Here is a 57,671-nt window from a genome sequence, read left to right on the forward strand (position 1 = left end):
CGGTTTCTTCCGGTTTTGGTCAGATTTTCATGCCCTCTCGCAAGGCGCTCAGATAGAATATCACTCTCGCCCCCATTTGTCAACACCTTTTTTCACTTTCCGCCCTTTTCTTTTTCCGTTCTTCTTTTGTCATTCTCTGGTTGCGACAGGGTTTGAATTATGCTACTCTATTCTTATTACAAAATCCAACGGAAAGGGGCCATACCCATGCCCATTAAAATTCCTGATTCACTTCCCGCTACCGCGGTGTTGGAGAGCGAAAATATCTTCGTCATGACCGAGCACAGAGCCCTGCATCAGGATATCCGTCCTTTGAATGTAGTAATCCTGAATCTGATGCCCACCAAGATCGTAACGGAGACCCAGATCCTTCGCAAGCTGTCCAACACCCCGGTACAGATCGAAGTAGAGCTTCTTCGGACTGCCAGTTACCATTCCCAGCACACGGATGAAGATCATCTTGCTTCCTTCTACACTACCTTTGATGAGATCAGAGACCGCAAGTTTGACGGCATGATTATCACCGGCGCGCCCGTGGAAAACCTGGAGTTCGATCAGGTGGACTACTGGCCCGAGCTGTGCGAGATCATGGAGTGGAGCAAGACGCACGTTCACTCTACCCTGCATATTTGTTGGGGCGCCCAGGCGGGGCTCTATTTCCATCACGGAATTGAGAAGCGTTCCCTCCCACAAAAGCTGTTTGGCGTCTTTGAGCACCGGGTCCTCAAGCCCAGCTCTCCCCTGTTCCGCGGATTCGACGATGTATTTTATGCCCCCCATTCCCGCTATACCGAGGTGTGGGAGGAGGATATCCGCAGCACCTCCGGCCTGGAACTGATCGCAGTTTCCGCCGAGGCCGGTGTATACGCCGTCAAAACCGAAGACAGCCGGCAGTTCTTTGTAATGGGACACCCGGAATACGATCCCGATACTCTAGCCAAGGAATACTGGCGGGATGTAAACAAGGGGCTGGATATTGCCGTACCCGCCAACTACTTCCCCGGGGATGATCCCACCAAGGTTCCCGTGGTGCGCTGGCGAAGCGCGGGCCAGCTTCTCTATACCAACTGGCTGAATTACTATGTGTACCAGACCACGCCGTACGATTTGAACGAAGTATAACAACAGCGCCCGTCCCGGAATACCGGGGCGGGCGCTGTTTCTATAGGGTAAGCTTAACTTTCGGTCTTGTAGCCAATCTTCACCTGGGCAGTGCCGGAGTTGGCGGAGCTTCCCATGCGTGTCAGGGTATAGTCCTCGCCACAAACAAGGCCGTCCACGGAATAGCCTTTGCCGCCCACGGTGTCGATCGCCTGGGTCAACCCAGCCCAGTAACTGCGGCCATCCCAGGAATATTGGATCGTCAGCTCGGTCTCGCCGTCCCGGACTGCCTGCTCCAGGATGCCAGTATAATAGGCGAGAGCCTCCTCATCGGTCATTTCCGGCAGAGGGTACTGTAGGGAGGCTTTGAACACCCCGCTGTCCTTGTTGGTCCCGCCGCTGAACAGCCGGTAGTCCACCCCGGAAACTTTGCCGTTTGCGGTGACATAGCCCTCGGCGCTCATCACGCGGTAAGCTTTGGAGGCATAATAGTCGCCGTCCCGGTCCGGGTAATCCGCGGGCTGGAACTCCACCTGGAAGGCCCCGCTGTCAATGGCCTCCTCGATCTGGTCCACATACTTCTGTAGCTCCTCCCGGTCCCACTTGCTGTTAGTAAGGGTCACCACTCCACCGCTTTTGGCACTGAGGTCATAGTCTTTGGTCTGCCAGTTGGTATGGTAGGTGTAGCCGTCAAAGGTGTACCCCTCCACCTTCATAGTGTTACAGGCGATCTTAATGGCTTCGTCGGTGTATCCGGTAAGGGTCACCGTTGTGGTGTAGCAGTCCATTTCGGCGATGGCCTTTTCCAGAATAGGCACAATCTCCAGGGCAGTGGCCTGGTCTTGATTCTGCTGCTGCTCCTTATCTGCCTGGGCTGCCTCCTGACGGCGCTTCTGCTCCGCCGCCACATCATCCCGTCGGAACTTAAGCGACATCTCCCGTGAGTCAAAGGTGCCGTAAGCGAACTCCGGGTGTTGGTCAATGATGGCGTCCGCCACTTCGCGACTGTACTTGGACAGGGTGTTGGAGTCAAAGCCGGCATCGGACAGGTCAATGGTAAAGTACAGCGCGTCCCTCAGCTGCTGATCGGTGAAGGCCTGCAGCTCCGCCTGGGTCCAGGTGGGGACGTCCGTCAGGGCGGGGGCGCAGAGGGCCAGGATGGCGTCCACCTGCTCCTGCCGCGCGTCGGCTATGGCCTGGTCCGCGGAGTCCAGCAGATCCGCGTCGTACTTGGTGCTGGTGCAGGCGTGGACCGTCTCCCAGTCCCGGTGGCTCCGGCTGACCATCACCTTGTCGCTCTTTAGAAAATAGGTGTAGCGGATATAGTCGCCCCCCCGGACGGTGGGGTCGTCCCAGGTGGCGTCCACGTGGTACCACTGGCCGTCCACCTCCACCAGGTTCCAGGCGTGGTAGCCGCCGGCGTAGCCGGTGATGGTCACGTTGGGGATACCGGCGGAATCCAGCAGGATTTCGAAGGCCTTGGCGTAGCCGCCGCACACGGCGGTCCCCTTCAGCAGGGCCCCCTCGGCCTGGTAGGAGACAAAGGGCATATTGCCGATGTCCACCCGGTAGTCGTAGTCGCAGTGGGTGACCAGGTAGTCGTGGAGGGTCTTGACCACCTCGTAGTCGCTCATATTGCTGGTGATCAGCTCGTCCACCACCCGCTCGGCCTCCGCCTGGGCCGCATCGGAGATATAGCGCCAGTCATGGTCGGCCACCGTACCGACAGAGATGGTGCTGTTGGTGTAGTACACCGCCAGAGTCTCGGCAATCTGCCCGTCCTGTTCGTAGGCGTTCAGATGGGTGATCCCGTAGGGATTTTCACCGTCCATATCGGCGATCTTCAGGGCCAGCTTCTCCGCCTGAGATGCCTCCAGGCCGAATTCACTGATGTCGATGGCGGACTTCCGGTCCAGAAATCCGGTGGTGATGGCCAGGGTGGCTCCAGCCTCGTTGCTCAGCACCGGCTGCTCCTGGGTCGCCTCGCCTCCCAGCTGCTTCCACAAGCAGTAGACCACATCGGAGCGGGGGCAGTTTGATTTGGCGGTAAATGTAAGTCCATCGGTGAGGCCGCTGTTTCTGGCCCAAGCCACGGCAGCGGCGGACCAGTCATCACCCTGAGCCTCCTCCCCGGCAAAACGGCACAGGAAGGTGAGGATCTGGTCATAGGTCAGAGTCGCGGTTAGGTTGAACCGGCCGCCCCCCACGCCGTTGGTGATCCCTTTCTCCACCGCCCAGAGCACGGCTTTGTAGTAGAAGGCATTCTTGTCGGTTACATCACTAAAGCCCGAGGAGGCGGTGGTGGTGGGGGCCGGGGAACCGGCGGCCCGCCACAGGAACGTCACCGCCTCCGCCCGGGTGACAGTCCGCCCGGGGGAAAAGATTCCGGTTCCTGTCCCCTGGGTGATCTCCTCCGCCACCGCCCAGTCCACTGCGTCAGCGTAGTAGGCGCCCTCCGGCACGTCGGTAAAGCCTGCGCCCGCCGCCGCGGCGGTGACCGGCAGGGCGCCTGTCAGCAGCACCAGCGCCAGCAGCAGGGCAAAACATCTTTTGAGTCCTCTCATCTTTATCAGCCTCCTTCTGTCTGCCCCGTGCCGGTCAGCCGAAGAGCGCATCCTGGGCGGAATTCAAAATATAATGGTACTCACAGTATCCGTCTTTGTACACCGGCTGGTCGCAGGATTTGCAGTGACCTCCACAGGCGGTCAGGCTGACCGCAAGGGCCAGGGCAGCAATCAGAGCCATCATCTTTTTCATCGTTTTTGTCTCTCCTTATTATATCAAATTATATTGCGGAGCCGGAAAGGCCAACGGGCCTCCCCGTACTCTCTGTGATATAGTGCTGTGGAGAGGTCCATCGGTTTTATGGTTTTGCAATTTTTTTAATTTTTTTTGGAATCGGTCACAACCCACCGTTCCTCAGGAGTGCCTCCGCCTCATCCACCGTCATGGCCGCTTCCGCCTCCTTCTGATTGCTGAGGATCACCTGAGCCGGATCGGGCAGCGACTCTGCCGCTCCCATGGTCAGGCCGCCGGCACTCTCCGCAAAGGCCCAGGGTTCCTCCACCAAGCGGGAGGTATAGTAGTTGGTGTCGGCCCACAAAGTCCCGTCCTCTGCCAGGAACACCGTATAGCGCAGGCCGCTGCCCGCGAAGAAGTCCCAGTCTTCCTGGAGGATGGTCACCGCCTGCCCGTTCTGACAGGTGACAATGGTCAGGACGCTCTGCGACCAGGGGAGATCCGGATCCGACGCCACAAAGAGCAGCTCCGGGGTACTATCGCCCCACACGTCAGCCAGGGCCACCGGAGATAGGTCGAAGATGCCGTCGTACCACCTGGCGTAGGCCTCAATGCCATCCCGCTGCGCCTCCAGCACACCGGCGTAGGCGGCGGCAGCCTCTGGCGTAAGGCCTCCTTCCTCCGCCGGGGCGGCATGGTCGCTGAGGCGGACGAACTCATAGTGGGCGGGATCGTCCAGCTCCAGATCCCATTCAAGCTGGATGGTCCGCTGAGGGTCGGGGGAATCCACGATATTGACCCCCAAAAGCACCCCGTCATAGCCCTCCGGCACCCGAACGGTATAAGTCACATCCTGGTAGGTATCTATTGTAATCTCCCGCTCCAGACCGGGGCGCTCGCTCTCCTCCCAGTCGCCGTAGTTCATGCCGCTGGTCCACTGCTTCTCATAAGTAATGGGAACGGTTTGCCCGTTGTACTCCACCTGGCTCTCCCCGGCAGCCAAGTACTGGTCGCCTGTGTCCATCCGCTGATCAGGGAAGTAGAGCCGGCCGGTATACCAGTCGTAGAGGCTGTACTCCTGCGTAATGATGGTAAAGGCCAGAGAGGCACTGCCGGGGTTGCCCATACGAACCTGGGCAGTGTTGCTGTAGCGGATGGTATAGGTCACATACCCCTCCCCGTCGGGTTCGCTCACCGTGATGTCCGGCTTGGTAAGTCCGCCAGCGGAGGAGAGCATTTCCAGCGTCGGGTCTCCGGCCACAGTGGTCAGAGGCACGTCCTCGTAGGCCCTGGGCTCCACCAGGGTAAAGCCGTGGAGCGCCCCGAAAGAGGTATCGCCCGGCGTCTCCGACTGGAGGATCTCCGGAGGCACCGACGCCGCGGGCTCAGCCGGGCCAGACCGGAAGGCAAGCCCCACTGCCGCACCGCCGATGACCACTGCCCCAGCCAGGATGGCTGCCACCACTTTCACAGAGATACCTGCGGCAGCTACCCCCGTAGCTGTACCGGCGGCCGCTCCGGTTCCCGCGGAAGCACCGGCTGCGGCAGCCGCACCCGAGGCGGCGCTCCCCGCCTGAGCCAGGACCTGCCCGGCCATGGCAGCGGCGGCAGCACTGTCCAGAGCAGTACTCTCCGCCTCACGCCGCAGGAAGCAGAGCAGCAGCAGCATGGGGCTGACGCCATAGAGCTTGACGCCCCTGCGCTCGTGTTCCTCCACACCGGCCTTGATGCTCTTCCGGGCGTAGTTGAGGCGGCTCTTCACCGTACCCTCGCTGGTATCCATAGCCTGAGCAATGTCCTTGACGCTCATCTCATCGTAGTAGTAGAACAGCACACACATCCGCTGTTCCGGCGGCAAGTCGTCCACCAGCCCCAGGATCATCCGCCGGGTCTCCTCGTTGTCCAGTGCTTTCTCCGGTACCAGCGTCTCGTCCAGGTTCTCCATGCTGTCCAGCAGGGAGCCGCCCTCCTCATCCTCCGGAATTTGCCACTCCTTATGGGGCGCGGAGAGCAGGTGACGGCAGCGATTAGCCGTAATGCCGTTGACCCAGCCCCAGAAGGCGGCGGGCTCCCGCAGCTTGTCCAACCCCGTCAGCATGGCGATCAGCACATCCTGGGTGGCATCCTGGGCATCCTCCTCCTTCTTCAGCATCTTCTTGCAGTGGTAGTAGACCTTATTCTGTACCGCCAGTACCAGGGCCTCCTGGGCCGCTCCGTCCCCCTGAATACTTTTCTGGATCAACTCTTTCAGCTTTTCCTGTTCCATCTCCCGGTAGCCCCCTCCTCACCTGATAAAAAATAGTCTGCTTCGCAGCACACTCCTCCGCCTCCCGAAGAAGGCAGCAGCGGAGGAACTGAAAAAATGTGATGGATTTCGTTGTACATTCTCCTCCTTACAGTGTACAGGATATAGGGCAAAAAAGGAATCATCTGGTCCTATTTTTTAAAGATTCCATGCCCCATATCATAGTCGTTCCAGCTGTCTGACATATAGCAGAAGCCGGCCCACCTGCGAAGAGGTGGGCCGGCCTTTCACAGGACGGGGTACGGTCAGGCGGAGGCGCCCAGCTGCTTCCACAGGCAGTAGACCACGTCGGCGCGCGGACAGTTTGCCTTGGCGGAGAAGTTCAGGCCCTCGGTCAGGCCGCTGGACTGGGCCCAATTTACCGCAGCGGCAGACCATTCGTCCCCCGTAGCACTCTCACCGGCAGCCCGGCACAAAAAGGTGAAGATCTGGTCATAGGACAGGCTGCTGGACAGGTCGAACATTCCGCCTCCCACGCCGCCGGTAATACCCTGCTCGGCCGCCCAAAGGACAGCATTATAGTAGTAGGCGCTGGGGTCGGTGACGTCGGTAAAGGGAGAGGCAGAGGATGCAGGGGCGGGCGATCCGGCCGCCCGCCACAGGAAGGTAACCGCCTCAGCCCGGGTAACAGAGTTGGCGGGAGAGAAGGTATTGGCGCCGGTGCCGGTGGTGACCTTCTGGTTTACCGCCCACTGCACCGCGTCGGCGTAGTAGTCTCCGGTAGTCACGTCGGTGAAGCCAGCCACCAGCTCGGCAAAGTGGAGCGTGGCGTGATCCAGGCCTTCATTCAGGCCGCCCATCTCGATCTGGCTCCACTGGAGGGCGGTGCCGCCGTAGTAGACATCGGTCAGGCTGTCACAGCCATAAAAGGTGCTGCTGGCAATTTGGGTGACACTGACGGGGATGGTGACCGTTTTCAGGCTCCGGCAAAACCGGAAGGCGTCCTGCATTTGGGTCACGCCGCTGGGAATGATGCAGGTTTCCAGGCTGATGCAGTTTTCAAACAGCCGCATGGGCAGGGTTGTGATGCCAGCGGGCAGACGCACACTGGTCAGACTGGTGCAGTTGCTGAGGGCCCACTCACCCAGATAGGTCACGCTGTCGGGGATGTACAGACTGGTCAGGCTTTTGCAGTTAGCTAGAGAAGAGTTGGCCAGGGTAGTCACGCTGTTGGGCAGAGTCAGACTGGTCAGACCGGAGCCAGAGAAGGCGTCATATCCGATGCTGGTGATGCCATCCGGAAGGGTGACGCCAGTCAGAGAGGAACAGGCTGCGAATGTATCTCGGGGAATGGAGGTCAAATTCTTGCTGAGCGTCACATCAGTCAGGCCGCTGCACCCATAAAATACCCCCTGCCCCAGAGTGGTGACACTGTCCGGCAGGACCACCTGCTCCAGGGAACTGCAGGCGCCAAAGGCCTGCCGCCCGATGGTGGTGACAGTGCTGGGGATTGTAACACTCACCAGCTTTTTGTGCTGATTGAATGCGTAATCCCCAATGGCAGTGACAGTTACACCGTAGATCTCAGCGGGGATGTTCGCCTCGGTGACGGTCTCATCCGCACGGGTGATGGTACCGGTGGTAGCATCAAAGTAGAGTTTGCCGCCGGAAACCTCATAGGTGAGGTCCGCCGCCTGGGCAGGCAGGGACAGGGCCAGGACCAGCCCAAGGGTCAGAACCAGGGTCAGGAGTCTGCGTACTTTCATGGGACATCTTCCTTTCTTCTTTTTGAGTCTGATGTATAGTGCGCAAATATCGCTGGTTGGTTTTACAAAAAAGAAAAAATTTTTGGCGGTAACGTAAATCAGGTATCATAACCATCCTGTTGGCTGCCAGAGCGTCCGGGGACAGCATATCACAGCCGGGCTTGTAGCTTTCGTTCCTCTTGTGCGCCGTCCCCGGCGTCCTACAATCCAGTTCCTGACCAAATTCGGATACTCGCCCTGACTGATGCAGATATTCATATTCAGGCACCACAGGGCAATCTGCAGTCAACAAGCAAAAAAGAAAACGGGCAAAACATTCGCAAATACGTTAATGTTTTACCTGTTATTCGGGGCAACTCGTTTTCTTAGTATTAAAATAGTATCACAGAAACGGAAGAAAAGCAACCTTTTCGCCCTACACAGCCCCGAGAAACTCCCCCCATTTTGAGGGGAGTTTCTGTCGAAATGGGTCTCAAATTGAGACCCATTTCGACCACCGCCTGGGAGCGTAAACGCTCCCAGGCAATAGGGGATTGATTTCCGCCCTCGTCGGAAATCAATCCCACCATGGGACGCAATTCGACAACCGACCCCACCCCAAATCAAAGGGGGCGGGCAAGCACCTTTGGGGCTTGCCCGCCTTGATGACCGAAAAGCAAGACCGGGTGGGGCGGTCAATGGCGGCGCACTTGTGCGCCGTTCATCTCGACCATTGTCGGCCCCGACTGGACTTGCTAAATGGAAAATGCCAGTCAATTTCATCCGTAAGATAATTGCCCATCTCCACCCATGAGGGCGGTCATTTCCTCGATCTTTTCTAATGGAAATGGCGGTTGAGAAAGAGGTTTCATCGCAATAGACATTAACTTCATCGGATTATCGTCTGCTGCTACACGATTTGAACTTAGGTGTCCACATCTTCTGCAACGGTGGATAATTGCCCACTCTCCATTTTTCCTGACCCAAACGCCCACGGGGTCCATAATTCCGCCGCAGTCTGCCTCCCGATCTCCGGGTTCAATGTCCAAATGTAAACTGCAAAGACAGTTTGGGCAATGATTACGATGGTCGCTCCCTGCACCGACAGGTACAACTAGTCTACCACATACTTTGCAAGTAAAACTATCGTTACACCCATGTGTTTTATAGTATCCTTTTTCATACTGTTTTCGTTTGTTCTCTCTGTTCATAACTGCTCCTTGTCGTGTGGGGCAGGGCAGACTACAAATCTTCACGCAGGTACTTTTTCAACGAGTCCCGGTATGTTTGTGAGAACAATATATATTTTTCTTGTTCCTCGACTGTCCATGCACCCCATATTTTATCTTCAATTTGAAATAGTGGGAGGATTTTCTCAGAAGTAAAATCTTTCCCTTTTTCGGTCAAACAAACCATTGTATTCCGGCCTTCTCCCTGTTCCAGATAGGCAAGCCCATCTTTCTCTAATTTCCGAATTGCCGAATTGATTGTTTGCCGACTGATACCTGTCAATCTGAATATGTCGCTCTGGAGACACTGTCCATCCCGTTCGCAAAGCACATACAGAATATTCAAAACAGTATCAGAAATGCCCATCTTTACAGCCGCTTCATGGTATAATGAAGTGATTTCCGCAGATAAATAGGCATACATTCTTGCTTTCTCGTAGCCCATCACGGCCTCCTTAATATCCGATTTCATATATATTATATCCATTTTCGGATATATGTCAATAAGTAATTCAAAATATATGCAACTCGTTTGATACAGGCGTAGCAAAAGCATCAGGACATTTTCTACCGCCCGCCCCAGTCAAGGGAGCGCCTGGGCCGTTTGTGGCCTTTCTCCGCCTGTTCCCTCTGCTTGTCAGCCTCCACCGCCGCCGCTACCTGCTCCGGGCCAAAGACCCGCTTGACCCGTGTATAGTCGGCGGAGATCTGCCGCAGTTTTTTGTTCTCCAACTTCACCTCCATCAAGCGGTCAGACAAGCGGGCGTTGCCCTCCCGCACCCGGTCATAGTCCCCTTGCAAACGGCCAAATTTCCCTTTTAAGTCAAGGTACTTGCGGAACAGGGAACGCAGCACCTTGACGATCTTCGCCAGCAGGGGCTTTGCCTTTTTCTCCCGGTAGGATTTGGCGCTCTCTAGCGTCCCGGCCTCCGGCAGGATTTCCTCCGGGTCAGCGGAGAAGTCCGCCGCCAGCCGCTCCATGTCCTTCACCGCCGGGGCCAGTTCTTTCAGCCGCCGCTCCTGGCTCTCCACCTGGCTCTCTTTCTCCGCCTTGACCGTCTCCAGGGCGGCGATCTCTTTCGCCCTCTGCTCCTTTTTGTAGTCCAGCACAGACAGGTGCTTGTCGTGGGTGCCCTTGTCCTCCCACTCTATCCCGTGGCGCTCCATCACGGCGGAGAGTTGTTCCTTTTCAGAGCGCACCCACTGGCTCCACTCCGTGTCCCCTCTGGTGCCGCCCTTGAAACCCTGAGCCGCTAACGCCTGTTTCAGAGATACCCGTGTGTCCAGCCCCCGCTTGCTCCCAACAGTGAACAGCACAAAGTCGATGTGCAGATGGGGCGTGGCCTCGTCCATGTGGAGGTGGGCCGAGAATACCCGGAGATTGGGATTTCGCTCTTGAAAGGCTTTCATATACTCGTCCAGCACCGCCGCCGCAAGCCTCCCTTCATCGCTGTCGGCGCTCATGTCATCCTTGTTGCCCACTTGCAGGATGATTTCATGGAACGGCTTTTCCTGCTTGCCGGATCGGATTTTCTCATAGTAGTTTTCAATCTTGCGGTCTGCTCTGGTCTGCTTGGCGTTGTAGCGTTCCAGGGCCTCGTCAAAGAGTTCATGGTACACCGCCTTGATATTCTCCTGGCAGTATGTTACATTCAGGTGAGAACGCTTCGGATCGGTATTCTTGGCGTGAAACTTCCTGCTGTTGTGATTGACCGAGCCTCGCCCCACCATGGCGCTGATCGTCCTTTTCAATCAATCCCTCCTTTTCCGCCGCGTCAGTGGCGGGCCTTTGTTACTTTCTGCGAAAGTAAATCAAAAGCGCATTTGCGCCCTACGGGGTGGTGTGGGGGCTTTGCCCCCGCCGTCTGCGGGCGGCTCCCCCAGCAGGGCCGCCCTTTGAAAAGGGCACCCTGCACCCCTCCTAAACTTTTTCACTCGCCGTGGGGCAGGGAGGAAAGGCCAGCGGCCTTTCCTCCCACCCGGCAAGTGTTTTCCGTGGGGTGAAAGTCAAGGGGTTCGGGTTGTATTGCCTTGCGGCAATCTCCACCCGCAGGTATGCCCCCTTGACTTTCACCCCCGCTCCCCGTGACAGCCGTGACGACCGTGACGGCTTTTTTGATACCGGGGGCGGTGCCGCAGAGGTCGTCACGGCCGTCACGGTCGTCACGCCTGGGGAGGTTCCATCGTCAGCCGAATACTTCTCCCGGCGTGGGTACGGGTGCTTTCGTAGCGGATATGGTACTCATAGGACAGCCGCCACGCCCGGACATTCAACCGCATCGCCAGGGCATTGGCTTTCATATCCACCCCCAGGGCGGCGGTAAGGTCGGTGGCCGTTCCGCTCCACTCTGGCCGCTCCGCCGTCACCAGGGCGGCCACGGCCTCTAAAACCGGGTCGGGCGGTTCCCTACACGGTTCTGTTTCCAGCCGCTCCAACTCCCACGCCAGCCGTTCTTCGTCCCGTTTCAGATAGAGGCGCTGGTCTTGCAGGTCACGCCCGGATATGTCCAGCGTGGCGGCGCTGTCCGTCCTCCGCTCCTTTTGGAGCAGAAAGGCTCCGTCTGCTGCACCCATCAGGCCATTGGTGCCGGAGATCATATCAAAACTTGTCGTCGGCCTGCTGCTTGCGGGTGTGGTGTACCAGCAGGAGGCAGACCCCCTTTTCATCGGCAAGGTGTTTCAGACTTGTTATCACCTTATAGTCGTCTGCATAACTGTACTTCTCGGCCCCGGCCTCCCGGATTTTTTGCAGGGTGTCGATGATGATAAGCCGGGTGTCCTGGTGTTCCCGGACAAACCTCTTTAGTTGTTCCTCCAGGCCGCTGTTCAACTGTTTGGCGTAAATAGAGAGGTGGAGGTCTGCGGCGCTGTCCTCCCCAAACATCCGGTACAACCGTCCCTGCAAGCGGGGATAGTCATCCTCCAGGGCCATATAGAGGACAGCCCCTTGGCGGACTTCATACCCCCACAGGGGGAGGCCCTTGCTCACATGGTAGGCCAGTTGTGCCATGAGAAAGGATTTGCCGACCTTGGGAGCGCCCACAAAGAGGTACACCCCCGGATAGAGCAGGCCCTCCACTACGGGAGGCTTGCCGGGGTACACCTTTTCGTAGAGTTCGTTCATGGAGAGGGAGGGCAGATAGGCCGGGTCGTTGACCCGGTCTATCTGCCGCAGGATTTCCCTAAAATCCCGCTCTTGGGACTTGTGTTCGGTCTGTTCCTCTGCTATACTTTGTTCAGGTGTTTTTGAGAGCGACTGTCCCCCGTCTGCGCCAACAGGCGGATATGGGACGGTCGTTTTCTCTTTTGATCTATCCATCTATCAATCCTCCCTCATGCCGTCCATGATGGCGGCGATCAGTTCAATGTTGTCCATCAGTTCCTCGTCCACACCGGCCCCGGCCTCTATCCGTTGCAGTTCGGCCAGCACAGCGGCCAGTTCGTTCCGCAGGGCCTTGTAGACCCTTGGATTGCCCTGCACCACCACTTCCCGGCACAGGAGCCGCCGGGTGATGTAGTCCTGTTTCGTCAGCCCGGAGAGCCGCACAGCGGTTTCAATTTGTGCGTCTTCCTCCGGGGACACCCGAAACGCCACTGTCTTGTTTCTCCATCGGTTCTTGTTGTCCCTGTTCTTTAGCGACATGATTTAGGCCCCCTTTCTCTCCATGTCCAGCCTGTCCGCCATCTCCGTCTGCCGGGTGGGGAACAGGTGGGCGTAACGGTAAGTAATGTCGATACTCTCATGCCCCACCCGGTCAGCGATTGCCAGGGCCGTAAAGCCCATGTCAATCAGCAGGGAGATGTGGCTATGCCCTTACGGTATAATTACGACAAACCGGAAAAGCCCCGTAGGATCAAGGGTTTTGAGGTTTTCAGTCTGGTTTTTCATCCTTTTCCAAACCGAAAAATCATACTGAAATAAGTCGAATTATAGGAGGTGTTTCATTAACGACAAATGAATAGCAGAAAGGAACTCAAAGCCTTTTGATTTCAAACACAGTAGAATATTGGATTTATGCGAAGCCGTCACTTGTTTCAAGTGGCGGCTTTTGTCATTTCCAGGACTGCTGTGCAGGCACATGACAACACCAATCAGAAACGAGGTGATTGTTATGAACACGCAAATCATCGCCATCGCCAACCAGAAAGGCGGCGTCGGCAAGACAACGACCTGTGAAAATCTGGGTGTTGGATTGGCGCAGGCCGGGAAGAAAGTGCTGCTGATTGACGGGGACCCACAAGGCAGCCTGACTATCAGCCTGGGCCACCCCCAGCCGGACAAGCTGCCCTTTACCCTGTCCGACGCGATGGGCCGTATCCTGATGGACGAGCCGTTGCGCCCCGGTGAGGGTATCCTGCACCACCCGGAAGGCGTTGACCTGATGCCCGCCGACATCCAGCTCTCCGGTATGGAGGTCTCTCTGGTGAATGCCATGAGCCGTGAGACCATCCTTCGGCAGTATCTGGACACGCTGAAGGGACAGTATTCCCATATCCTGATTGACTGCCAGCCATCCCTGGGTATGCTTACGGTCAACGCTCTGGCAGCCGCCAACAGGATCATCATCCCCGTCCAGGCGGAGTATTTGCCCGCCAAGGGCCTGGAACAGCTGCTCTCCACGGTAAGTAAGGTAAAGCGGCAAATCAACCCCAAGCTCCAAATCGACGGCATCCTGCTGACAATGGTGGACAACCGCACCAACTTTGCTAAGGAAATCGCCGCCCTGCTGCGAGAGACCTACGGCAGCAAAATCAAGGTGTTCGGCACCGAGATTCCCCATTCCGTCCGGGCAAAGGAAATCAGTGCCGAGGGCAAGAGTATCTTTGCCCATGACCCCAATGGCAAGGTGGCCGAGGGGTACAAAAGTCTGACGAAGGAGGTATTGAGGCTTGAAAAGCAGCGCGAAAAAAGTAGAGCTGGCTCCATACGATGACTTGTTTTCCACCGAAGAAAGCCGCCAGGATGCCAAGCTGGAAAAAGTACGGGAAATCCCGCTATCTGAGCTGCATCCTTTCAAGAACCATCCCTTCAAAGTCAAGGATGACGAGGCTAGGCTTTCACGGAAGCGTAGTAGATGCGCAGAAATTTGTTGGCAGAAGCCATCATGTAAACGCGATAAGGCTTTCCTTCTGTACGCTTTTTGTCCATAAACTGGTACACGGGCTCATTTGTCGGAGCATTCTTCAAATAAACCCCCATCACCAAGAAAAGCGTTCTGCGCAGCGAGGCAGACCCTCGTTTGGAGATGCTGCGACCGCAGACATTCATTTGGCCGGATTGGTAAGGTGGGGAGTCAATACCCGCAAAGGCGACCAGCGCTTTCTTGGAATGAAAGCGGCGCACATCGCCAATTTCAGCCATAAGTTGGGGGCCGAGGGTTGGGCCAACACCAAACATTTCCATTACAACAGGAGACTCCGGCAGATAAGACGCCAGGGATTGCATCTCCTGCTTAAGAGCGACTAATGCGGCGGAAGTTGCCTGAAGCTGGGAAATAGCCTGTTCCACCAAGAGTTTTGTCGTATTCGTTTTCGGCATGATACCGACGTGTCCGCAAGCGGAGGCATAGATGCCCAGCGCTTTCTCCTCACTGAAATTGTAGCCGTGCTTTTTGCACCACTTCCGATACTTGGTGGTAAATGCCTTTTCGGACAGCCCACAGACGCACTCGCAATGCCAAAAAGTTGCTACAAAGTCCACCCATTTCTCGCTGCCATCAGCACGGGGCGGACTGGTAAACAGACGGTTCGCATCAGGAAAAGCAGTGTCCAGCAGGGAGATCAGGTTGTTTTTCAGCATAGTCCGTACTTTGGAATACTGCTGGTACTGCCGGTAGCAGGCCTTCAGCATGAGCCGGGTATCCTCCTCCGGGACATACCTCGGCAGCGTGAGCCAGTGGTCAAGACCGTAGTTGGCCAGCTTCACAGCGTCCTTTCTGTCGGTCTTGGCCCGTCTTATCACCGTTTTGCAGACCCTCGTTATTGCTCTGGGCGCTGGTCTCGGCATCTGGGGTGTCATCAACCTGCTGGAAGGTTACGGCAATGATAATCCGGGCGCAAATGCTCATGTACGGTAAGGAAGCAAGCAACCGAAAACAAGAGATAGACCGCCAGCACTACACTATTCCGAACCAAAGACCAAAAGATAAGCATTGTGGGAAAATCTAAACTTTTGGATTTTCCTACAATGCCAACTACGGCGGAATCCCTCCCACTCCTTATATCTTTCTGTATACATTGAATTTGTATTTAGTAAAATGCAGACAACACCACGGATCGGCTTTTGGTTGGACAATTCCAACCAAACACCACAGCAGACAGCAGAAAACATTCTGAACGCTAGGAAGCCGGTATGATTGTTACATATAAGGGGAAGAAAAATTTCTTTTAGGTACTTGCTTTCCTAAAACTGATGTGATACAATGATTTAATCCAGAAAAGGAGTAAAAAATATGCGGCAAGGTATTCTTAAATAAAACTATAATCAAATAGTGGGAACAAAGGATTATGATAGCTCCTTTTGTAGGGGCTTAGTTTTTTGTACCCAATTTAAGAATACTTTTGCCTTATCAATTTTGACATATCCCCAAAAACAGCAATCACAAACAGGTGTATGCTGTATATGTGTATGTCCGCAACTTATAATCCCCAGTGGTAAAAGTATTTTACTGCTGGGGATTTTTATGCCCTTTGGGGCTGTAAAGGGAGGACAATCACATGAAAATAATCAATATTGGAATTCTTGCCCATGTAGACGCTGGAAAGACGACCTTGACGGAGAGCCTGCTATATGCCAGCGGAGCCATTTCAGAACCGGGGAGCGTCGAAAAAGGGACAACGAGGACGGACACCATGTTTTTGGAGCGGCAGCGTGGGATTACCATTCAAGCGGCAGTCACTTCCTTCCAGTGGCACAGATGTAAAGTTAACATTGTGGATACGCCCGGCCACATGGATTTTTTGGCGGAGGTGTACCGCTCTTTGGCTGTTTTAGATGGGGCCATCTTGGTGATCTCCGCTAAAGATGGCGTGCAGGCCCAGACCCGTATTCTGTTCCATGCCCTGCGGAAAATGAACATTCCCACCGTTATCTTTATCAACAAGATCGACCAGGCTGGCGTTGATTTGCAGAGCGTGGTTCAGTCTGTTCGGGATAAGCTCTCCGCCGATATTATCATCAAGCAGACGGTGTCGCTGTCCCCGGAAATAGTCCTGGAGGAAAATACCGACATAGAAGCATGGGATGCGGTCATCGAAAATAACGATGAATTATTGGAAAAGTATATCGCAGGAGAACCAATCAGCCGGGAAAAACTTGCGCGGGAGGAACAGCAGCGGGTTCAAGACGCCTCCCTGTTCCCAGTCTATCATGGCAGCGCCAAAAATGGCCTTGGCATTCAACCGTTGATGGATGCGGTGACAGGGCTGTTCCAACCGATTGGGGAACAGGGGGGCGCCGCCCTATGCGGCAGCGTTTTCAAGGTTGAGTACACCGATTGCGGCCAGCGGCGTGTCTATCTACGGTTATACAGCGGAACGCTGCGCCTGCGGGATACGGTGGCCCTGGCCGGGAGAGAAAAGCTGAAAATCACAGAGATGCGTATTCCATCCAAAGGGGAAATTGTTCGGACAGACACCGCTTATCAGGGTGAAATTGTTATCCTTCCCAGCGACAGCGTGAGGTTAAACGATGTATTAGGGGACCAAACCCGGCTCCCTCGTAAAAGGTGGCGCGAGGACCCCCTCCCCATGCTGCGGACGACGATTGCGCCGAAAACGGCAGCGCAAAGAGAACGGCTGCTGGACGCTCTTACGCAACTTGCGGATACTGACCCGCTTTTGCGTTGCGAAGTGGATTCCATCACCCATGAGATCATTCTTTCTTTTTTGGGCCGGGTGCAGTTGGAGGTTGTTTCCGCTTTGCTGTCGGAAAAATACAAGCTTGAAACAGTGGTAAAGGAACCCTCCGTCATTTATATGGAGCGGCCGCTCAAAGCAGCCAGCCACACCATCCATATCGAGGTGCCGCCCAACCCGTTTTGGGCATCCATAGGACTGTCTGTTACACCACTCTCGCTTGGCTCCGGTGTACAATACGAGAGCCGGGTTTCGCTGGGATACTTGAACCAGAGTTTTCAAAACGCTGTCAGGGATGGTATCCGTTACGGGCTGGAGCAGGGCTTGTTCGGCTGGAACGTAACGGACTGTAAGATTTGCTTTGAATACGGGCTTTATTACAGTCCGGTCAGCACGCCGGCGGACTTCCGCTCATTGGCCCCGATTGTATTGGAACAGGCATTGAAGGAATCGGGGACGCAGCTGCTGGAACCTTATCTCTCCTTCATCCTCTATGCGCCCCAGGAATACCTTTCCAGGGCTTATCATGATGCACCGAAATACTGTGCCACCATCGAAACGGCCCAGGTAAAAAAGGATGAAGTTGTCTTTACTGGCGAGATTCCCGCCCGCTGTATACAGGCATACCGTACTGATCTGGCCTTTTACACCAACGGGCGGAGCGTATGCCTTACAGAGCTGAAAGGATATCAGGCCGCTGTCGGTCAGCCGGTCATCCAGCCCCGCCGTCCAAACAGCCGCCTGGACAAGGTGCGCCATATGTTTCAGAAGGTAATGTAAAGATACATAATCGTCAAGACGGCAACAATCAGAAGTTATGGAGGGTAACAATGGAATATAGTAAGGAAGATTTAATGGAAGCAAAAAAGCAAATTTGGGGAGTGGGAGAGAACATGGGAACAGAGGAAAGTAAAAAAATCTGGGAGGAGAACGCACAATTTTGGGATAATGCAATGGGTGACGAATCTAATGAATTTCACAGAGAGGTAGTGCGTCCCAAAGTAACGGAACTTCTATCTCCTAATCCTGCGGATTACATTTTGGATATTGCGTGTGGCAATGGAAATTATTCTTCGTATCTTGCACAAAGAGGCGCTTCGGTTGTCGCTTTTGATTACAGCAAAAAAATGATAGAATTGGCTAAAAGACGGCAATCACAATATGCAAAACAAATTGAATTTTGTGTGGCGGATGCGACCGATAGAAAAAGTATATTAGAATTAAAAAGAAATCGAGCCTTTACGAAAGCAGTTTCTAATATGGCAATTATGGATATTACGGATATTGAACCACTTCTTATGGCTGTTTATGAACTGTTGCAGGAAAGCGGAATTTTTGTCTTTGCAACGCAACACCCTTGTTTTGTCACGTTGACTGAAAAATATATGACACCGCACAGTTACTATGATATAGCGATTGAAGGGCAACCGAAAGAGCAGATTTATTATCATCGTTCCATACAAGATATTTTTAACCTTTGTTTTAGAGCTGGATTTGTCATTGATGGATTTTATGAAGAATGTTTTAAAACCAACAAAGAAATTCCTATGGTAATGATAGTAAGGCTTAAGAAGGTAAAACGTGATAGCTTAAAATAAATTCAAGTTTGTCGGGTAAATAGCAAACCCAGCCGAGCCAGTCAACGGTCAAGATGAACGGCGCATATGCGCAGCCGTTGACAGCCCCGCCCGCCTTTGCTGGTAGGCAATCAAGGGGCGACAGCAAGAAGTGCCACCGCCCCGCACTATTATTCAGAAAGGGGAATTTCCATGACCGACCAGATAGCCTATCAAGAATATATCCAGCGCAGGTACAACGCCTTTTGCAAGACTGTTATCCGCTGTGCCGCCTTGGACAAGATTTTGAAGCTTAAACGGCAATGGGAACGGCAAGTTTCCCTTGACTATCTGATGAACGAGAAGTTTGTCCAGTTTGCCGCGTCGGAGCCGGACGAGGAATACCCATTTACCGTCTGCGGTCAGACCGTCCTGCTCTGCAACGCCGCCCTTGCCGACGCGATCTCTGTTTTGCCGGAGCAGACGCGGGAAGAAATCCTGCGCTATTACTTTCTGCGCCAGCCGCAGCGCGTGATCGGCGCGTGTATTGGCCGGTCACGCAGCACAGCGGGGCGGCATATCCAGCTTGCCTTGCAGCGGCTACGCGAAGAAATGGGGGTGAGCCGGTATGAGTAGACTTCTCCCCTATGAAACAATCCTCAAAGCCCGTGAGGGCGACCCAGAAGCCGTGAACGCTGTCCTGCTCCACTACGCCGGATATATCCGCTATTTCTCAAAAGTGAACGGGCAGGTCAACGCCGAGGTGGAGGACTATGTAAAGCAGCGGTTAATTGACTGTCAATTCAAGTTCCGGCTTGACGAACCACCGGACAAGTCATAAAAACTGAATACCAGCCGCCACCGACGCGGCCAGCGAAAGCAGTAAGTCTTGAAAAAGATTTACTGCTTTTTTTGTTGTCCGGCTCCGCTCCCGGCCATTTTGCCCCCTGCCGGTTGTAGTAGTAAGCGAGGAGGGAATTTTTCTGCCCTGGTGTTTGGCATTTGGAGCATTTACCCGTAGTAGAGGGCAAAGAGAAAGGATTTCTCCAACACCGGGTAGAAACCACTGCGTCCGGTGTCATTTTAGCGAAAGCGGGCAGGAATGCCCTTTACAGGATTAGTAGTAGCAGAAAAAGAGAAACAAACTTTTGTGGTTGCAGTTTTCCAAAAAAGTGGCGGACGGAAGTGAGAGAAAGTTTGCAGTCACGGAGAGCAAGTTTCTACCACGGTGCCAAAATCCGCAATTCTGCAGTTTTGCCCCTCGCGGGAAACTTGTTGGGGAGTGCCTTCCCCAAACCCTGCTCATGCGCCCTTACGGGCGAGAAAGGAGGTCACACCATGCGAAAGAAATACAACACGCCCCACCGCAGCCGCGTTGTGAAAACCCGGCTGTCCGAAGATGAGTATGCCGACTTCACAGCGCGGCTTGCGCCCTATGGTATCAGCCAGTCCGAATTTCTCCGGCAGGCGATACGGCGGGCGACCATACGCCCGGTTGTCCATGTGTCGTCGGTCAATGACGAGTTGCTTTCCGCTGTCGGGAAGCTGACAGCCGAGTACGGCAGGATCGGCGGCAACCTCAATCAGATTGCCCGGTATCTGAACGAATACGGCGTACCCTACAACACCCTTTCCGGCGAGGTACGCGCCGCCATATCCGACCTTGCCGTCCTCAAGTATGAAGTCCTCAAGAAAGTAGGTGACGCGGTTGGCAACACTCAAGCATATCAACTCTAAAAACGCCGACTACGGAGCCGCCGAGCAATATCTTCTCTTTGAGCATGACGAGTTTACCATGAAGCCCGTCCTTGATGAAACCGGCAGGCTTATCCCCCGCGAGGACTACCGGCTGTCCACGCTGAACTGCGACGGGGAGGATTTTGCCGTTGCGTGTATGCGGGCCAATCTCCGCTATCAGAAAAACCAGCGGCGGGAAGATGTGAAAAGCCACCACTACATCATCAGCTTTGACCCGCGGGACGGGCCGGACAACGGCCTGACCGTAGACCGGGCGCAGGCGTTGGGGGAACAATTCTGTAAAGAGCATTTTCCCGGCCACCAGGCCCTTGTCTGCACCCACCCGGACGGGCATAACCACAGCGGCAACATTCATGTGCATATCGTCATAAACAGCCTGCGGATTGAGGAAGTGCCGTTCCTGCCCTACATGGACAGGCCGGCCGATACGAAAGTCGGCTGCAAGCACCGATGTACCGACGCTGCCCTGCGCTACTTCAAATCCGAAGTCATGGAGATGTGCCACCGGGAGGGGCTTTATCAAATCGACCTCTTGAACGGCAGCAAGAACCGCGTCACCGACCGGGAGTATTGGGCGCAGAAAAAGGGACAGGCCGCGCTGGACAAGCAGAACGCCCCCATGATTGCCGATAGTATCACGCCCCGGCAGACCAAGTTTGAAACGAACAAGGAGAAGCTGCGGCAGACCCTACGGAAAGCCCTTGCCACCGCCGCCAGCTTTGACGAGTTTTCCTCTCTGTTGCTGCAGGAGGGTGTGACCGTCAAGGAGAGCCGGGGGCGGCTTTCCTACCTCACGCCGGACAGGACAAAGCCAATTACCGCCCGGAAGCTGGGCGACGATTTTGACCGCGCCGCTGTCTTTGCCGTTTTAGAGCAAAACGCCGCCAGAGCAGCCGAAGCGCCAGCCAGATCCCCCGATCCCCCACGCACCATAAAAGACCGCTTGCAGGTTGCCAGAGCCGAGATAGCCGCCCCGAAACAGGACGGAGTGCAGCGGCTTGTGGACATTGAGCAGAAAATGGCCGAGGGCAAAGGCCGGGGCTATGAACGCTGGGCGAAGATACACAATCTGAAGCAGGCCGCCAAAACGCTGTCCGTCTACCAGCAATACGGCTTTACTTCCCCGGAGCAGTTAGAAGCCGCCGTTGACACCGCCTATCAGAAAATGCGCCAGACCAGCGGCGAACTGAAAGCACTGGAAACGAAGCTGCAAGGGAAAAAGAAGTTGCAGCGGCAGGTGTTGGCCTACGCCCAGACCAAGGCCGCCCGCGACGGGCTGCGGGCACAGAAATCCGAGAAAGCCCGCGCCGCATACCGGCAGGCCCATGAGAGCGATTTTATCATAGCCGACGCAGCAGCCCGGTATTTCAAGGCGCATGGCATTACCAAGCTGCCCGCCCGGAAAGCGTTGCAGGCCGAGATCGAGCAGCTTATCTCCGAGAAAGACGGCCTGTATAACACCTATCACGAACAGAAACAGCGGTTCAAGGAGTTGCAGACCGTCAAGCGGAACATCGACCAGATTTTGCGCCGGGACGAGCCGCACCGCAGAAAGGAGCAGAGCCATGAGCGATAACCTGCCCCACATGGACTACCGCCAGCACCGGCGGGCGCGGCGGCTGGTACATGAGTGCTGTAACTACGATGAGGGGAACTGCCTGCTATTGGACGACGGGGAGCCTTGCGTGTGCGTCCAGAGCATTTCCTTTTCCCTCATGTGCCACTGGTTCCGTGTGGCTGTCCTGCCCCTTGACGGGGAGCTGGCCGCAGCCCTCTTGTGCCGGGGAAGCCGGAAACGGTGTGCCGTCTGCGGGGCGGCCTTTGTCCCCAAATCCAACCGGGGAAAATACTGCCCCGACTGCGCCGGGCGCATGAAGAAAATCAAAGCCGCCGAGAGAAAGCGGAAACAAAGGCAGAGATGTCACGCTTTAGAGCCTTTCAAACCCGCATAAATCAAGGCTTTTTTCGTGGGTGTCAAAGGGTACGCGATACATTTATCCTTTTCCCCCGGAAACGGCGTTTTAATGCGTGACAATACGCCAAAATCAACCCGAACACAGGGAGGTGATCCTATCGCTGATTATATCAGGGCAGACACGCGGCTGCCCGCCTATCTGCCGTATCCCCGTTTCCTGCTGAAAATGGAGATTTCACAGACCGCCAAGCTGCTGTATTCGCTGCTGTTAGACCGTTCCACCCTCTCCCAGAAAAACAAGTGGCTGGACGACGAGGGCAGGATTTATATTATCTATCCCATCGCGGAGATAGCAGAAATACTGGATAAAGGCAGCACCACCATCAAGGGGGCGCTTAATGAACTGGACACGGCGGGGCTGTTGGAACGGGAACGGGGCGGCTTCTCCGCACCGAACCGGCTTTATGTCAAAGTACCGCCAGTGCCACAGGTACAGTTTTCAGACCAACTGATGGCCGGAAGTCCGCCCCTCATAGAGCCGGAAAACCGTCCTACTGATGGTCAGAAAACCGACCTTATGATGGTCGGAAAACCGTCCCCTAACCAAACTACTATAAACAACCTTACAGAGAGCCAAACAAAGGGAGTGAGTGGGGGGCCGTCCGCGCCCTATGGCCGATATGGAAATATTTTTCTGTCACAGACCGAATACGACGAGTTGCAGGCAGAGTACCCTGACAGGCTGGAACGGTTCATCGAGGAAATGAGCCGCTACCTTGCCGCCAACGGGAAAAGCTACCAGAACTATGCCGCCGCCCTGCGGATATGGGCGGGGAACGACAAAAAGGAAGCCCCTAAAAAGGGCATACCAGACTACTCATGCAAGGAGGGCGAGAGTTTATGAAGAATGAAATCAACGCGGTTTTGGAGAATATGACGACCACCATCCCGGAGCCGGAGGACTACACCGGCGAGGACGGTTTACTGTACTGCGGCAAGTGCCGCAAGCCGAAAGAAGCCTATTTTGCGCCGGATAAGGCCGCTATCTTCGGGCGCGACCGCCACCCGGCAGAGTGCGACTGCCAGAGAACCGCCCGCGAGGAACGGGAAGCCGCCGAAAAGCGGCGCAGACACCTTGACACCGTGGAAGAACTGAAACGCCGGGGCTTTACCGACCCCACCATGCGGGACTGGACTTTCGAGAACGACAACGGCAGGAACCCGCAGACCGGGCTTGCCCGCCGGTATGTGGAGCATTGGGAAGATATGCGGACAGACAATATCGGCTGCCTGTTCTGGGGCGGCGTAGGCACCGGCAAAAGCTACCTTGCAGGCTGTATCGCAAACGCCCTCATGGAGAAAGAAATCCCCGTCCGCATGACGAACTTTGCTCTTATCCTCAATGACCTTGCCGCCAGCTTTGAGGGGCGCAACGAGTACATTTCCCGCCTTTGTCGTTATCCGCTGCTGATCCTTGACGACTTCGGCATGGAACGCGGGACGGAATACGGGCTGGAACAGGTGTTCAATGTGATTGACAGCCGTTACCGCAGCGGCAAGCCGCTGATCGTCACGACCAACCTTACGCTGGACGACCTGCACAACCCGGAGGACACCGCCCATTCCCGGATTTATGACCGCCTGCTTTCCATGTGCGTCCCGGTACGCTTTACCGGCGACAACTTCCGGCAGGAAACCGCCAAGCGGAAAATGGAGAGCATGAAGAAACTGATTACCGACTGAAAGGAGTATTGCCTATGGCAGATAACAAGCAGCACGACACCCGCACCACCCGCCGCCCTGACTGTGTGACGGAAATCCGCATGGGCAATTCCGTCCTTGTCGTGTCCGGCTATTTCAAGAAAGACACCACAACCACAGCCGCCGACAAAATGGCGCGGGTACTGGAAGCGGAAGCCGCTGCTACACAGGAGCCGACTTATCCGGCGTGAACCGGGGCATGGAAAAGCGGCCATGCCAGGGAGCATGACCGCTGGAACGAAAATCGGAAGTGCTTTAGCAATTCTTAATCTCATTCTCTATAAAATAATTTGCAATTTCAAAGGCTTTTATTCTTCTCTTTGCCAATGTGATTTGTGATTTATAACGCTCGGAATTATCCTTTGATTCAAATGTTTTTACTGTTTCTCTTAGCTTGTGCAGAGTTGAATCAATTTGCCTTTTGGCCGCGGTTAATTCATCTATTGTATACTTCATGTTTTCTCCTTTAACTTCTGATTTTTTTGTTAAATCAGAGTATACCACGGAGTTATGAACTTTTCTACTGCAAATATGGGACGACAACCCATACCATAAAAATCGGAAAATTGAAAAGCTGTAAAGAAGCAAATTTAACGCTTTTGCCGCTGTACAGCCCCCGCCGTTCCGTGGTACAATGAAACCACGGAATAGTGGGGCTGGCTGTCGGAAACGGAGGATTTTATGTTAAGACAAGCCACCCAAAACCTCATTACCGCCCTTTATCCGAGATTGTCCCACGAGGATGAATTGCAAGGCGAGAGTAATTCCATATCGAACCAAAAAAGGATACTCGAAACCTACGCAAAACAGAACGGCTTTACCAATCTGCGCTGGTACACCGACGACGGTTTTTCCGGCGCGAACTTCCAGCGGCCCGGATTTCAAGCCATGCTTGCGGACATTGAAGCCGGGAAAGTGGGTACGGTCATCGTCAAGGACATGAGCCGGTTAGGGCGAAACTACTTGCAGGTAGGGTTTTACACGGAAATGCTGTTCCCTCAAAAGGGTGTGCGTTTTATCGCTGTCAACGATAATGTGGACAGTGCCAGCGAGGGCATGGACAACGATTTTACCCCGCTGCGAAATCTGTTCAATGAATGGCTGGTGAGAGATACGAGCAAGAAAATCAAGGCAGTGAAAAAGTCAAAAGGCATGAGCGGCAAGCCTGTTACCAGCAAGCCGGTTTACGGCTATGTGATGGACGAGGACGAGAATTTTATTATAGACGAGGAAGCCGCCCCGGTGGTGCAGCAGATTTACCAGCTTTGCCTTGCCGGGAACGGCCCGACCAAGATTGCCCGTATGCTGACGGAGCAGCAAATCCCCACGCCGGGGACGCTGGAATATCAGCGGACAGGCAGCACCCGCCGTTATCACCCAGGCTATGAGTGCAAATGGGCGACCAACACCGTCGTTCATATCCTCGAAAACCGAGAGTACACCGGATGTCTGGTGAACTTCAAAACGGAAAAGCCTTCTTATAAGGTCAAGCACAGCATAGAGAACCCCGTCGAGAAGCAGGCCATTTTCGAGAACCACCATGAGCCGATCATCGACAAGGAAACATGGGAACGGGTGCAGGAGTTACGCAAACAGCGCAAACGCCCGAACCGCTACGATGAAGTGGGGCTGTTCTCCGGGATTTTGTTCTGCGCCGACTGCGGCCATGTGCTGTATCAGCAGCGGTATCAGAACAAAGACCGCAAACAGGACTGCTACATCTGCGGCAGCTACAAGAAGCGCACCCGCAACTGTACGGCGCACTTTATCCGCACCGATCTGTTGACCGCTGGTGTCCTGGCAAATCTCCGGCAAGTGACCGAATACGCAGCCAAGCATGAGAGCCGGTTTGTGAAACTACTTGTCCAGCAGAACGAGATCGGCGGCAAGCGAAAGACCGCCGCAGCCATCAAGCAGCTTGAACAGGCGCAGGAACGCATTTCTGAAATCAGCCGCATTATCAAGCGGCTGTATGAGGACAATGTAAACGGCAAAATCAGCGATGAGCGTTTCATGGAACTGTCGGCTGACTACGAAGCCGAGCAAGCGGAGCTGAAAAAGAGAGCCGCCGCCCTGCAAGCCGAACTGGACAAGTCACAGGCAGCTACCGTCAACGCCGAGAAATTTATGGGCATTGTCCGCAAGCACCTTGCCTTTGAAGAACTGACCCCCACTCTCTTGCGGGAAATGATCGAGAAAATTGTGGTGCATGAGTGCAGCTATGATGAGAACGGCACCCGCAGGCAGGACATTGAGATTTATTACAGCTTTGTCGGCAAGATTGACTTGCCCGAATAACCGCCCGACCTATCCGACACAATGGCCAAGTGTCGGATAGGAACGGCAAAATTTTTTGCACTTCTATTGCTTCTTTATCACACATAAGCAAAGTCCCAGGGCATGAAGCAGCTCATGGCTGGCGCTGGCGTCGCCGTGGTCGGCATGGTCCTCGTACCCCTGCTCTCCAGCCTGTTCACCGTCTGATCGCTCACGCCGTTAAGCTGTCATAAGAAATCCTTGCCGCCCCTGCCCCCACGCGGGGGCGGCTGAAAGGAGGTTGACACCGTATGGATTTCTTACTGGATGCCCTTACCAACTGGCTCAAGGAAATGCTGGTGGGCGGCATCATGGGAAACTTATCGGGGATGTTCGATAGCGTAAACCAGCAGGTTGCAGACATTGCGACACAGGTGGGTCAGACCCCTCAGGGCTGGAACGGTGATATTTTCAATATGATTCAGAGCCTCTCCAACTCCATCATGGTGCCGATTGCTGGCGTGATCTTGGCCATCGTGATGACGCTGGAGCTGATTCAGATGATTACCGACCGAAACAACCTGCATGATGTGGACACCTGGATGATCTTCAAATGGGTGTTCAAATCTGCCGCCGCCATTTTGATCGTCACAAACACATGGAATATCGTCATGGGTGTATTCGACATGGCGCAAAGTGTGGTAGCGCAGGCGGCAGGTATCATCGGTTCTGACGCTTCCATCGACATCTCCTCTGTTATGGGCGATATGGAGACCCGGCTGATGGAAATGGATTTAGGTCCGTTGATTGGCTTATGGGTGCAGTCGCTCTTTATTGGCATTACCATGTGGGCGCTTTACATTTGTATCTTTATCGTGATCTATGGCCGTATGATTGAGATTTACCTTGTGACTTCGGTGGCCCCTATTCCTATGGCTACCATGATGAGCAAGGAATCGGGCGGCATGGGCCAGAATTATCTACGCTCCCTCCTTGCTCTGGGCTTCCAGGCATTTCTCATCATCGTCTGCGTGGCGATTTATGCCGTGCTGGTACAGAAATCATCATGGCTATCTGGAGCTGTGTGGGCTATACGGTCCTGTTGTGCTTTACGCTCTTTAAGACCGGAAGCCTTGCAAAAGCTGTGTTTAACGCACACTAACCAGAAAGGAGGAAATCCCATTGGCTTATGTACCCGTACCCAAGGATCTTACGAAAGTCAAAACCAAGGTCGCGTTCAATTTAACCAAGAGGCAGCTGGTCTGCTTCAGCGGCGGGGCGCTCATCGGCGTACCGCTTTTCTTCCTGCTTCGGGGGCCTGCGGGAAACAGCGTGGCAGCCATGTGTATGATGCTGGTCATGCTGCCCTTCTTCATGCTGGCGATGTATGAAAAACACGGCCAGCCCTTGGAAAAGATCGTGGGGAATATTATCCGTGTCACGGTGATCCGCCCCAAGCAGCGCCCGTACCGCACCAATAACTTCTATGCCGTGTTGCAGCGGCAGGCAAATCTTGACGAGGAGGTGTACGACATTGTTTACGGCAATCAAAAGCTGGCTGCACCGGCTGTTCGGAAAAACCGAGGAAAAAGCTGTGCAGCCGGTCAGGACAAAGAAAAAGCTGTCCCGCGCCGACAGAAAGCAGATTGAGGCTGCCATTGCCCGTGCCAACCGCACAGACAAAAAGGAGAAATCGGCTCAGGACAGTATTCCCTATGAACGAATGTGGCCGGATGGTATCTGCCGGGTATCAGACGGTCACTACACAAAGACCATCCAATTCCAGGACATCAACTATCAGCTCTCACAGAACGAGGACAAAACAGCGATCTTCGAGGGCTGGTGTGATTTCCTCAACTACTTCGACAGCTCGATCAAATTTGAGCTGTCTTTTTTGAATCTTGCAGCATCCAAAGAGACTTTTGCCCGTGCCATTTCCATTCCTCTCCAGGGGGATGACTTTGACAGTATCCGGGTTGAGTACATGACCATGCTGCAAAACCAGCTGGCAAAGGGCAACAACGGCCTTATCAAAACCAAGTATCTCACCTTCGGCATTGACGCGGACAGCATCAAATCGGCCAAACCCCGTTTGGAGCGTATTGAGACCGACATTCTCAATAACTTCAAGCGTCTGGGCGTGTCTGCCGAGACTCTGGATGGTAAGGCAAGACTTGCCCAGCTCCATGGAATCTTCCACATGGATGAGCAGCTGCCGTTCCGCTTCGATTGGGATTGGCTCCCGTCCAGCGGCCTGTCCACCAAGGACTTCATCGCGCCGTCTGGGTTTGAGTTCCGCACTGGCAAGCAGTTCCGTATGGGTAAAAAATACGGGGCTGTTTCTTTTTTGCAGATTCTCGCGCCGGAGCTGAATGACCGGATGCTGGCCGATTTTCTGGATATGGAATCCAACTTGATTGTCAGCCTGCATATCCAGTCCGTGGACCAGATCAAGGCCATCAAGACGGTCAAGCGCAAGATCACTGACCTGGACAAATCCAAAATCGAGGAACAGAAAAAAGCCGTCCGTGCCGGATACGATATGGACATCATTCCCTCCGACCTTGCCACCTAAGGTCATGTGCGTCTCCCCCTTCTAGGCCGGAAACGGTTCAAGGCCTGCTCAGTTACCATGATAGCGGCAAGCACACAGAAACACAAGGGCAGGATTATAAAGTTTTTATAAAATCCGAACCTTCTGGACAAGCAGAAGAAATCCGGCTGCACAACAAGTGCAGCCGGATTTCTCCTTTGGTCTTTGACGTTGTCTATTTGATTATTTCGCCACGTTCTTGCAAAAACGAGTCAGGATCTCAGCTACTTCCGCACGGGTAGCTGTTCCGGTGGGATCCAGCGTATTGCCGCCCTTGCCTTTGAGCAGGCCGGAACCGCAGGCCCACTGCATGGCGGGAATGGCATACTCGCCGATCTCATCAAAATCAGCATAGGACAAAATGTTGGTGTCCTCACCCACAGAGACATCGTAGCCTTTGTACTGAGCATAGCGGTACAGGATGGTTGCCATCTGCTCACGGGTGATGTTGTCCTCAGGGGCAAAGGTGCTGTTGCCATAACCCTTTACAATACCGATGTCCGCGGCCCAGTTTACCGCTTCGGTGTACCACATGCCTGCTTTCACGTCCTGGAAGACATCGGAAGAGTTCTCCGGACTTCCCTCCAACCGCCACAGGATGGTGGCGATCATGCCGCGGTTCAGATTCAGGTGGGGTGCAAACAGCCGGCTGCTCACGCCGTTCATCATGTCGTGGTAGTAGACGTACTCCACAGAGTCGTGGAACCAGTCGTCCGCATCCACGTCGTCAAACAGATCCTCCACCGGCGTCCGGGCAGCAAACCGGGCAGTGACCTTCACAGAGGCATCGGGCATCTTAAACTCGTACTTGCCGTCGCCCTTGTCGTCCAGCTTCACATCGTCGCCGTCCGCATCGGTAACGGTAAGGGTCTCCAGGATGTATCCCTCTTCGGGTGTGACGGTGAGTGTGACGGTTTTTCCTGCGGCCGCAGATTTCTTATCGGCAGTTACGGTACCATTTTCAGACTTCTCCACGATGATATCATGGCTGCTGACGGTTCCGCCGCCGCCACCGCCGCCTCCTCCGCCGCCGCCACCGGAGGACTGGGCCTCAAACTCGGCCTTGACGGCCACGGCCTGCTCGTCGCCTGTTACGGTGTAGGTGCCGCCGTTGGAGAAGTTGGTGCCATTGACGGTAAGGCTCTTCAGTTTGTAGTCGCTTGCCGGGGTGGCAGTGATGATCAGCTGGTCTCCCGCCTGGAGGCTGGTGTTGGCAGGCAGATCCACGCCGTTGCGCTTCACGGTGACAGTACCGTTCGCGCCGCAGTCGATGGTCAGCGGGATACCGGCTACCGCGGTCACATTCAGGCCGATTTCGCCCTGCACGTTCCGGATGGTTACAGTCCAGCTGCCGTCCGGATTGGCCTTGATCTCCGCGTTCACGTCGGCCACAGTCACCGCGGTAACGGCGTAGGCGTCCGCAGGCTTGACCGTAAAGGTCAGGTCGCCGCCCTTGCGGATCTCGCCGGCCGGGTTGGTGTCGTACGGGGCGCGGGTCACATTCTCCACGGTGTAGCCGGTGCCGTTGCCGGGAGTGGCAAAGCCCGCATAGGCTTCAAACTCCACGGTGATGACGGTGTTCTCGGCCAGGTAGTCCAGCGTCAGGGTTCTGGACAGGGGATGCATGGTGAGACCCAAAGCCTCCAGATTGTCCCCGGTGACCGTCTCGCCATTTACCGTCCAGGCCTTGACCATCTGACCAGGTTCGGGAGCAGCGGTAATGACGACAGTGCTGCCGCCCACCAGCTGGACTTTGGTACCGGCAGTGATGTTGGTCTCGCCGGACACACCGGATGCGGTGCCGCCGGTGCCGGTAACGGAGTACTGGATGGTGTAGTAGGTGGCCACAGCAAAGTCCGCGCCGACAGTGATGTCATCGGTCACGGTGAGGGTGATGGTGCTGCCGGTCTGGCCGGCGGCATCGTCTGTCCAGCCGTCGAACATCCAGTTGGCATCGGCGGTGGCGGTAAAGGTCACCTCCGTGCCGTCAGGCACCGTATCGCCGGAGGCAATGGGCTTGCCGTTGGCGGCGGCAGTGATGGTGCCGTGCTGAGGTTCAGTGATGGTAATGGTGCGCTGGGGAATGGCCTCCAGAACCGCCTGAATGGTGAGCGTCTGATCCAGAGCCTTCACAGTAGCGGTGGCCTTGTCGGCGCTAACCACTGCATCGGCAGGCAGGTCGCTCCAGCTGGCTACCCGGTAGCCCTCAACCGGCTTCACAGTAAAGATAACTTCCGCGCCGCCGGAGAGCAGATCGCCAGAGGCAAAGCTGCTGCCGTTGGCGGTGGCAGTGATGGTACCCATCGTCTCGTCACTGACGCTGTAACTTACCGCAAGATCCGGCGTGGCAGTGAAGCGGGTCTCCACGGTCACGTCCGCAACCACATCGCTGAGGGTGTAGGTCAGGTCGGTGGCGCTTTCGTCCTTGACGCCGTCAACGTACCAGCCGTCGAAGTTGAAGCCGGTGTTGGCCTGGGCGGTGAAAGCAACAGCGGTACCGAAGTCCACATAACCGCCGCTGGTCAGGGCTGCACCGGCAGCGCCATCCACAGTGCCGCTGGCGCTGATGATGCCGTTGGCTGCGGAGAAGGTCACGACGGGTTTCTTCGCAAAGGTGACCGTGAAGTTTGTGTTTTCAAAGATCTTGTAGGTGGAGCTTTGCTCCCCGTTGGCTTTGGCAGTATTGGTGTATATGGTCTGGTCTGCCGCCTGGATGCTCTCCACCACATAGCCCGCCTCCGGCGTGGCAGTGATGGTAAGCTCCTCATCATAGCGAATGGTGCCGGTGATGTCAGCGGTGCCGCCGGCGCCCGGGGTCACCTGAGCACTCAGTTCCTCGCCCCACAGCTCTGCCACCACAGTGGCGTTTCCGGTGGGCGCCAGGGTGAAAGTGGTGTCGGTGATGGGGTTGCCATCGCCGTCCATCTGCACGGTTCCGTTCACCGTCCACTGCTTCACTTCGTAATGCTCGCCAGGTACCACAGTGAAGGTCACGGGCAGCACGGTGGCGCCGCCGCTGGTGAAGGGCTCCGTTCCGCCACCATCCGTGGGCGTGGTGGCGGTCAGGCTGCCGTTGCCGGGCTGATCGAAGAACACCTGGGGCGCTCCCGCCTCAAACTGGACGGTGACAGTCTTGGCTGCATCCGGCGTCAGCGTCAGAGTGGCCACGGTGTAGGTCTGGCCGTTGGTGGTATAGACCTGACCGTCCACAGTCCACTCCTTCACCCGGTAGCCGGTGTCGGCGTCAGCGGTGAAAGTGACGGTTCCGCCCTCATAGACGCTGGTACTGCCGGAAACGGCAGCGCTTACGTCCTCGTCAGTGGCATAAGCATCCATGCCCTTGCGCTCCACGTCGGCGGCCAGGGTACCGAAGTCGCCGCTGCCGTCGTTGTCGGTATCCACCACGGAGAAGTCGACCCGGTGTTTATTCAGGGCGGCCCAGGCCTGGGGAACCGCTCCGTCGGTGGTCACACTGGCCACGGTGTAGGTCATGGTGTCGGTGGTGCTTCCATCGCCGTCAATGTAAGAGGGATTGATATTGCTGCCGCTCAGCGCTCCTACCACATAGCCCTTGTCGGGCGTGAGGGTGACGGTGATGGCGGTGCCGTAGTCCACATAGTCGCCGTCCTGCACGACGGTGTCAGCCACGCCGTTGACGGTGCCCTTGACCTCCACGGTGCCGCCGGTTTCGTCCACAATGGTGAGCACCGGCTTCTTGGCGATGGTGACGGTGACGGTGGTGTCGGCGTTGAGACTGTTCAAAACCGCTGTTTTGCCGCTGGCCACCACGTTGTCGCTCCACTCTGCCACATAGTAGGCATCATTCAGGGTCAGGGTGAAGTCCACGGAAGTATAGGCGGTCTGGCGATCGCCGTTGTTCAGCTCCACCCCGCTGCTGGAGGCAGTCAGGGCAGCGGCAGCTTCTGCGGGTCCCTGGCTACCGTCCGCCATCTCAACGTTCCAGGACAGCTGGTAGCTCTGAGCGGAGGAGACTTTCACGCGGATGTAGAAGGTCTCACCGGTGAAGTTATGGACGGTGATGCTCTCCTTGCTGCCGGAGCCGGGGATGGCAGTCCAGGTAGCGCCGTCGGTGCTGCTCTGCCACTCGGTGACGCGGGTGTTGTCACTGCCGCCCTGGATCCGGGCGGTAAATACCAGGCTGCCGTTCTGCTGGACGGTGTAGGCGCTGCTTTCAGGCTGGAGTACATTGCCCTCCAGGTCTTTCACTTCCACCGTAGCGGCGGAGGTGACTTGCTCGCTGGCATCCACCGCGTCGCCGATGACTACCTTGGTATCAGCCTTCTGGGCAAAGTTCACGACCACGGTGCAGCCTTCGGAGATGTCCTCCAGGGTCAGCACATCCTCGCGGTAGTTCTCGCCGGTGGGCCAGGTGTAGGTCTTACCGTTTACCGTCCAGTAGTCTACCATGTACCCTTCAGCGGGGACGGCGGTAAAGGTGACATTCGCGCCGTAGGAGACCTGGCTGCCGGAAGTAATGGAATTTCCGGAACCGTCCTGAGCGGTCACGCTGCCGTTTTCACCGGCACTGAAGGTGACCTGATTCTGGCTGTTGGTAAAGGTGACATACACGGTGATGGCGTCACGGTACTTGCTGAGATCCAGCGTCAGCGTTTGGCCGCCGTTTTCAAATTTCTGGATTCCCTCGGTCTGTTCCGCTCCGTTCACATTCCACTTCTCCACCGCGAATCCGTTGGCAGGAATGGCGGTGAACTTCACGTCCTGAGTGGTGGAAACTGCGGTGCCGGTAGAGATGACATACTCGCTGTCCTCAATGCGGGCGCCGGTAATGCTGCCGTTCTCGCCGGCACTGAAGTTGACAGTCACCGTATCGCTTTCCCGATACAGTGTCGCGGAGCGGAGAACCACGTTGTAGCGGGACTGGATGGCTTTGGCCTCCGCACTCAGATCCTGCCCCTCCTGAGTCCAGGACAGGGTCACGGGGAAACTGCCGTACTGATCCGTCTGCATGGCTCCGTCGTCACCGTAGAGGCTGCAGGAAACTTGCACTGCAGCCTGGAGTTCCTTGTCGGACACGGCGGGCTCTTCGCTGACAGTGATGCCGCTCAGGGTCTCGGGCAGGGTTTCCTCATCCCAGGAAGGAGTCAGGGTAAGGTTGGTCTTGCTGATGGTGAGCATGGCCGTGGCAACTACCTTGCCGTTTACCTTTGCGGTAAAGGAATAGCTGCCGGCAGCGGCAGGCGTGTAAGAGCTGCCGGTGATGGCACTGCTGTTGTTTAGGAAGTATTTTGTGCCGCTTACGTCAGTCCACTGGCCCGGCGTACCGGACACGCCAGCTGCGGTACGGCTCTGGAGCGTCAGGTTGAAGGCCTGGCCGCTGCTGTAGTTTGCGTTGGAAACCACTTCTCCGCCGCGCTTCACCAAGAGCTGGTACTCCGTACCGGTCGCCACCTCACGGGCGTAATAATAGCAGGTGGCGGTGCTGGAAAGGGTGGAAACGGTGGAGCGGGCTGTGGCCGTAATCTCATAGAGGCCGGGCGCGTTGGCAGTCCAGACTACGCTGCCGTCGCTGGGGGCAGAGAGGGCCGTCCTGCTGCCGGTGGAGATGTGGGTGATCACATAGTCCACGGTGGTGGTTACCGGGCTGCCGTCTTCCTGAACGGCAGAGGAAATGGTGATCTGGGTACCGGACTTTGCCACGGTCTGATCCGTGGTGCCGGACACGGTCTCCGCTTTTGTCACCACCGTCAGGGCTGCACTGTCGGCATATTTGGCAGACGCATCATAGAGCGCGGTATCGGTTTTGTACCAGAAGATCGCGGACGCCGAAGTGCCCACACCTGTATAAACCTCAAACTTATAGCAGCCGTAGCCGGGCGTGCTGGCATCGCCCTCGTAGATATCGGTACCATTGGCCTGATCCACGACGATGGTCGCACTATTGTTTTTGTAAACTCTGCGGACATCGGCATCATTACCGGGCTGTGCGGCCAGTTCTTTGTAGGAGCCATCCTGTTCCTTGGTATAATACCTTCCGTCATCCTGGTTATACCAGCACTCAGTTGTAGGCTTTCCGTCTTCAAAGAGATAGCTGCGGTAATAGGTAGTAGTAACAGCTTTTGCACCTTCGCCGGTGGTAACGGTCGCGGTTTCCCATGTGGATCGGTCAAAGCCGGCCGGAGCGGGATATGCTGTCTCTGTTCCGCCATTGTTATAGTAATAAGCTGCTGTACCCAGGGTAAGCTGGGTTCCAATGGTGTAGGTGTCCCCCGACTGGGTCGCCTTGCAGTAGGAGGTACCCGCAATGCCCTCTTCCAGAACGCCCACATAGACAAGCGGGTCATCGCTGCTTTCCGGGGTGGCATCATAGGAATAGATGGTGTATTCCTTACCGCCGCTTTCCACCTTCACGGGCACATACTGAGTAACATCGGAAGGCACCTGTGTGGTCTCCTTATAGTCGGGCAGGCCCGTATAGGGATTCGCCTGGGTACCCTGACCGCCGGTTTCTGCGCCAGTCACGGTGATGGTCGTCTCAGTGGCATTGCCCTGGAGACTGAGGGAGGCAATGGGGCTGTAATAGTATTCGGGCGTACCGTCCGACGTGGGCGCGGTGACGATGCAGCGCAGGGACGCGCCGTTTAGGTCATTGTCAATGGACTGCATGTTGAGCGTGGAAGCGTTGGCGCCGGATACTGTGCCGATACCCTCATTGCCGCTGCCGTTGGTCAGATTCACCCAGCGGCTGCTGCTGGACGCGCGCATCTGCCACTGATAGAGGGTGGTACCGCCGGGATTCTGAACTCTGGCAGTGACGGAGGCGCTCTCGCCAGAGGAGGTAACGGGATTTGCAGATAGCGTGATCTTCACATCACCGGCATCGTCTGTGGTGGTGCGGGCCGTCACAGGGGAGCTGTCCACCGAGAGCAGCTCTGCGCCGGAAGCATCATAGCCCACAGCGCGAACCACATAGGTATAAGTAGTACCGGGCTTCAGGCCTGTGATGGTATAGCTGTCCACATTGCCGCCGACAGAGGCCACCTGCACATAAGGCATACTGGACTCATCTAGCACCCGGTAAATGCGGTACTGCTGGGCGGTGCGGTCACCGTGATTCCAGCTGAGGGTCAGGGAGTCGCTGGTCACATCATCCACGGTGAGATCCACCGGGGGCGAAGGAGGCGCGGTAATGTTGGACACCAGATAGCCCAGGACGGGTACGGTGTTGTCATTGATCTCGTGCTGGAAGGCGATGAATTTCCACTGGAAGTCATAGCCCTCCACCTGCTGGCTGGTGACGGCGCCGGATTTGGTGACCGTGCTGCCGTTGACGGTGGTCTGGCTGTGGCTCTCGCTGTAGCCGGCCTGAACGCCGGCCTTGGCGCCGCCGGCCTTGCCCCAGACGCTGACGGACACATCCAGCCCGTACTCAAAGGTCTCCTCGGTCTCCTCACCGGTCTCCAGGCTCTGGGTCACGGTGCCCTGGCCATAGTACTGCACCCAGCCGTTGGGGGAGGTCTGGGCATTGGCTTTGCCGTTGACAACGCCCTCCAGGGCGTCCGTGCTGGAGCGGTAGCTGAAGGGGTTGCCGGGCTCGCCCAGCAGGTCGTCGCTGACGGTATCCAGGCCATACTGGGGGGCGATGGCGTTGTATTCCTCCACAGGAATCATAGAGGTGGCGGGCTGCTCGCTGCGGAAAATGGCGATCTCCTCGCCGTTCTGATCCACATAGCGGTAGCAGGCCACCGGGCAGCGGTAGACCACGATCAGGTTGTCCCCGGCGTCATTGGAATATTCGATGGCCCACTCCGTGCTGGTGCTTTTGGCGGTGGAGGAGGTAAAGCTGGCATCAATGCTGGTCTCCGCGCCGCCGCCGAACAGAAGGCCGTCCACTTCATAGCCCACCGTAATGCCGGCGGAGAAGCCGGTGCTGTCTTCGCTTCCGCTGCCGCTGGAGGTTGCCGTGCCGTAGGTGGTGGCGCTGTTGCCCGTGTCGCCGCCGTTGATCTCGGCAAAGTAGGGCGGCGCCTCCAGAATGGCAAGCACGTCGGGTTCACTGTACTCCCGCTTCACTTCCAGCAGGGTCAGAACCAGGCTGTCGTCGTCTACATCCAGAGCGTTCAAGGTGATGTAGAAGCGATCCCGCTTGCTGAAGCCCGCCTTGCCATTTATGGATTCATTGTAAGAAAGATTGGTGCCGGTTCCGTTGTTGTAAATGCAGACCAGATCAGTCCAGCTGTTGTTATGGCCGGACTGGCGCAGGGTGACGGCGCAGATGATCTGCTCCTTGCCATCCCGGTTACCACTAAAGTTGCCGGCAGTCACCGTCTGGATGCTGGCATTGGTCACCTCTGTTCCATCCATGCTTCTGGGAGCCGTTTCAAAATGCGTAACCGTGGTTCCAGCATCAAATTTATTATCCGTCACTCTGTACACAGTGCCGGAAATAAAGACAGATTCCTCGTAGGACATGCCCCGGTCGGCAAAGGCCTGGACAGCCAGCAGGTTGTTACACTCATCCTTTTCGTAAAAACCGGTCTTTGTGAAGCCGTTGGGCGTCAGCTGCTGCTGGAACCGCACCGTGTAGTTGGCCTTCATATTCTCCCCGGCCTTGCCGGATGCTATGGAGTCCACCCCCACGACCACGGCGCCCAGCCAGTCTGCGTCGGGCACATCGATATCCCAGGCGTTGCTGGTCATTCCGTCCTCATAGCCGGCGGCGATGATCTCAGGGTAATCCACGCTGCTGGAATCAGACTTCATAATATTGCCCACCGTAGAGGAGGCCCAGACCAGACGCTTCGCCTGATCGGCGCCGCCGCCTGATGCAGTGCTCAGATCCAGATGATAGGTCTGGTTCCAGCTCCCGTTTGCATTCATGTCATAGATGAAGAGCTGGGAGCCCAGGTTGCCGGTTTTGCCGGCGTCACCGGGGCTGGCTACGTCGTTCATACCGGCGGTGAGGATCAGCTCGTCATAGCCGTCCCGATCCACGTCCTCTGCCACCATATGTACCATGGGCTGGTTATGAGGATTGTTCTTATCTGCGCTCTGGGGAAGCGTAACCCCCAGCAGGTCAAGCAACCCTTCCGTGAGGGAGTATCCCTTCTGGAATGTCCCGTTATCATTCACCTTATATTGCCAGATGCAGGGATTTTGTTCCAGTGCAGGGATATAAACCAGGATGCTATCGACCCCGTCCCCGTCAAAGTCGCCGGCGACCACGGAGATGGCGCCGCGAATCTGAAAGGTAGCGAGTTTATCTATCTGGTCAATACCGCCGCCGCTGGCCACCAACTTTGTTTCCGTCACCTTGTTTCCGTCTTTATCGGTGACGAAAAGCTCCAGCCGGTTGCCGGCTCCGCCGCCGGTATAGCCCAGGTTCACCACATACTCGTCCTTGCCGCTGCCCTTCAGATCCATGGCGGCAGTCTCCACGAACTTATAGGAGCTCGACCGGTAGGTCATCTTATTATCTCCATCAAAGTTCTGGATTTCCGATCCCACGCTTTTATTAGTCCAGTCGTAGGTCTGGGCGGCGCGGGCACTATTATCCCTGCCCGCGGAGATGAAGACCTCCGCAAATGTCATAACGGAGGTGGTGGAATTCAGGCCGCCGCCGAAGGGAGAGTTATCCACTGCCGCCTGGGCCTGGTCTTCCGTCCACTCCTCCATTTTAATTCCAAAGGCATCGACGTTGGCATCTTCGTCATCGGCCGCCTTTGCAGCGGGAAGCCAGCTGCCCATATTCGGCAGCAGTCCGGTCAGAAGGGCCAGCGTCAAAACCCATGCCAGCAGTCGTTTCGTTCGTTTCATGTACCTTCCTCCTTATGCATCCATTTTCCCTTGTCCGTCTTGTTGTTCGATTTTACTTTATCATAAATATCCAGGGCAGACTATTACCCATTTGCCCCCTCCCAGCGGGTCATACCCACGGGAAAAACTGTACGAATATGTATTCCCGCGGCATAAATCATCCAAGATGGGTGGGGTCTCATATTCTGTTTTTTAAGGGTCGGGAATCAGGGGTTCTGCGCATATCAGACGAAAGGCCGCAGTCCCGGCGGTGAAAGCCGAAATACCCGGCCAGGTGAGGATTACCCAGCACAATAGTACACATTATGGGGCGCCCCGGCTCACAGCGGATCATTATTGGCCTCAAACAGGTCGACCCGCTATGACAACTCGCCCTGTGTCCGGGTTCCCGAACACAAAAACATTCCTGCATGGGTGACAATCCTCTTCCCCATTTTTAGCCTCAAACGTGCGGGCCTCAGAAATAAAATGATACTCTGTACCTTTAATCTACGAATATTCGTAGGTTTGTACACTTATATACGTTCCCGCAATACTTGTCAGACAGAGAAATTTGTACTTCAGTTATGCGGTATATGTGCTATAATAATTTGGGAAAGGATGTAATAGCAATTCGGGCGAGAGGCATAACTGCCGCACCGTAGTTGTCACCCGGGTTACTCGTTAAGGGGTGGTGTGGACATGACAGACTATCTATCTATACGAGAGGCTGCGGAACAGTGGGGCGTATCGGAACGCCGCGTCAATCAGTTTTGCGCAGACGGACGCATCGAGGGTGCCAGAAAGATCGGCGGTTCCTGGGTAATCCCCGCTGATGCCAAAAAACCATCGGATCCCAGAAAGCAAAAGAAGCAAGAGCCGGTGAACGCATCGGCTCCGACAAACCGCGTGTGGGCACCTAATCTGCTGCCCCTGATGAATACCGCCTTTCTTCCCGGCCACTGCGCAAAGTGCATCGAGGCAATGAACGACGGGACCCAGAAGAAGATCGCGATGGCCGAGTATTATTATTTCAGCGGGCAACCGGAATTGGCTGTACGGGAAGTACAGCTTTATCTGACCAGCCCGGATATGGGGGCCCGACTTTCTGCCTGCGTGCTTTATGCCTACGCAAATCTCTCCATCGGACAGATTCAGCGTGCCAGGTTTGCTCTTTCAGAGGTCAACAAGGCTCTGATTGCCGGCTCAGAGAAAATGCCCCAGCTTCGGGCCGCATCTGCCTTTGTGGCTGCGGTGGCAGCCGTGCTGCTTCACCTTCCACTGCCTGAGAGCCTGCCGCCGACCCGCGAATTTCTGCCTCTGCTGCCGCCGGGTCTTCGGGCGTTTGCTCTGTATGTAGAGGCCCACTACCTCTATTTGCAGGGAGAATATGAGAAGAGCGCCGGCGTGGTAGAGGCTACCCTTGCCATGCAAGGAGGAGATTATCCCATTCCCGCTATTTATCTGCATCTGGTGGCAGTAATGGATTACATGAGTCTGAAACAAGCGGAGCGGGCCAAGGCCCATCTCCTGTCAGCCTGGGAACTGGCCCGGCCAGATGATTTGATCGAAGGGTTTGGCGAACACCACGGGCTGCTGGGCGGGATGCTGGAGGCAGTGATCAAGAAGGAGTGGCCGGAAGATTTCAAGCGGATCATTGCGATTACTTACCGGTTTTCTGCCGGCTGGCGTAAGATTCATAACCCGGACACGGGTCACGACGTAGCCGACAACCTGACCACAACGGAGTTTGCAGCGGCTATGCTGGCGGCCAGGGGTTGGACAAACCAGGAGATCAGCGCCCATATGAACATCTCCCCCAACACCGTCAAACGGCACATCTCCACTGCCCTGCAAAAGCTGAACATCAACAACCGCCAGGATCTGAAAAAATACATGCTCCGATAAAAATACTTGCGGGTATTTTGCCCGGTGCCATTAAATCTTTGGGCATATAAAAAGACCTTAAAGTCCTCCGCCTTTAAGGTCTTTTTGTATATCTGCATTTTTACTCCCACTCGGCAAATTCAAATATATGGGGGCGTATTTGAGGTGGTTTTACAGGAAAAACTTTCGCAAATATGTTAATATTTCACCTGCTATTTGGGACACCTCGTTTTCTTAGTATCAAAATAGTATCACAGAAAACCAGAGTTTGCAAGAGTTCCGGGCTTTGCAAGTACCTGTCGAAATTGGCCTCAATTTGAGGCCAATTTCGGCCACTGACCTCCACTCAAAATCAAAGGAGGCAGGCAAGCACCCCTGGGGCTTGCCTGCCTTGATAACCGCAGAGCAAGACCGGGCAGGGCTGTCAATGGCGGCGCATGAAATGCGCCGTTCATCTTGACCATTGACAGCTTTGACCGGGAGTGCTTTCAATATATACTGTTTTTGTAGCAATCGTATTTCTGAAAGCAAGATCATGTTCTACGAAGATCATTGTAGGAGAAAATTCCCTAATCAGATTTTCAATTTGCATTCGGGAATAGATGTCAATATAGTTAAGAGGTTCATCCCACACATACAGATGTGCTTGTTCACAAAGGCTTTTTGCTATCAACACTTTTTTCTTTTGTCCCGCTGAAAAATCTTCCATTTTCTTTTCAAACTGTATTCGTGAAAAATCCATTTTCCGTAAGATTGCCTTAAACAAACTTTCATCAATACGATTGGCTTCCGCAAACTCTGATAACGAACCGTTCAGCATGGAAGTATCTTGAGGTACATAGGACAATATCATGCCAGAACCCATTGCAACCGTCCCACGATGTTCTATTTGTTGCCCGACCAGTAGCTTGAGAATGCTCGTTTTTCCAGAACCATTTTTCCCATCAAGGGCAATGCGTTCTCCCCGCTTTACTGTAAACGAGATTGGCTGGCAAACATCTTTTCCGTCAAAAATTGGTACAACATCAGAGAAAGTCACTAAGGTATCTGAAAAATAGAGAAGCGGAGCGATTTTCAAATCTTCTACGGTTTCCAAATTTTTGAGAAGGCCGGACTTTTCCTCGATTGCCCGTTGCTGCCGCACTTCGATAGCCTTTGAGCGTTTCATCATTTTGGCAGATTTGTGACCAATATACCCTCGGTCAACCGGGCCGTTCCCATATTTTGACGCTTCAATTCGGCCTGACCAGACAGAAGTTCTTTTAGCGGCCTTTTGCATATTATCAATGCTTTTTTTCAGCTTCACATTTTGAGCGAGTTCAAATTCTTGTTGACGCTGGAAGTTGGTGAACCAAGTAGAAAAATTTCCGCTTTGCACTTCGATGTTTGACCGATTGATCGACAGGATATGGTCAACACAGCCATCTAAAAAACAGCGATCATGAGAGACTAAGATAAATCCCTTTTTCCGTTTCAGGTATGCTGAAACGGTTTCTCTGGCTTTCATATCCAAATGGTTTGTCGGTTCATCAATCAGTAAAAAGTGTCCATCATTCAGAAATAGAGCGGCAAGCAGCACCTTGGTCTGCTCTCCATTGGAAAGCGTAAAAAATGGCCTCCAAAGTACATCATCACGGACTTCCAGATAGGATAGTTCTCTCAACAGCTCCCACTCTTCCGCCAGCGGGCAGACTTCCGAGAGAATATCCGTAGTTAATCTGTTTTTGTCGTTCACAGGATATGGAAAGTAATCAAATTGCACAGAGGCTTGTATTTTCCCGTGGTATTCGTACTTTCCAAGCAAGAGATTTAGAAAAGTTGTTTTCCCTCTACCGTTTCTTCCAACAAACCCAAGTTTCCAATCTGTATCAATTTGAAAATTGACATTTTCAAAAATGTTATCATAGCTGGATGGATAGGCAAAGGTAAGGTTCTCGACTCGGATCATCGACATATCGCATTCCTCCTTTATTCCAGGGATCAAGAACATAAAATAAGAGCTGCAAGAAAGTCAATTCTTGCAGCTCGTCACAGCATAATAGTACCACCCCTATCAAGAGTGATACGCCTACGATATAATCGAGTGAATAGACTTTTAACTTTCTTGCAATGGGTACAATGGTACTGTAAAACACAGTATCACTGTATATTCCAATTTATTTGCAAGAAAAGTTAATCATCTTTCCACCTCACCTCTAATGTTTATATTAGCGTATCATAAACGCATGGAATAATCAAGTATAAAAACAAATCCTTTACTTTTACCGCTCCCCCCGATCAACAGAGCGCCGGGGCCGCTTGCGGCCTCTCTCCGCCTGTTCCCGTTGTTTGTCGGCCTGTACTGCTACCGCCACTTGCTCCGGGCCAAAGACCCGCTTGACCCGCTCATAGTCGGCGGAAACTTGCCGCAGGGCCTTGTTCTCCAGCTTTACCTCCTGCAATCGGTCAGACAGGCGGGCGTTGCTCTCCCTCACCCGGCCATAGTCCCCTTGCAGGCGCTCAAATTTCCCTCGCAGCTCCACATAGGCCAGATACAGGGAGCGCAGCACCTTGACGATTTGGGCCAACAGGGGTTTGGCCTTTTTCTCCCGGTAGGCCCGGCCTGTTTCCAGCGTTCCCGGCTCCGGCAAAATCTCGTCCGGGTCGGCGGAGAAGTCCGCAGCCAACCGCTCCATGTTCTTTACCGCCGGGGCCAGTTCTTTGAGCCGCCGTTCCTGGCTCTCTACTAGGCTTTCTTTCTCCGCCTTGACTGTATCCAGGACGGCGATCTCCTTTGCCCGCTGTTCCTTCTTATAGTCCAGTACAGACAGGTGCTTGTCATGGGTTCCCTTGTCCTCCCACTCAATCCCGTGGCGCTCCATAACCAGGGAAAGCCGCTCCTTTTCCGAGCGCACCCACTGGCTCCACTCCGTGTCACCTCTGGTGCCGCCCTTGAACCCCTGGGCCGCTAACGCCTGTTTCAGAGATACCCTGGTGTCCAGCCCTCGCTTGCTCCCCGTGGTAAACGGAACAAAGTCAATGTGCAGATGGGGCGTGGCCTCGTCCATGTGGAGGTGGGCGGAGAACACCCGGAGTTGGGGATTGCGCTCTTGAAAGCCCTTCATGTACTCGTCCAAAACCGCTGCCGCCAGCTGCCCCTCCTCGCTGTCGGCGCTCATATCGTCTCGATTGCCCACTTGCAGAATGATTTCGTGGAACGGCTTTTCCTGCTTGCCCGAGCGGATTTTCTCATAGTAATCCTCAATCCTTCTGTCGGCCCTGGTCTGTTTAGCGTTGTAGCGCTCCAGAGCCTCGTCAAAGAGTTCATGGTACACCGTCTTGATATTCTCCTGGCAGTAGGTGACATTCAAATGGGAGCGTTCCGGATCGGTGTTCTTGGCGTGGAATTTTCTGCTGTTATGGTTCACTGATCCTTGGCCCACCATGGCGCTGATCGTCCTTTTCAAATCAATCCCTCCTTCCTTTTCCGCCGCGCAAGCGGCGGGCCTTTGTTACTTTCTGCGAAAGTAACGCAAAAGCACTTTTGACAGCCTTACGGCCATCAAAAGCGCATTTGCGCCCTACGGGGTGGTGTGGGGGCTTTGCCCCCGGCAACTGCGGTTGCCTCCCCCAGCAGGGCCGCCCTTTGAAAAGGGCACCCTGCACCCCGCCTAAACTTTGTCACTCGCCGTTGGGCAGGGTGGAAAGGCCAGGGGCCTTTCCACCGCCCGGCAAGTGTTTTCCGTGGGGTGAAAGTCAAGGGGTACGGGTTGTATTGCCTTGCGGCAATCTCCACCCGCAGGTATGCCCCCTTGACTTTCGCCCCCGCTCCCCGTGACAGCCGTGACGACCGTGACGATGTTTTGCACACCGCCTCCGCACTCCAAAAAGCTGTCACAGCCGTCACGGTCGTCACGCCTGGGGTTCCTCCAGCGTAAGGCTGATACTCCGTCCGGCATGGGTTCGGGCGCTTTCATAGCGGATATGGTACTCATAGGACAGCCGCCATGCCCGGACATTCAGCCGCATAGCCAGGGCATTGGGTTTCATATCCAGCTCCAGGGCGGTGACAAGTTCCGTGGCCGTCCCTCTCCACTCTGGCCGTTCCGCCGTCACCAGGGCGGCAACAGCCTCCAACACCGGGTCAGGCGGCTCCTGCCGCAGCTCCGTTTCCCGCCGCTCCAGCTCCCACACAAGCCGTTCCTCGTCCCGTTTGAGGTAGAGGCGCTGGTCTTGCTGATCCCGCCCGGAAATGTCCAGGGTGGCGGCGTTGTCTGTCCGCCGCTCCTTTTGGAGCAGGAAGGCCCCGTCTGCCGCACCCAATAAGCCGTTGGTGCCGGAGATCATATCAAACTTATCATCGGCCTGCTGCTTGCGGGTGTGGTGTACCACCAGGAGGCAGACCCCGTTTCCATCGGCAAACCGTTTCAGTTTGGTAATTACCTCGTAGTCGTTGGCATAGCTGTACTTTCCGCCGTCCTCCTCCCGTACTTTTTGCAGGGTGTCGATGATAATAAGCCGGGTGTCCGGGTGTTCCCGGACAAAGCCCTTTAACTGCTCCTCCAGGCCACCGCCGAGCTGCTTGGCTCCGATGGCAAAGAACAGGTTTCCGGTACTCTCTACCCCAAACATCCGGTACAACCGCTCCTGTAAGCGGCGGTGATCGTCCTCCAGGGCCAGATAGAGGACTGTCCCCTGGCGCACCTCATACCCCCACAGGGAAAGGCCCATACTCACATGATAGGCAAGCTGGGCCATGAGAAAGGACTTGCCCACCTTGGGAGCGCCCACAAAGAGATATGTCCCCGCATAGAGCAGACCGTCTATCACAGGAGGTCTGCCAGGGTACACCTGCTCGTAGAGGTCATTCATAGACACGGTAGGCAGATAGGCCGGGTCGTTGACCCGGCTTATCTGCCGCATGATTTCTTCCAAATCTCTTTCCGGGGGCTTGTGTTCTGCCATGCCCTCTGTTATACTTTGGTTAGGTTTTTGTGAGAGCGACTGTCCCCCGTCTGCTGCAACAGACGGATATGGGACGGTCGTTTTCGTTTTCAATCCATCCATCTATCAATCCTCCCTCATGCCGCCCATGATGGCGGCGATCAGCCGGATGGTGTCCAGCAGCTCGCCATCCACGCCATTCCCGGCCTCGATACGCTCCAGTTCTTCCAGAACGGCGGCCAGCTCGTTCCGAAGGGCCTTATACACCCTGGGGTTGCCCCGTACCACCACATCTCGGCACAGCAGCCGCCGGGTGATGTAGTCCTGCTTGGTAAGGCCGGAGAGCCGCACGGCGGTTTCAATTTCCCTGTCCTCCTCCGGGGACACCCGGAAAGCCACAGTTTTGTTTCTCCAGCGGTTGTGTCGGTCAAGATTTTTCGCTGACATGATTTAGGCCCCCTTTCGCTCCATGTCCAGTTTGTCCGCCATCTCCGCCTGCCGGGTGGGGAACAGGTGGGCGTAGCGGTAGGTAATATCAATGCTTTCATGTCCCACCCGGTCAGCGATTGCCAGGGCCGTAAAGCCCATGTCAATGAGCAGCGAAATGTGGGAGTGCCGCAGGTCGTGTATTCTGATCCGCTTGACCCCGGCCTCTTTCGCCCCCCTGTCCATCTCCCGGTGGAGGTAGGATTTTGTCACCGTGAAAATGCGGTCGGTGGGTTTCACCCCATACAGGCTCTTGATATAGTCCCGCATTTCTTCGCAGAGGAAGGCGGGCATTTGAATGACCCGGTTGCTCTTGGGTGTCTTGGGGTCGGTGATGACATCCTTGCCCTTGATCCGCTGGTAGGACTTGGAGATGGTGACGGTCTGTTTTTCGAAGTCAAAGTCACCGGGGGTGAGGGCCAGCAGCTCCCCCTCCCGGACGCCGCACCAGTAGAGCATTTCAAAGGCGTAATAGGAGAGGGGCTTGTCCATCATGGCCTCGGCGAATTTCAGGTACTCCGCCTTTGTCCAGAACAGCATTTCACGTCCCTTGGGCTTGCCCATATTGCCCGCCTGGGCAGCGGGATTGACCTTTAGGTTGTAGTGGCGTACCGCATGGTTGAACACGGCGCTCAACTGATTGTGCAGCGTTTTTAAGTACACCGGAGAGTAGGGTTTGCCGTTCTTGTCCCGGTAACCCAGCATTTCGTTCTGCCAGGCGATGATCTCCTTGGAGTGAATGTCGCACATCTTCCGCTTGCCGAAGTACGGCACCAACTTCTTGTAGAGGATATGCTCTTTCGTCCCCCAGGTGTTTTCCTTGATACGGCCCTTCATGTCCGCCACATAGACGGCTACGAAGTTTTCAAAGGTCATTTCCAGGTCGGCGGTCTGCTGTTGCAGGAATGTCCGCTCCCACTCCAAAGCCTCCCGCTTGGTGGGGAAGCCCCGTTTCATCTTCTTTACTTTCTTACCTGTCCAGTCCTCGTAGTAAAAGGACGCATACCATGTGCCCTTTGCCTTGTCTTTGTATGCCGGCATTGTGGTTCCCTCCTTACTGCCTGTCCCGCAGCCCATAGAATTTTTCCTCGAAGTAGCGCCTGCTCACCCGTCCGGGAATGGTGAGAAAGCCTTTTTTCTTCAGTTCCTCGTTCATTTCCCGCACCAGCTTGTAGGCGTAGGGCTTGGAAACGCCCAGCTCCCTGGCAACCTCCTCCGCCCTCACAAACAGCTCCTTTTCCATGGTCAGCACCTCCTTATTTTTATTTCGCAAATATGTTAATATCCGCATTGTCATTATACATTAACGCCGATGTTAATGTCAAGAATTTATTTCGCATTTTTGTTAATATATATCTTGCATAGTTCGCTTTTTTGCGCTATACTATCCTCAAAGGCGGTGAATGATATGACCGTAGGGGATAAAATCAAGAAAATCCGTACCTTTCGGGGCATGACGCAAAAGGAATTGGGCCTTGCCATCGGTTTGGAGGAAAAGGGTGCGGACAACCGGATTGCCCAGTATGAGACGAATTACCGTGTCCCGAAACGGGAGCTGCTGGACAAGATGGCCGAGGCGCTGCGGGTAGACCGCCAGAACTTCTACACCATCGCCCCTGGCTCTGCCGAGGACTTCATGCGGACATTTTTTTGGCTGGACGAGGACAGCCCAGGCTCTATCCGCCTGTTCCAGCTTGTCCGCAATCCCAGCAAGACAGGGGCCTCCGATGATACCAGCGTGCGCTACAATGACAACGACGACTGGCCCATCCATCCTCCCGTTGGGATTTATTTTCAGTACGGCCTTGTGGACGAGTTCATGCACGAATGGCTTTTGCGCCAGCAGGAACTTGACGCTGGGGAGATCACCAGGGACGAATACTTTGAATGGAAACTCAACTGGCCTTACACCTGTGACGATAGCAAGGAAAGCCAGTATTATGTCACCTGGCGGAAAAATAAATAAGACAAGCAAAAAACCGCCCTGCTGAATTTGTCGTTCAGCAGGGCGGTTTTGCTTGTCCCTTTGTGATTATTCTCTTGGGAATACCGGGCGAACACGAATAGTATCAATCCAGTATCAAGAGCCACAGCGATGGGCAAAAAAGCCTGTATTCATGCGGGTTTGCGCCGTTTTGACGGTCATTCCCACTCAATGGTTCCCGTGGGCTTCGGCGTCAGATCATAGAGTACACGGTTGACGCCCGGCACCTCATGGGTGATCCGGTGGGTGATGTGCTGCAGCAGGGCAAAAGGCACATCCTCCACCGTGGCGGTCATAGCATCCACCGTATTCACCGCACGGATGATAACCGGCCACTCGTCAGCCCGCTTGCCATCCCGGACACCAACGCTCTTGATATCGGGAATGGCAGTGAAGTACTGCCACACCTTGCCCTCCAGACCGTTTTTGGCGAACTCCTCCCGCAGGATAGCGTCAGACTCCCGCACCGCCTCCAGACGATCCCGGGTGATGGCGCCCAGGCACCGCACCCCAAGGCCGGGGCCGGGGAAGGGCTGGCGGTAGACCATGTTGTCGGGCAGGCCCAGGGCCTTGCCGCAGGCACGCACCTCGTCCTTGAAGAGCATCTTCAGAGGCTCTACCAGCTCAAAGTCCAGGTCCTCCGGCAGGCCGCCTACGTTGTGGTGGCTCTTCACCGCTTTCACCGTCTTGGTACCCGACTCAATGATATCGGGATAGATGGTGCCCTGGCCCAGGAAGGAGATGCCTTCCAGCTTCCGGGCCTCTTCCTCAAACACCCGGATAAACTCACCGCCGATGATCTTACGCTTCTGCTCCGGGTCAGCTACCCCGGCCAGCTTGTCCAGGAACCGGTCCACAGCATCCACATAGATCAGATTGGCATCCATCTCATGGCGGAACACCTGGATCACCTGCTCCGGCTCGCCCTTGCGAAGCAGGCCGTGGTTGACATGAACGCAAGTGAGCTGCTTGCCGATGGCCTTGATAAGCAGGGCGGCCACCACCGAGGAGTCTACACCGCCGGACAAGGCCAGCAAAACCTTTTTATCTCCCACCTGCCGGCGGATCAGCTCGATTTGGTCGGCAATGAAGTTGTCCATATTCCAGTTGGCCTCGGCACCGCACACGCCAAAGACGAAGTTGGACAGGGCCTGTTTCCGGGCCTCGTCATCCTCAGGCCAGGGGGCATCCCCCTTGTGGTCGACCATCAATACCGGCAGCTCACAGTTATAAATCTCCTTGGAAATGTCAATCTCCACGCCGTCCACCACCCGGTTGGGACCGCCGTTGAGAATGATGCCCTTCACATTGGGCAAAGCTTGAACCTCTGCCAGGGTAATGTCATGGGGATGAATCTCACTGTAAACACCCAGCGCCCGAACCTCTCGGGCAATTTTGGCGTTCTCCTTGCTGCCAAGGTCCAGGATCAGAATCATGTCCTGCTTCATTGCAGTACCTCCCTGTTCTATGCGCGGCCGGCGGCGGCGCTTTTTGACATTATATCACATTCTCCAGCCTGTGGAAACCTGTCAGCGGCGTTTGGCCAGCTCCTTCCACACTGCCTGGGCAATGACCTCCTGTCCCTCCGGAGACCGAAGAACCTCCAGCACCATGGCCTTGAACTGGTCCTTGGCCTGCTTGGTGGAGAAGAGGGCATCCAACATAGTGGCTCCCCCGCCGCTGGATGCCGGCTCCACCTTGGGCCGCTTGACCGCCGCGGGGCGATATACCGGCTCCTCCTCCGCAGCGGTCAGGCCGCCGCTCATCCAGTCCTCCTGGCGAGTACGATCCCCGCTCTCCCCCCGCAGGTAGAACAGCGACACGCCAAAATAGGCCGCCATCTTCTCCTGCTGGTCTTTGGTTGGGGTAGCACGGCCAGTCTCAAACTTTTCAATGGCGTTTTTGGGAAAACCCAAGGCTGACGCCAGGGCGGGGCGGGACAGGCCCGCCTCGTCCCGCAGGGCCTCAATCCGTTGTGCCATCGTAACCATGTTTTATCTCTCCTTTTTCCAATATGCAAAACGAAAGGGGCCATTCGGCCCCTTTCGTCTGTGTGTGATTTACCGCTGTCCCTTGTCGTAGGGAATACCCTCTGCCTTGGGCGCTCTGGACTTCTTGGAAGTAAAGGCCAGTACGATCAGGGTGATCAGGTAGGGCAGCATCCGGTACAAATGGGGGCTGACACCGATCTCCGCCAGCATAAACACACCGTCACCGTTGATATCGATGCTGGTGTAAGAGGCGGCGATACATTTGAACAAGCCGAACAGCAGGGCTGCACCGGCGATATTCAGGGGCTTCCAGTTACCGAAGATCATAACCGCCAGGGCCAGGAAGCCGAAGCCTGCCACCTCGCCGGTGGAGGCACAGTTGGCGGTGGTAAGGGCGTACACAAAGCCGCCCATACCGGCCAGGGCACCGGAGATGGTGGTACCGGCATAGCGCATCTTGTACACATTGATGCCCAGAGAGTCGGCAGCCTGGGGATTTTCACCGCAGGAGCGCAGCCGCAGACCAAAGCGGGTCTTGTAGAGCAGAATGGACAGGATGACAAACAGGATGATGCAGATATAAGTGGCCAGATAGGTCTTATCAATGAAGGTGGAGCCGAAGAAGCCCATCTCCTCGCTGCGTCCGTATCCAAAGAAGCTCTTTTTGATCATGAAGTAGCTGGCCGCGTCGCCCTCCGCCATCTGCAGGGTGTTCTGGTTGGCCACGATGCGGATGAAGAAGAGCACCAGGGCGGGAGCCAGCAGGTTCAGAGCGGTACCGCCGATGGTCTGGTCTGCCTTCAGATTCACAGATGCGAAGGAGAGCAGCAGGGAGAAAATGGCGCCCAGCACCGCGGCAACTACCATAGCCAGGATCATAAAGCCCTGGAGGGCTACCCAGTCACCGGCAGCCTTGGCATCTACATAGAAGCCAGCCTGCTGCATCAGCCGCACAAACAGTACGCCAGCAAAGGCACCGAAGATCATAATACCTTCAAGGGCCAGGTTGATGATACCGCTGCGCTCGGCGAACACGCCGGCCAGTGCCACGATCATCAGAGGCACGGCATAGATCAAAGTCTGCTGAATGAGGAACGTCATGCTTCACCGCCTCCTTCCTCCACAGCGGCGCTGTCCGGGGGCGTATCCGGCGGCGTGCCCGGCGGTGTATCCGCCGGAAGCGGCTCTGTGGTTGCGGCCACCGTCTGCACCTTGGCATTCTTACGCTTCTTATGGCCGCTGATGAGCATCCGGATCACCAGAGAGAAAGCGCTGAGGTAGACGATGATGGCAATGATTACATCGGTGATATACTCGTTGTAGGCGGTCAGGTTGGTCAGCTGCAGGCCCACGATATCCAGCATGGACATGAAGCAGCCGGCAAAAATCACGCCGATGGGATGGCTGGCCGCCAGCAGGGCCACGGGGATACCGTTAAAGCCAATGGCAGGCAGGGACTGATAGGCCGAAGTCCAGTAGAACTCGGTGTTGCCGGACAGGTAGTACAGGGAGGCAGCAGCACCAGACAGAGCGCCGGCAATAGCCATAGACAGCACGATATTGCGCTTGTCCGCGATACCCGCATACCGGGCGGCATGGCGGTTGGCGCCACAGGCCTTCAGCTGATAGCCCAGGGTGGTCTTGGTCATCAGGATAAAGATCAGGATGGCAATGATGATCGCCACCACAATGCCGCCGTTGACCTGGGAGCCGGGGAAGATCTTGTCCAGCCCCAGCTTGGCCGTCTGCACACCGTTGAACGAAGTCTTATAGATATAGGCCGTCTTGGTGTTCTCCACATGGTTCTGGAGGTTGGCAAACAGGCTGCCGTTGTCAAACAGCCAGGTTACCAGGTTGGCGGCGATCCAGTTGGTCATGATACAGGCCAGCACCTCATTGATGTTGAGGAAGGCCTTGACCAGGCCGGGGATACAACCCCAGATGGCGCCAGCCAGGCATCCGCCCACAAAAGCGATCACCCACACCAGGGGAGCAGGCACCACGCTGGTGGGGATGGACAGGGCCAGGATCAAAGTGGCCGCCGTACCCATCAGATACTGACCGGGTGCACCGATGTTGAACAGGCCGGTCTTGAAGGCCACTGCCACCGAGAGACCGGTGAGGATCAGAGGCGTAGCCCGGAAGAGCATATTGCCCATGTTGGTGGAGTTAAATCCGAACGTAAGGGCACCAGCCGCGCTGCGTCCGGTGCTGAACAGGCCGCCGAATACCAGCTGAACGCCCTCCAGCGCACCCTTAATCCCCAAGCTGGGGTTGAAGATACCGACGATCAGGATGATGATGGCGCCCACTGCCAGGCCGATGAGGATGGCGATCAGCGAAGCCAGCACCGATTTGGTACCCTCTTTTTGTAGTAAGGTGGAACCTCTCTCTTTCACGCGCCTTTCCCCTCCTTCTCTGTCCGCTTGGCGCCGGCCATATAGAGGCCCAGCTCCTGGACGGTGATGGTCTTCGGGTCAAGCTCACCCACGATCTCACCCTCGTACATAACCAGGATGCGGTCGGAAAGACTCATAACCTCGTCCAGCTCCAGGGAGACCAACAACACAGCACGGCCCTTGTCCCGCTCAGCCACCAGCTGCTTGTGGATATACTCGATGGCGCCCACGTCCAGGCCGCGGGTGGGCTGCACCGCAATCAGCAGGGGCTTGTCCCGATCCACTTCCCGGGCAATGATGGCCTTCTGCTGGTTACCGCCCGACATAGACCGGGCAATGGTCACCGGTCCCTGGCCGGAACGCACATCATACTGCTCAATCAGGGCCTCGGCATACTTGCGTACCTCGCCTCTCTTGATAAATCCCAGGTGCTGGAATCTGGGCTCCCGGAACCGCTGAAGTACCATGTTCTGCTCCAGGGTAAAGTCCAGAACCAGGCCGTGCTTATGCCGGTCCTCAGGAATGTGGCTCATGTTCTCCCCGCGCTGATGAATGGAGCAGTGACTGATTTCCTTTCCGCACAGCTGGATGGAACCGCCGCTGCACTTCTCCAAACCGGCAAGGCCGTATACCAGTTCGCTCTGGCCGTTGCCGTCGATGCCCGCAATACATACAATTTCACCCTTGCGGACCTGGAAAGATACGTCATTGACCGCATTGCGCTTATGGGTATGAGAGGGCACTGTCATCCCCTCGACAGAAAGCACCACCTCGCCGGGCGTGGCAGGCGTCTTTTCCACCTGAAGCTGAACCGGCCGGCCCACCATCATATTGGAAAGGGACTGCTTGTCGGTGTCTTTGGTATCCACCGTGCCCACATATTTGCCCTTGCGCAGTACGGTGACCCGATCGGCCACCGCCATGATCTCGTTCAGCTTGTGGGAGATGAAGAGGATGCTCTTCCCCTCCTTGGCAAACTCACGCATGGTGGCCATCAGCTCGTCGATCTCCTGGGGAGTCAGCACGGCGGTAGGCTCGTCAAAAATGAGGATCTCATTGTCCCGGTAGAGCATTTTCAGAATCTCTACCCGCTGCTGCATACCGACCGTGATATCCTCCACCTTGGCGTCCAGATCCACGCTCAGGCCGTATTTCTTGGAGATCTCCTCCACCTTTTTCCGGGCCTCTTTCTTCTGCAGGAAGCCCAGCTTAGTGGTCTCCGCGCCCAGAATGATATTGTCCAGCACCGTAAATACATCGATCAGCTTGAAGTGCTGGTGCACCATGCCGATGCCCAACGCCGTAGCGTCGTTGGGGTTATTGATCTTTACTTTCTCGCCATTTTTGCGGATCTCTCCTGCCTCCGGCTGATACAGGCCGAAAAGCACGCTCATCAGAGTCGATTTTCCCGCGCCGTTTTCGCCCAGCAGCGCATGGATCTCTCCTCTGCGCAGCTGGAGGGTGATGTCGTCGTTGGCGATGATACCAGGAAATTCCTTGGTAATGTGGAGCATCTCAATGATGTTCTCAGTCTCCATAATCCTTATCCCGCCCTCCTCCGTGAGTTGGTTGTTTTTATTATACAATATCGGTAGGAGAAACTCAAGAAATTTGTTCTATTCTCCAATTTCTGAGTCTCCTTCTGCGGAAAAAGAAAGAGCGCCCTGCGGAATTCCGCAGGGCGCCCTCCGGATGGACTGATAATCAGATGACGTTCAGAGTCAGGTTGCTCCAATCGGTAGACTCCAGCTTCTCATAGTCGGCATCCACCACCAGGGAGCCGTCCAGCATCTGCTGATACAGAGCCTCGTACTCCTCAACGGTGAAGGTCTCGAACCGCCAGGAGCTGTCAGCGGTGGGCAGAGCCACAGAGTTGTTCTCCACGCCCAGAGAAGTGGCAACGCCGCCGATCTCGCTGAAGGTGCCGTCATAGACGTGGCCCACGGCCCACTGCACAGCGTCGGACAGGCCCTTCATGGCGGAGGTAACAACGTAATCAGACTCGCCGGACTGATCCACGTCCACGCCGATGACGTACTTGTCATTAGCGGAGGCGGCAGCGGCGATGGACTGGAACATAGAACCGCCGCAGGCAAAGACGATCTCAGTACCGTTGGCATACCAACCGCTGATCATGGTCTGCAGCTCAGTGGAGCCGGAGAAGGTAGCGCCGTACTGCCAGGAGTAGTTCATCTCAACAGTGGTGCCCAGTTCCTTGGCGGCGTCATTGGCGCCCTGGACATAGCCGTAGCCGAAACGGCAGCAGGCAGGGTTGGTGCCGCCGCCGCCGCCGGAGAAGCCCAGCTTGGTGAAGCCGTCCTTCACAGCGGCGTAGCCGGCCAGGTAACCAGCCTGCTCTTCCTTAAAGGCAATAGCGGCCACGTTGGTCAAGATGGGGCTGTCGGGATTCTCGGGATCCTCGGTCAGAGGATAGCCGTCGATGAACACGAAGGGAACTTCGGGGAAGTCAATGGCGGCCTTGCGCAGGGCGGCCTCCTGCAGGAAGCCGGCGCACACGACCACTTCGGCGCCGCCGTCCACGGCAGCCTTCATGGCGTCGTAGCGGTCATCGTCGGTAGCCTCGTTGGCGTTGGCGGGCTGATAGTACTTGTAGGACAGGCCGTTGGCGGCGGCATACAGCTTCACGCCGTCGAAGGTGCCCTGGTTGAAGGACTTGTCCTTCAGCTGGCCCACGTCGGTGACGAAGGCCACCTGGAACTTGCCGTCCTCAGAGGTCATGGTGTCGGAAATGGAGTCTGGATCGGTGGCAGCCTCGCCGCCGGGGGTCTCGCTGTTGCCGGGGGTAGTCTCCACGTTGCCGGGAGTCTCACTGTTGCCGCTGGGGGTCTCGGTGGTACCGCCACCACCGCCACAGGCTGCCAGGCCCACGATCATCGCAAGAGAGAGCAGCAGCGCAAGGAGCTTCTTAGACTTCTTCAATGTGATCTACCTTCCTTTCATATCACACAAATCGCCCAGGTCGGTCTGCAACGGCGTTGTTTCTCCTCCCTGAGCTTGGTCTTATTATACTCTGTTCCCGAAAAAAGGGCAACCTACAATTTACACAAACCATTCAATTTTTACAAATTCTCAACGCTGTTTTCCTACCTCTCCCAGTAAAAACGGCAAAGGAGCGGCCTTCCGCCGCTCCTTTGCCATAATTTGTCACTCAATGGAGACCACTTCGTAGCCTGCTTCCGTAACAGCGTTCTTCAATACCTCATCTGCCACATCCTTACTCAGAGTAACGGTGGCGGTCTTGGCGGCCAGATCCACAGTGGCGGTCACACCGTCGATTGCGTTAAGGGCCTTCTCCACATGGGCCTGGCAGTGAGCGCACATCATTCCGTTGATGGTCATAGTCTTGGTCATGGTACTCGTTCCTTTCTGTGTTTCAATTTGCTCCGCCGGCGCCTCGGGATGGAGGGGCCGGAAAAGCTTCAGACGCAGGGCGTTGGACACCACACACACCGAGCTGAGGCTCATAGCAGCGGCGCCGAACATGGGAGAGAGCTGCCAGCCGGTGATGGGGAACCATACCCCAGCGGCCAGCGGGATGCCGATGATGTTATAAATAAAGGCCCAGAACAGGTTCTCCTTGATATTGCGAATCACCTTTTTGGAAAGGCGCACGGCGGTGACCGCGTCCAGCAGGTCGCTCTTCATCAGCACCACGTCGGCCGACTCGATGGCCACATCGGTGCCCGCCCCGATGGCCATACCCACATCGGCCCGGGCCAGCGCGGGGGCATCGTTGATGCCGTCGCCAATCATGGCCACCCGCTTCCCCTGGGCCTGGAGCTCGGCCACCACCTTCTCCTTATCCTGGGGCAGCACCTCAGCAATCACCTGAGTAACCCCCAGCTCCCGGCCTACCGCCTCGGCGGTACGCCGGTTGTCGCCGGTGAGCATGACCACGTCGATGCCCAGTTCCCGGAAGCCCCGGATGGCTGCGGCACTGGTGGGTTTGGGAGGATCGGCCACAGCTACAATCCCCAACACCTTACCATGTTCGGCAAAGTACAGCGGGGTCTTGCCGTTTTGGGCCAGGGCCTCTCCCCTGTCGCCAAAGCCCTCCAGGGAAATGCCCGCCTCCTCCAGCATGGCCCGGTTGCCCGCCAGCACAGAAGCGCCGTGGAGGGTACCCCGGACCCCCCGGCCGGACAGGGCCTGAAAGTCCTGGATGGGAGCCAGAGGAATGTTTCGCTTCTCCGCCTCGGTCAGGATGGCATCAGCCAGCGGGTGCTCAGAGGGCTTCTCCAGAGAGGCCGCTACGCACAGCAGTTCCTCCTCCGTCACCCCCTCCGCTGGGATGCAGTCGGTGACCGCCGGTTTTCCCTGAGTCAGGGTGCCTGTCTTGTCCACCACCACGGTACGGACCGTGTGGAGGGTTTCCAACGCCTCGGCGGATTTGATGAGGATGCCGTTTTCCGCCCCTTTGCCGGTACCCACCATGATAGCCACCGGAGTGGCCAGGCCCAGGGCGCAGGGGCAGGAGATCACCAGCACCGCCACTCCGGCGGTGAGGGCAGACTCGATGGACTGGGTGAGGACAAACCACACCACCGCCGTCACCAGAGCAATGCCAATCACCACGGGCACAAAGACCCCGGCCACCTTGTCGGCCAGTTTGGCAATGGGTGCCTTGGAGGCAGAGGCCTCCTCCACCAATTTGATCATCTGGGCCAGGGTGGTGTCCTCCCCTACCCGGGTGGCCCGGAACACAAAGTAACCGGATTTATTGATGGTAGCGGCGGCTACCTGGTCGCCGACCCCTTTCTCCACCGGCAGGGACTCGCCGGTGAGGGCGGACTCGTCCACCGAGGAGTTCCCTTCCACCACGATCCCGTCCACCGGGATGCGGCCGCCGGGACGCACCACCACCAGGTCGCCCATCGTTACCTCTTCCACCGGGATCTCCACCTCTGCCCCATTCCGCAGAACCGCGGCAGTTTTAGGGGCCAGATCCATCAGCCGGGTAATGGCCTGACTGGTCTTGCCTTTGGACCGGGTCTCCAGCCACTTGCCCAGGGTAATGAGGGTAAGGATCATACCGGCTGACTCAAAGTACAGATCCATGGACCACTTGTCCACCCGGGCCTGATCTCCGTGGCCCAGGCCCCAAGCGATCTGGAACAGGGCGGCCACGCCGTAGATCACGGCAGCGGAGGATCCCAGGGCAATCAGGGAATCCATGTTAGGCGAGCGGTGCCACAGGGTTTTAAAGCCCACCTTATAGTATTTATCATTGATATACATAATAGGCAGAGTGAGCAGGAACTGAATCAGAGCCACCACAAACACGTTGCCCGGATCGTGGAAAAAGGCGGGCAGAGGCCAGCCCATCATGTGGCCCATGGCGATATAGAAGAGAGGCACCAGGAAAATGAGGGAGGTCAAAAACCGCCGCTTCATACCGGCGGCCTCTTCCTCCATCCTATTGACCTGCTTAGGCTGGGCCGTCACTCCTTT

General features: G+C 55.8%; 39 protein-coding genes and 8 pseudogenes (1 of these 47 running past the window's edge). 21 read left to right on the forward strand and 26 right to left on the reverse strand.

Features of this window, described 5'->3' with window-relative positions:
- Positions 1-207 precede the first annotated feature (207 nt).
- On the forward strand, positions 208-1,122 hold the full coding sequence (gene metA, locus B5E56_RS06690; RefSeq protein WP_087389149.1) for a homoserine O-acetyltransferase MetA: 915 nt from the start codon (positions 208-210) through the stop codon (positions 1,120-1,122).
- Positions 1,123-1,175: 53 nt separating this feature from the next.
- Here metA and B5E56_RS06695 read toward each other — a convergent pair whose 3' ends face one another.
- The 10 genes and pseudogenes from B5E56_RS06695 to B5E56_RS14425 all read right to left on the reverse strand — a co-directional run.
- A complete protein-coding gene (locus B5E56_RS06695) occupies positions 1,176-3,665 on the reverse strand; it encodes an S-layer homology domain-containing protein (protein ID WP_158098687.1) in 2,490 nt (829 codons plus the stop codon).
- Positions 3,666-3,699: 34 nt separating this feature from the next.
- A complete protein-coding gene (locus B5E56_RS14605) occupies positions 3,700-3,858 on the reverse strand; it encodes a hypothetical protein (protein ID WP_158098688.1) in 159 nt (52 codons plus the stop codon).
- Positions 3,859-4,003: 145 nt separating this feature from the next.
- On the reverse strand, positions 4,004-6,106 hold the full coding sequence (locus B5E56_RS06700; RefSeq protein ID WP_087389151.1) for an RNA polymerase sigma factor: 2,103 nt from the start codon (positions 6,104-6,106) through the stop codon (positions 4,004-4,006).
- Positions 6,107-6,390: 284 nt separating this feature from the next.
- A complete protein-coding gene (locus B5E56_RS06705; RefSeq protein ID WP_087389152.1) occupies positions 6,391-7,851 on the reverse strand; it encodes a leucine-rich repeat protein in 1,461 nt (486 codons plus the stop codon).
- 758 nt (positions 7,852-8,609) lie between these two features.
- Entirely contained in the window at positions 8,610-9,041 is a 432-nt protein-coding gene (locus B5E56_RS06710) for an RNHCP domain-containing protein (RefSeq protein ID WP_087389153.1), read from the reverse strand.
- 31 nt (positions 9,042-9,072) lie between these two features.
- Complete coding sequence (locus tag B5E56_RS06715) at positions 9,073-9,504, reverse strand: MarR family winged helix-turn-helix transcriptional regulator (RefSeq protein ID WP_087189518.1); 432 nt, start codon at positions 9,502-9,504, stop codon at positions 9,073-9,075.
- Positions 9,505-9,626: 122 nt separating this feature from the next.
- On the reverse strand, positions 9,627-10,811 hold the full coding sequence (locus B5E56_RS06720) for a plasmid recombination protein (RefSeq protein ID WP_343214236.1): 1,185 nt from the start codon (positions 10,809-10,811) through the stop codon (positions 9,627-9,629).
- 411 nt (positions 10,812-11,222) lie between these two features.
- Positions 11,223-12,378: pseudogene (locus B5E56_RS06725) on the reverse strand (helicase RepA family protein).
- A gap of 3 nt (positions 12,379-12,381) precedes the next feature.
- Positions 12,382-12,702, reverse strand: coding sequence for a plasmid mobilization protein (locus tag B5E56_RS06730; protein WP_087225153.1), 321 nt, complete (start codon positions 12,700-12,702; stop codon positions 12,382-12,384).
- Between the two features lie 3 nt (positions 12,703-12,705).
- Positions 12,706-12,870 (reverse strand): annotated as a pseudogene (locus B5E56_RS14425) (site-specific integrase); the annotation flags it as partial.
- Positions 12,871-13,171: 301 nt separating this feature from the next.
- Between B5E56_RS14425 and B5E56_RS06735 the strand changes: the two are divergent.
- Entirely contained in the window at positions 13,172-13,993 is an 822-nt protein-coding gene (locus tag B5E56_RS06735) for a ParA family protein (RefSeq protein WP_087389155.1), read from the forward strand.
- A pseudogene (locus tag B5E56_RS14430) lies at positions 13,950-14,111 on the forward strand (chromosome partitioning protein ParB); the annotation flags it as partial. The gene B5E56_RS06735 and the pseudogene B5E56_RS14430, both read left to right, overlap by 44 nt.
- On the opposite strand, the pseudogene B5E56_RS06745 reads toward B5E56_RS14430, so the two are convergent.
- A pseudogene (locus B5E56_RS06745) lies at positions 14,110-15,018 on the reverse strand (IS110 family transposase); the annotation flags it as partial. The pseudogenes B5E56_RS14430 and B5E56_RS06745 sit on opposite strands and share 2 nt — an antisense overlap.
- Here B5E56_RS06745 and B5E56_RS06750 point away from each other — a divergent pair.
- From B5E56_RS06750 to B5E56_RS06815, 11 genes and pseudogenes are all read left to right on the forward strand, one after another.
- Positions 14,996-15,124, forward strand: a pseudogene (locus B5E56_RS06750) (Maff2 family protein); the annotation flags it as partial. The pseudogenes B5E56_RS06745 and B5E56_RS06750 sit on opposite strands and share 23 nt — an antisense overlap.
- Positions 15,125-15,776: 652 nt before the next feature.
- The gene (gene tet(W), locus B5E56_RS06760; protein ID WP_002586627.1) at positions 15,777-17,696 is read left to right on the forward strand and encodes a tetracycline resistance ribosomal protection protein Tet(W); all 1,920 of its coding nucleotides are present in this window, start codon (positions 15,777-15,779) and stop codon (positions 17,694-17,696) included.
- A gap of 50 nt (positions 17,697-17,746) precedes the next feature.
- Complete coding sequence (locus tag B5E56_RS06765; RefSeq protein WP_002586626.1) at positions 17,747-18,514, forward strand: class I SAM-dependent methyltransferase; 768 nt, start codon at positions 17,747-17,749, stop codon at positions 18,512-18,514.
- 171 nt (positions 18,515-18,685) lie between these two features.
- Entirely contained in the window at positions 18,686-19,108 is a 423-nt protein-coding gene (locus tag B5E56_RS06775; protein WP_002586616.1) for a sigma-70 family RNA polymerase sigma factor, read from the forward strand.
- Positions 19,101-19,313: a helix-turn-helix domain-containing protein gene (locus B5E56_RS06780; RefSeq protein ID WP_002586615.1), complete on the forward strand. Its 213-nt coding sequence runs from the start codon at positions 19,101-19,103 to the stop codon at positions 19,311-19,313. The genes B5E56_RS06775 and B5E56_RS06780 overlap by 8 nt, the downstream gene beginning before the upstream one ends.
- A 497-nt stretch (positions 19,314-19,810) precedes the next feature.
- Positions 19,811-20,209: a plasmid mobilization protein gene (gene mobC / locus B5E56_RS06790; protein ID WP_002596229.1), complete on the forward strand. Its 399-nt coding sequence runs from the start codon at positions 19,811-19,813 to the stop codon at positions 20,207-20,209.
- Positions 20,181-21,806: a relaxase/mobilization nuclease domain-containing protein gene (locus B5E56_RS06795; RefSeq protein WP_002596230.1), complete on the forward strand. Its 1,626-nt coding sequence runs from the start codon at positions 20,181-20,183 to the stop codon at positions 21,804-21,806. The genes mobC and B5E56_RS06795 overlap by 29 nt, the downstream gene beginning before the upstream one ends.
- The gene (locus B5E56_RS06800; protein WP_002596231.1) at positions 21,796-22,182 is read left to right on the forward strand and encodes a cysteine-rich VLP domain-containing protein; all 387 of its coding nucleotides are present in this window, start codon (positions 21,796-21,798) and stop codon (positions 22,180-22,182) included. The genes B5E56_RS06795 and B5E56_RS06800 overlap by 11 nt, the downstream gene beginning before the upstream one ends.
- 72 nt (positions 22,183-22,254) lie before the next feature.
- Complete coding sequence (locus B5E56_RS06805) at positions 22,255-23,049, forward strand: replication initiator protein A (protein WP_006356266.1); 795 nt, start codon at positions 22,255-22,257, stop codon at positions 23,047-23,049.
- Entirely contained in the window at positions 23,046-23,888 is an 843-nt protein-coding gene (locus B5E56_RS06810; RefSeq protein WP_002596233.1) for an ATP-binding protein, read from the forward strand. The genes B5E56_RS06805 and B5E56_RS06810 overlap by 4 nt, the downstream gene beginning before the upstream one ends.
- A gap of 14 nt (positions 23,889-23,902) precedes the next feature.
- On the forward strand, positions 23,903-24,097 hold the full coding sequence (locus B5E56_RS06815; RefSeq protein WP_002596234.1) for a transposon-encoded TnpW family protein: 195 nt from the start codon (positions 23,903-23,905) through the stop codon (positions 24,095-24,097).
- Between the two features lie 64 nt (positions 24,098-24,161).
- Here the strand turns inward: B5E56_RS06815 and B5E56_RS06820 are convergent, their stop codons facing one another.
- Complete coding sequence (locus B5E56_RS06820; RefSeq protein WP_002596235.1) at positions 24,162-24,362, reverse strand: hypothetical protein; 201 nt, start codon at positions 24,360-24,362, stop codon at positions 24,162-24,164.
- A 225-nt stretch (positions 24,363-24,587) separates the two neighbouring features.
- Between B5E56_RS06820 and B5E56_RS06825 the strand changes: the two genes are divergently transcribed.
- From B5E56_RS06825 to B5E56_RS06845, 5 genes and pseudogenes are all read left to right on the forward strand, one after another.
- Positions 24,588-26,204, forward strand: a complete 1,617-nt coding sequence (locus B5E56_RS06825; RefSeq protein ID WP_002596236.1) for a recombinase family protein — start codon at positions 24,588-24,590, stop codon at positions 26,202-26,204.
- Between the two features lie 87 nt (positions 26,205-26,291).
- Positions 26,292-26,390 (forward strand): annotated as a pseudogene (locus B5E56_RS14890) (Maff2 family protein); the annotation flags it as partial.
- Between the two features lie 83 nt (positions 26,391-26,473).
- A pseudogene (locus B5E56_RS06835) lies at positions 26,474-27,324 on the forward strand (CD0415/CD1112 family protein).
- 20 nt (positions 27,325-27,344) lie between these two features.
- A complete protein-coding gene (locus B5E56_RS06840; RefSeq protein WP_087389157.1) occupies positions 27,345-27,812 on the forward strand; it encodes a PrgI family protein in 468 nt (155 codons plus the stop codon).
- Positions 27,757-28,734 (forward strand): annotated as a pseudogene (locus B5E56_RS06845) (conjugal transfer protein TraE); the annotation flags it as partial. The gene B5E56_RS06840 and the pseudogene B5E56_RS06845, both read left to right, overlap by 56 nt.
- A 204-nt stretch (positions 28,735-28,938) precedes the next feature.
- Here B5E56_RS06845 and B5E56_RS06850 read toward each other — a convergent pair.
- Entirely contained in the window at positions 28,939-38,550 is a 9,612-nt protein-coding gene (locus B5E56_RS06850; RefSeq protein ID WP_087389158.1) for an InlB B-repeat-containing protein, read from the reverse strand.
- A 681-nt stretch (positions 38,551-39,231) separates the two neighbouring features.
- Between B5E56_RS06850 and B5E56_RS06855 the strand changes: the two genes are divergently transcribed.
- Positions 39,232-40,437: a LuxR C-terminal-related transcriptional regulator gene (locus B5E56_RS06855; protein ID WP_087389159.1), complete on the forward strand. Its 1,206-nt coding sequence runs from the start codon at positions 39,232-39,234 to the stop codon at positions 40,435-40,437.
- Between the two features lie 430 nt (positions 40,438-40,867).
- Here the strand turns inward: B5E56_RS06855 and abc-f are convergent, their stop codons facing one another.
- The 6 genes from abc-f to B5E56_RS06885 form a co-directional block, all read right to left on the reverse strand.
- Positions 40,868-42,370: a ribosomal protection-like ABC-F family protein gene (gene abc-f, locus B5E56_RS06860; RefSeq protein WP_087389160.1), complete on the reverse strand. Its 1,503-nt coding sequence runs from the start codon at positions 42,368-42,370 to the stop codon at positions 40,868-40,870.
- Between the two features lie 307 nt (positions 42,371-42,677).
- The gene (locus tag B5E56_RS06865; protein WP_343214237.1) at positions 42,678-43,862 is read right to left on the reverse strand and encodes a plasmid recombination protein; all 1,185 of its coding nucleotides are present in this window, start codon (positions 43,860-43,862) and stop codon (positions 42,678-42,680) included.
- Positions 43,863-44,307: 445 nt separating this feature from the next.
- A complete protein-coding gene (locus tag B5E56_RS06870; RefSeq protein ID WP_087389161.1) occupies positions 44,308-45,462 on the reverse strand; it encodes a helicase RepA family protein in 1,155 nt (384 codons plus the stop codon).
- Positions 45,463-45,465: 3 nt separating this feature from the next.
- Positions 45,466-45,786, reverse strand: a complete 321-nt coding sequence (locus B5E56_RS06875) for a plasmid mobilization protein (RefSeq protein ID WP_087340671.1) — start codon at positions 45,784-45,786, stop codon at positions 45,466-45,468.
- A gap of 3 nt (positions 45,787-45,789) precedes the next feature.
- Positions 45,790-46,866: a site-specific integrase gene (locus tag B5E56_RS06880; RefSeq protein ID WP_087340669.1), complete on the reverse strand. Its 1,077-nt coding sequence runs from the start codon at positions 46,864-46,866 to the stop codon at positions 45,790-45,792.
- Positions 46,867-46,879: 13 nt separating this feature from the next.
- A complete protein-coding gene (locus tag B5E56_RS06885; protein WP_087340667.1) occupies positions 46,880-47,068 on the reverse strand; it encodes a MarR family transcriptional regulator in 189 nt (62 codons plus the stop codon).
- Between the two features lie 165 nt (positions 47,069-47,233).
- On the opposite strand from B5E56_RS06885, the gene B5E56_RS06890 reads away from it, so the two are divergent.
- The gene (locus B5E56_RS06890) at positions 47,234-47,791 is read left to right on the forward strand and encodes a helix-turn-helix domain-containing protein (RefSeq protein ID WP_087340666.1); all 558 of its coding nucleotides are present in this window, start codon (positions 47,234-47,236) and stop codon (positions 47,789-47,791) included.
- 176 nt (positions 47,792-47,967) lie between these two features.
- Here the strand turns inward: B5E56_RS06890 and guaA are convergent, their stop codons facing one another.
- From guaA to B5E56_RS06925, 7 genes are all read right to left on the reverse strand, one after another.
- Positions 47,968-49,257, reverse strand: coding sequence for a glutamine-hydrolyzing GMP synthase (guaA, locus tag B5E56_RS06895; RefSeq protein WP_087268795.1), 1,290 nt, complete (start codon positions 49,255-49,257; stop codon positions 47,968-47,970).
- Positions 49,258-49,338: 81 nt separating this feature from the next.
- Positions 49,339-49,800: a helix-turn-helix domain-containing protein gene (locus B5E56_RS06900; RefSeq protein ID WP_087268792.1), complete on the reverse strand. Its 462-nt coding sequence runs from the start codon at positions 49,798-49,800 to the stop codon at positions 49,339-49,341.
- 69 nt (positions 49,801-49,869) lie between these two features.
- On the reverse strand, positions 49,870-50,901 hold the full coding sequence (locus tag B5E56_RS06905) for an ABC transporter permease (RefSeq protein WP_087188535.1): 1,032 nt from the start codon (positions 50,899-50,901) through the stop codon (positions 49,870-49,872).
- Positions 50,898-52,199, reverse strand: a complete 1,302-nt coding sequence (locus B5E56_RS06910) for an ABC transporter permease (RefSeq protein ID WP_087268789.1) — start codon at positions 52,197-52,199, stop codon at positions 50,898-50,900. Before B5E56_RS06910 ends, B5E56_RS06905 begins: the two co-directional genes overlap by 4 nt.
- A complete protein-coding gene (locus B5E56_RS06915; RefSeq protein ID WP_087389162.1) occupies positions 52,196-53,737 on the reverse strand; it encodes an ABC transporter ATP-binding protein in 1,542 nt (513 codons plus the stop codon). The genes B5E56_RS06910 and B5E56_RS06915 overlap by 4 nt, the downstream gene beginning before the upstream one ends.
- A 166-nt stretch (positions 53,738-53,903) precedes the next feature.
- Positions 53,904-55,139 carry a BMP family lipoprotein gene (locus B5E56_RS06920; RefSeq protein WP_087188538.1) on the reverse strand — a complete coding sequence of 412 codons (1,236 nt, stop codon included), beginning with the start codon at positions 55,137-55,139 and terminating at the stop codon, positions 53,904-53,906.
- Between the two features lie 225 nt (positions 55,140-55,364).
- Positions 55,365-57,671: the 3' portion of a heavy metal translocating P-type ATPase gene (locus B5E56_RS06925; protein WP_087389163.1), read on the reverse strand. It continues 213 nt past the right edge of the window; only the last 2,307 of its 2,520 coding nucleotides appear in the window; its start codon lies beyond the right edge, outside the window; it ends in the stop codon at positions 55,365-55,367.

Source organism: Flavonifractor sp. An112, from assembly GCF_002161085.1.
GTDB classification, from domain to species: Bacteria; Bacillota; Clostridia; order Oscillospirales; family Oscillospiraceae; genus Flavonifractor; species Flavonifractor avicola.

Excerpts from the sequence above, each read along its gene's own strand:
- metA (WP_087389149.1), top strand. The coding sequence starts at position 208 with ATGCCCATTAAAATTCCTGATTCACTTCCCGCTACCGCGGTGTTGGAG.
- B5E56_RS06695 (WP_158098687.1), bottom strand. The coding sequence starts at position 3,665 with ATGAGAGGACTCAAAAGATGTTTTGCCCTGCTGCTGGCGCTGGTGCTG.
- B5E56_RS14605 (WP_158098688.1), bottom strand. The coding sequence starts at position 3,858 with ATGAAAAAGATGATGGCTCTGATTGCTGCCCTGGCCCTTGCGGTCAGC.
- B5E56_RS06700 (WP_087389151.1), bottom strand. The coding sequence starts at position 6,106 with ATGGAACAGGAAAAGCTGAAAGAGTTGATCCAGAAAAGTATTCAGGGG.
- B5E56_RS06705 (WP_087389152.1), bottom strand. The coding sequence starts at position 7,851 with ATGAAAGTACGCAGACTCCTGACCCTGGTTCTGACCCTTGGGCTGGTC.
- B5E56_RS06710 (WP_087389153.1), bottom strand. The coding sequence starts at position 9,041 with ATGAACAGAGAGAACAAACGAAAACAGTATGAAAAAGGATACTATAAA.
- B5E56_RS06715 (WP_087189518.1), bottom strand. The coding sequence starts at position 9,504 with ATGGGCTACGAGAAAGCAAGAATGTATGCCTATTTATCTGCGGAAATC.
- B5E56_RS06730 (WP_087225153.1), bottom strand. The coding sequence starts at position 12,702 with ATGTCGCTAAAGAACAGGGACAACAAGAACCGATGGAGAAACAAGACA.
- B5E56_RS06735 (WP_087389155.1), top strand. The coding sequence starts at position 13,172 with ATGAACACGCAAATCATCGCCATCGCCAACCAGAAAGGCGGCGTCGGC.
- B5E56_RS06765 (WP_002586626.1), top strand. The coding sequence starts at position 17,747 with ATGGAATATAGTAAGGAAGATTTAATGGAAGCAAAAAAGCAAATTTGG.
- B5E56_RS06775 (WP_002586616.1), top strand. The coding sequence starts at position 18,686 with ATGACCGACCAGATAGCCTATCAAGAATATATCCAGCGCAGGTACAAC.
- B5E56_RS06780 (WP_002586615.1), top strand. The coding sequence starts at position 19,101 with ATGAGTAGACTTCTCCCCTATGAAACAATCCTCAAAGCCCGTGAGGGC.
- mobC (WP_002596229.1), top strand. The coding sequence starts at position 19,811 with ATGCGAAAGAAATACAACACGCCCCACCGCAGCCGCGTTGTGAAAACC.
- B5E56_RS06800 (WP_002596231.1), top strand. The coding sequence starts at position 21,796 with ATGAGCGATAACCTGCCCCACATGGACTACCGCCAGCACCGGCGGGCG.
- B5E56_RS06805 (WP_006356266.1), top strand. The coding sequence starts at position 22,255 with ATGCGTGACAATACGCCAAAATCAACCCGAACACAGGGAGGTGATCCT.
- B5E56_RS06810 (WP_002596233.1), top strand. The coding sequence starts at position 23,046 with ATGAAGAATGAAATCAACGCGGTTTTGGAGAATATGACGACCACCATC.
- B5E56_RS06815 (WP_002596234.1), top strand. The coding sequence starts at position 23,903 with ATGGCAGATAACAAGCAGCACGACACCCGCACCACCCGCCGCCCTGAC.
- B5E56_RS06820 (WP_002596235.1), bottom strand. The coding sequence starts at position 24,362 with ATGAAGTATACAATAGATGAATTAACCGCGGCCAAAAGGCAAATTGAT.
- B5E56_RS06825 (WP_002596236.1), top strand. The coding sequence starts at position 24,588 with ATGTTAAGACAAGCCACCCAAAACCTCATTACCGCCCTTTATCCGAGA.
- B5E56_RS06850 (WP_087389158.1), bottom strand. The coding sequence starts at position 38,550 with ATGAAACGAACGAAACGACTGCTGGCATGGGTTTTGACGCTGGCCCTT.
- B5E56_RS06855 (WP_087389159.1), top strand. The coding sequence starts at position 39,232 with ATGACAGACTATCTATCTATACGAGAGGCTGCGGAACAGTGGGGCGTA.
- abc-f (WP_087389160.1), bottom strand. The coding sequence starts at position 42,370 with ATGTCGATGATCCGAGTCGAGAACCTTACCTTTGCCTATCCATCCAGC.
- B5E56_RS06870 (WP_087389161.1), bottom strand. The coding sequence starts at position 45,462 with ATGGATGGATTGAAAACGAAAACGACCGTCCCATATCCGTCTGTTGCA.
- B5E56_RS06875 (WP_087340671.1), bottom strand. The coding sequence starts at position 45,786 with ATGTCAGCGAAAAATCTTGACCGACACAACCGCTGGAGAAACAAAACT.
- B5E56_RS06880 (WP_087340669.1), bottom strand. The coding sequence starts at position 46,866 with ATGCCGGCATACAAAGACAAGGCAAAGGGCACATGGTATGCGTCCTTT.
- B5E56_RS06885 (WP_087340667.1), bottom strand. The coding sequence starts at position 47,068 with ATGGAAAAGGAGCTGTTTGTGAGGGCGGAGGAGGTTGCCAGGGAGCTG.
- B5E56_RS06890 (WP_087340666.1), top strand. The coding sequence starts at position 47,234 with ATGACCGTAGGGGATAAAATCAAGAAAATCCGTACCTTTCGGGGCATG.
- guaA (WP_087268795.1), bottom strand. The coding sequence starts at position 49,257 with ATGAAGCAGGACATGATTCTGATCCTGGACCTTGGCAGCAAGGAGAAC.
- B5E56_RS06900 (WP_087268792.1), bottom strand. The coding sequence starts at position 49,800 with ATGGTTACGATGGCACAACGGATTGAGGCCCTGCGGGACGAGGCGGGC.
- B5E56_RS06905 (WP_087188535.1), bottom strand. The coding sequence starts at position 50,901 with ATGACGTTCCTCATTCAGCAGACTTTGATCTATGCCGTGCCTCTGATG.
- B5E56_RS06915 (WP_087389162.1), bottom strand. The coding sequence starts at position 53,737 with ATGGAGACTGAGAACATCATTGAGATGCTCCACATTACCAAGGAATTT.